The 43,248-nt window shown below is 69.2% G+C and carries 41 protein-coding genes and 2 tRNA genes; 16 read left to right on the top strand and 27 right to left on the bottom strand.

Annotation, left to right across the window (positions count from 1 at the left end; all coding sequences use genetic code 11):
* The first annotated feature begins 505 nt into the window (after positions 1-505).
* Positions 506-1,729, top strand: a complete 1,224-nt coding sequence (locus J4Z35_RS12780; protein ID WP_074041138.1) for an acetyl-CoA C-acetyltransferase — start codon at positions 506-508, stop codon at positions 1,727-1,729.
* 255 nt (positions 1,730-1,984) lie between these two features.
* Here J4Z35_RS12780 and J4Z35_RS12775 read toward each other — a convergent pair whose 3' ends face one another.
* The 15 genes from J4Z35_RS12775 to glmU all read right to left on the bottom strand — a co-directional run bounded on the left by J4Z35_RS12775 (position 1,985) and on the right by glmU (position 18,099).
* Complete coding sequence (locus J4Z35_RS12775) at positions 1,985-2,296, bottom strand: VOC family protein (RefSeq protein ID WP_337905401.1); 312 nt, start codon at positions 2,294-2,296, stop codon at positions 1,985-1,987.
* 125 nt (positions 2,297-2,421) lie between these two features.
* Positions 2,422-2,823, bottom strand: a complete 402-nt coding sequence (locus J4Z35_RS12770; RefSeq protein ID WP_074041139.1) for a hypothetical protein — start codon at positions 2,821-2,823, stop codon at positions 2,422-2,424.
* A 2-nt stretch (positions 2,824-2,825) separates the two neighbouring features.
* Positions 2,826-3,671 (bottom strand): Bax inhibitor-1/YccA family protein, encoded by an 846-nt coding sequence (locus J4Z35_RS12765; RefSeq protein ID WP_074041140.1) that lies wholly within the window; start codon positions 3,669-3,671, stop codon positions 2,826-2,828.
* 25 nt (positions 3,672-3,696) lie between these two features.
* Positions 3,697-3,772, bottom strand: a tRNA-Leu gene (locus J4Z35_RS12760).
* Positions 3,773-3,890: 118 nt separating this feature from the next.
* A complete protein-coding gene (locus tag J4Z35_RS12755; RefSeq protein WP_074041141.1) occupies positions 3,891-4,838 on the bottom strand; it encodes an exopolyphosphatase in 948 nt (315 codons plus the stop codon).
* Entirely contained in the window at positions 4,831-5,349 is a 519-nt protein-coding gene (locus tag J4Z35_RS12750) for a DUF501 domain-containing protein (protein ID WP_074041153.1), read from the bottom strand. The genes J4Z35_RS12755 and J4Z35_RS12750 overlap by 8 nt, the downstream gene beginning before the upstream one ends.
* 11 nt (positions 5,350-5,360) lie before the next feature.
* Entirely contained in the window at positions 5,361-5,768 is a 408-nt protein-coding gene (locus J4Z35_RS12745) for a septum formation initiator family protein (protein ID WP_050786589.1), read from the bottom strand.
* Positions 5,769-5,947: 179 nt separating this feature from the next.
* Positions 5,948-7,231, bottom strand: a complete 1,284-nt coding sequence (gene eno, locus J4Z35_RS12740; RefSeq protein ID WP_006946760.1) for a phosphopyruvate hydratase — start codon at positions 7,229-7,231, stop codon at positions 5,948-5,950.
* Positions 7,232-7,357: 126 nt separating this feature from the next.
* On the bottom strand, positions 7,358-8,410 hold the full coding sequence (locus J4Z35_RS12735) for a MazG family protein (protein ID WP_062258408.1): 1,053 nt from the start codon (positions 8,408-8,410) through the stop codon (positions 7,358-7,360).
* Positions 8,407-12,036 carry a transcription-repair coupling factor gene (gene mfd, locus J4Z35_RS12730; RefSeq protein ID WP_074041142.1) on the bottom strand — a complete coding sequence of 1,210 codons (3,630 nt, stop codon included), beginning with the start codon at positions 12,034-12,036 and terminating at the stop codon, positions 8,407-8,409. Before mfd ends, J4Z35_RS12735 begins: the two co-directional genes overlap by 4 nt.
* A 185-nt stretch (positions 12,037-12,221) precedes the next feature.
* A complete protein-coding gene (locus J4Z35_RS12725) occupies positions 12,222-13,790 on the bottom strand; it encodes a hypothetical protein (protein ID WP_074041143.1) in 1,569 nt (522 codons plus the stop codon).
* Positions 13,780-14,412 carry an aminoacyl-tRNA hydrolase gene (gene pth / locus J4Z35_RS12720; protein WP_062258413.1) on the bottom strand — a complete coding sequence of 211 codons (633 nt, stop codon included), beginning with the start codon at positions 14,410-14,412 and terminating at the stop codon, positions 13,780-13,782. The genes J4Z35_RS12725 and pth overlap by 11 nt, the downstream gene beginning before the upstream one ends.
* 163 nt (positions 14,413-14,575) lie before the next feature.
* A complete protein-coding gene (locus J4Z35_RS12715) occupies positions 14,576-15,262 on the bottom strand; it encodes a 50S ribosomal protein L25/general stress protein Ctc (protein WP_062258423.1) in 687 nt (228 codons plus the stop codon).
* 318 nt (positions 15,263-15,580) lie between these two features.
* Complete coding sequence (locus J4Z35_RS12710; RefSeq protein ID WP_074041144.1) at positions 15,581-16,552, bottom strand: ribose-phosphate diphosphokinase; 972 nt, start codon at positions 16,550-16,552, stop codon at positions 15,581-15,583.
* 8 nt (positions 16,553-16,560) lie between these two features.
* Positions 16,561-18,099 carry a bifunctional UDP-N-acetylglucosamine diphosphorylase/glucosamine-1-phosphate N-acetyltransferase GlmU gene (gene glmU, locus J4Z35_RS12705; protein ID WP_074041145.1) on the bottom strand — a complete coding sequence of 513 codons (1,539 nt, stop codon included), beginning with the start codon at positions 18,097-18,099 and terminating at the stop codon, positions 16,561-16,563.
* Positions 18,100-18,259: 160 nt separating this feature from the next.
* Between glmU and J4Z35_RS12700 the strand changes: the two genes are divergently transcribed.
* From J4Z35_RS12700 to J4Z35_RS12685, 4 genes are read left to right on the top strand one after another with little or no spacing between them, the layout of a single operon-like run.
* A complete protein-coding gene (locus J4Z35_RS12700; RefSeq protein ID WP_074041146.1) occupies positions 18,260-18,445 on the top strand; it encodes a low temperature requirement protein A in 186 nt (61 codons plus the stop codon).
* Positions 18,415-19,044, top strand: a complete 630-nt coding sequence (locus J4Z35_RS12695; protein ID WP_074041147.1) for a low temperature requirement protein A — start codon at positions 18,415-18,417, stop codon at positions 19,042-19,044. Before J4Z35_RS12700 ends, J4Z35_RS12695 begins: the two co-directional genes overlap by 31 nt.
* 41 nt (positions 19,045-19,085) lie before the next feature.
* Entirely contained in the window at positions 19,086-19,454 is a 369-nt protein-coding gene (locus J4Z35_RS12690; RefSeq protein WP_143181300.1) for a hypothetical protein, read from the top strand.
* A 5-nt stretch (positions 19,455-19,459) separates the two neighbouring features.
* The gene (locus J4Z35_RS12685; protein ID WP_171969887.1) at positions 19,460-20,476 is read left to right on the top strand and encodes an alpha/beta hydrolase; all 1,017 of its coding nucleotides are present in this window, start codon (positions 19,460-19,462) and stop codon (positions 20,474-20,476) included.
* Between the two features lie 11 nt (positions 20,477-20,487).
* On the opposite strand, the gene J4Z35_RS12680 is transcribed toward J4Z35_RS12685, so the two are convergent.
* Entirely contained in the window at positions 20,488-21,723 is a 1,236-nt protein-coding gene (locus tag J4Z35_RS12680; protein WP_074041150.1) for a helix-turn-helix transcriptional regulator, read from the bottom strand.
* Between the two features lie 109 nt (positions 21,724-21,832).
* On the opposite strand from J4Z35_RS12680, the gene J4Z35_RS12675 reads away from it, so the two are divergent.
* Positions 21,833-22,003, top strand: a complete 171-nt coding sequence (locus J4Z35_RS12675) for a hypothetical protein (RefSeq protein WP_171969888.1) — start codon at positions 21,833-21,835, stop codon at positions 22,001-22,003.
* A 378-nt stretch (positions 22,004-22,381) separates the two neighbouring features.
* Here J4Z35_RS12675 and J4Z35_RS12670 read toward each other — a convergent pair whose 3' ends face one another.
* Positions 22,382-22,855 carry a trypsin-like serine protease gene (locus J4Z35_RS12670; protein WP_074041151.1) on the bottom strand — a complete coding sequence of 158 codons (474 nt, stop codon included), beginning with the start codon at positions 22,853-22,855 and terminating at the stop codon, positions 22,382-22,384.
* Between the two features lie 253 nt (positions 22,856-23,108).
* On the opposite strand from J4Z35_RS12670, the gene J4Z35_RS12665 reads away from it, so the two are divergent.
* Entirely contained in the window at positions 23,109-23,714 is a 606-nt protein-coding gene (locus tag J4Z35_RS12665) for a hypothetical protein (protein WP_143181301.1), read from the top strand.
* Between the two features lie 83 nt (positions 23,715-23,797).
* Here J4Z35_RS12665 and J4Z35_RS12660 read toward each other — a convergent pair.
* Positions 23,798-23,876, bottom strand: a tRNA-Gln gene (locus J4Z35_RS12660).
* A 177-nt stretch (positions 23,877-24,053) separates the two neighbouring features.
* On the opposite strand from J4Z35_RS12660, the gene J4Z35_RS12655 reads away from it, so the two are divergent.
* Together J4Z35_RS12655 and J4Z35_RS12650 are read left to right on the top strand one after the other, a co-directional pair.
* Positions 24,054-24,764, top strand: a complete 711-nt coding sequence (locus J4Z35_RS12655) for a TetR/AcrR family transcriptional regulator (RefSeq protein ID WP_231729579.1) — start codon at positions 24,054-24,056, stop codon at positions 24,762-24,764.
* Positions 24,765-24,836: 72 nt separating this feature from the next.
* On the top strand, positions 24,837-25,433 hold the full coding sequence (locus tag J4Z35_RS12650; protein WP_082740921.1) for a MarR family transcriptional regulator: 597 nt from the start codon (positions 24,837-24,839) through the stop codon (positions 25,431-25,433).
* A gap of 12 nt (positions 25,434-25,445) precedes the next feature.
* On the opposite strand, the gene J4Z35_RS12645 is transcribed toward J4Z35_RS12650, so the two are convergent.
* The 5 genes from J4Z35_RS12645 to J4Z35_RS14770 form a co-directional block, all read right to left on the bottom strand.
* Positions 25,446-26,174: a TetR/AcrR family transcriptional regulator gene (locus J4Z35_RS12645; RefSeq protein WP_006946800.1), complete on the bottom strand. Its 729-nt coding sequence runs from the start codon at positions 26,172-26,174 to the stop codon at positions 25,446-25,448.
* A gap of 143 nt (positions 26,175-26,317) precedes the next feature.
* Positions 26,318-28,153: an ABC-F family ATP-binding cassette domain-containing protein gene (locus tag J4Z35_RS12640; RefSeq protein WP_074041152.1), complete on the bottom strand. Its 1,836-nt coding sequence runs from the start codon at positions 28,151-28,153 to the stop codon at positions 26,318-26,320.
* Between the two features lie 221 nt (positions 28,154-28,374).
* Positions 28,375-29,301 (bottom strand): 4-(cytidine 5'-diphospho)-2-C-methyl-D-erythritol kinase, encoded by a 927-nt coding sequence (locus J4Z35_RS12635; protein WP_038569193.1) that lies wholly within the window; start codon positions 29,299-29,301, stop codon positions 28,375-28,377.
* A gap of 98 nt (positions 29,302-29,399) precedes the next feature.
* Positions 29,400-30,293 (bottom strand): 16S rRNA (adenine(1518)-N(6)/adenine(1519)-N(6))-dimethyltransferase RsmA, encoded by an 894-nt coding sequence (gene rsmA, locus J4Z35_RS12630; protein WP_006946797.1) that lies wholly within the window; start codon positions 30,291-30,293, stop codon positions 29,400-29,402.
* Between the two features lie 98 nt (positions 30,294-30,391).
* Positions 30,392-31,114 (bottom strand): resuscitation-promoting factor, encoded by a 723-nt coding sequence (locus tag J4Z35_RS14770; protein ID WP_074041248.1) that lies wholly within the window; start codon positions 31,112-31,114, stop codon positions 30,392-30,394.
* 10 nt (positions 31,115-31,124) lie between these two features.
* Between J4Z35_RS14770 and J4Z35_RS14875 the strand changes: the two genes are divergently transcribed.
* On the top strand, positions 31,125-31,529 hold the full coding sequence (locus tag J4Z35_RS14875; RefSeq protein ID WP_074041247.1) for a hypothetical protein: 405 nt from the start codon (positions 31,125-31,127) through the stop codon (positions 31,527-31,529).
* Between the two features lie 203 nt (positions 31,530-31,732).
* Here the strand turns inward: J4Z35_RS14875 and J4Z35_RS12615 are convergent, their stop codons facing one another.
* The 3 genes from J4Z35_RS12615 to J4Z35_RS12605 form a co-directional block, all read right to left on the bottom strand.
* Complete coding sequence (locus J4Z35_RS12615) at positions 31,733-32,584, bottom strand: TatD family hydrolase (RefSeq protein WP_006946782.1); 852 nt, start codon at positions 32,582-32,584, stop codon at positions 31,733-31,735.
* Complete coding sequence (gene metG / locus J4Z35_RS12610) at positions 32,581-34,488, bottom strand: methionine--tRNA ligase (RefSeq protein ID WP_006946793.1); 1,908 nt, start codon at positions 34,486-34,488, stop codon at positions 32,581-32,583. The genes J4Z35_RS12615 and metG overlap by 4 nt, the downstream gene beginning before the upstream one ends.
* Positions 34,489-34,591: 103 nt before the next feature.
* On the bottom strand, positions 34,592-35,575 hold the full coding sequence (locus J4Z35_RS12605; protein WP_074041246.1) for a cation diffusion facilitator family transporter: 984 nt from the start codon (positions 35,573-35,575) through the stop codon (positions 34,592-34,594).
* 212 nt (positions 35,576-35,787) lie between these two features.
* On the opposite strand from J4Z35_RS12605, the gene J4Z35_RS12600 reads away from it, so the two are divergent.
* Together J4Z35_RS12600 and J4Z35_RS12595 are read left to right on the top strand one after the other, a co-directional pair.
* On the top strand, positions 35,788-36,384 hold the full coding sequence (locus J4Z35_RS12600) for a DUF4126 domain-containing protein (RefSeq protein WP_074041245.1): 597 nt from the start codon (positions 35,788-35,790) through the stop codon (positions 36,382-36,384).
* A 13-nt stretch (positions 36,385-36,397) separates the two neighbouring features.
* Positions 36,398-36,802, top strand: a complete 405-nt coding sequence (locus J4Z35_RS12595) for a hypothetical protein (protein WP_006946813.1) — start codon at positions 36,398-36,400, stop codon at positions 36,800-36,802.
* A 35-nt stretch (positions 36,803-36,837) separates the two neighbouring features.
* On the opposite strand, the gene rsmI is transcribed toward J4Z35_RS12595, so the two are convergent.
* Positions 36,838-37,680, bottom strand: a complete 843-nt coding sequence (gene rsmI / locus J4Z35_RS12590) for a 16S rRNA (cytidine(1402)-2'-O)-methyltransferase (protein WP_006946759.1) — start codon at positions 37,678-37,680, stop codon at positions 36,838-36,840.
* A gap of 169 nt (positions 37,681-37,849) precedes the next feature.
* Between rsmI and J4Z35_RS12585 the strand changes: the two genes are divergently transcribed.
* From J4Z35_RS12585 to J4Z35_RS12570, 4 genes are all read left to right on the top strand, one after another.
* Positions 37,850-39,526 carry a phospholipid carrier-dependent glycosyltransferase gene (locus J4Z35_RS12585; RefSeq protein WP_082740816.1) on the top strand — a complete coding sequence of 559 codons (1,677 nt, stop codon included), beginning with the start codon at positions 37,850-37,852 and terminating at the stop codon, positions 39,524-39,526.
* A 195-nt stretch (positions 39,527-39,721) separates the two neighbouring features.
* On the top strand, positions 39,722-41,176 hold the full coding sequence (locus tag J4Z35_RS12580; protein ID WP_208065637.1) for an amino acid permease: 1,455 nt from the start codon (positions 39,722-39,724) through the stop codon (positions 41,174-41,176).
* A 95-nt stretch (positions 41,177-41,271) separates the two neighbouring features.
* The gene (locus J4Z35_RS12575; RefSeq protein ID WP_208065636.1) at positions 41,272-42,366 is read left to right on the top strand and encodes an SPFH domain-containing protein; all 1,095 of its coding nucleotides are present in this window, start codon (positions 41,272-41,274) and stop codon (positions 42,364-42,366) included.
* A 288-nt stretch (positions 42,367-42,654) separates the two neighbouring features.
* A complete protein-coding gene (locus J4Z35_RS12570) occupies positions 42,655-43,026 on the top strand; it encodes a hypothetical protein (protein ID WP_208065635.1) in 372 nt (123 codons plus the stop codon).
* Positions 43,027-43,248: the final 222 nt, after the last annotated feature.

Raw genomic sequence — 43,248 nt, 5'->3', positions numbered from 1 at the left:
ACAACCCCAAAAGGGTCATCGTAGTTCTGTACAATCATTAATCACTCAGCCAAAACACGCGACACTCCATAAGTGCCACTAAAATGTTTGGCGATGATCACATCGGCACGCTGTTGAGTTCTCAAAACACCATCGCACACCACACGAAGCGGCGAACTTTCGCTCGCCACCCGCTCGGGGCAACTTCTTAACCGTAATCCATCCGGCTCTTGGGCGTCAATTCCGGCTCTCGCCGTCATCTCGCGCACTTGGCTCCAGATGAAGCATCAGCCGGGCCGCACCGTCGTGTACCTGCCGGACCTTCGATCATGGATCGAAACGGGGTTTTCGCTTCCGGTGCCCGCCCTGTCGGGCTGACTTCGTAAACATTAGCCCAGGTTCTTCGGAGCGTGCAAATCGGGCCGGCCGAGCCGCTTGGGCCGTTCCCCTCCGCGGCGGGGGCGTGGCACCTAGACTCGCATCGGAAACCGTGGGCGACCGCGCCCAAAGCCGGAAGGAACACCCCATGCCTGAAGCCGTCATCGTCTCCGCAGCACGCACGCCCATCGGGCGCGCGTTCAAGGGTTCACTCAAGGATGTCCGACCCGACGACCTCGCCGCCCAGGTCGTCGAGGCCGCCCTCGCCAAGGTGCCCGACCTCGACCGCTCGCTCGTCGAGGATCTGTACCTGGGGTGCGCCGAGCCCTCCGGGCGCCACGGCAACAACATGGCTCGCGTCGTCTCGGTCCTGCTCGGGATGGACACCGTGCCGGGCGCCACCGTCAACCGCTTCTGCGCCAGCTCCGTGCAGACGACGCGCATGGCCGCTCACGCCATCAAGGCCGGCGAGGGCGACATCTTCATCTCCGCCGGCGTCGAGTGCGTCTCCCAATACACGAACTTTGCCGGTGCGGGTGCTTCGGACGACGCTGACCTCAACCCCCGCTTCGCCGACGCCATGGCCCGAACCCTCGAGACGGCCAAGACGAACGCACGCTGGAGCGACCCCCGTGAGTCGGGCGAGCTTCCCGACGTCTACATCGCGATGGGCCAGACCGCCGAGAACGTCGCCACCTACCGCGGCGTCTCCCGTCAGGAGCAGGACGAGTGGGCCGTCCGCTCGCAGAACTTCGCGGAGAAGGCCATCGCCGACGGGTTCTTCGCCCGCGAGATCGCCCCCGTCACGCTCGCGGACGGCACTGTCGTCTCCACCGATGACGGCCCCCGCGCCGGCGTCACGTACGACTCGGTCGCCGGACTCAAGCCCGTCTTCCGCGAGGAGGGCACCGTCACCGCCGGTAACTGCTGCCCGCTCAACGACGGCGCCGCGGCGCTCGTCGTCATGAGCGACGTCAAGGCCCAGCAGCTCGGCCTCAAGCCGCTCGCCCGCGTCGTCTCCACCGGCGTCAGCGGCCTCTCCCCCGAGATCATGGGCATGGGCCCCGTCGAGGCCAGCAAGCAGGCCCTCGCCCGCGCCGGAATGAGCATCGGCGACATCGACCTGTACGAGATCAACGAGGCCTTCGCCGCGCAGGTGCTGCCGAGCGCCCACGACCTCGGCATGGACCTCGACAAGCTGAACGTTCACGGCGGCGCCATCGCTCTCGGCCACCCCTTCGGCTCGACCGGCGCGCGCATCACGACGACGCTGCTCAACGGACTCCAGTCCATCGACGGCCAGTTCGGCCTCGAGACGATGTGCGTCGGCGGCGGCCAGGGCATGGCCATCATCTACGAACGCCTCAACTGATCGACCCCGCTGCTCGGCGCGGCCGAGCGGCGCTGGCGATCAAGACACCGCATGACACGAACGGCGGGCCCTTTGGGGCCCGCCGTTCGTGTCATGCCGTGGCACTCGTCCCGTGGTGACGCTCGGCCGAGGCATCGCATGCGGGTGGTCGTCATGCGCACGTTCCCATGGGATGCGCGTGTGCAGGCTGTACCGCGGGGTGGATGAACGCCGCGATCGATCTCGTAGGGTGTGCCGGCCATGCCCAGCCCGGGTTCAGGCCTGCGCACGGTCCTGCGACGTCGCGACGTTGACCATCCAGTTCGCGCCGAAGCTGTCGGTCAGCATTCCGAACTCGTCCCCCCACATCTGGACGGCGAGCGACAGCGTCACGTCGGCGCCTTCAGAGAGCGCCGCGAACCATCCGCGCAGGTCGTCGGCGTCGTCGCCGGAGAGCGAGATCGTGATGCTGCCACCGGGCGTGTGCTCCATCTGCTCCGGCGTGTCCGAGGCCATGAGCGTGAAACCGGACGGCGTCTTCAGCATGCCGTGCAAGACCTTGTCCGCCCCGGCGCCCTCCACTCCCATGTCACCGAACGTCGAGATCGTCAGTTCGCGCCGAAGACCCGGGCGTAGAACTCGAGTGCGTCCTTCGCGGTGTCGCGGAACTGGATGTAGGGGTTCATGCGCGAGGTCATTCGGAGCTCCTGAGATCAACGCGGCGGGGCGCCACGCCCGTGCGACGCCCTGCGATGGCCCCCGGGGCAGCACCCACGGCCGTCGAGTTCGCGTCTCAGCCGACGGAGCTCATCTGCCAGTGCCAGGCGCTGCCCGTCGGATGCGCCGGACGAGCCGTCAGCCATTGTCGCGGGGTTCACCACGTCGTGGACGAGCGTCGCGATGACCGCGGCAGCCCACGCGCCGTCGAACTGCGCCGTGCGCGCCGCCAGCCGTTCCGACTCCTCGTCCTCCCCCGCGACCATGCGGACGAACCGTGCGAGCGCGCAGGCTGCATGGTCGGCCGGCGCGCCCGGAGGCAGCGCCCGCAACGTGCGGACGACCCGCCCGAGTTCATCCTCGAGCGGGTCGCCGGCGCCAGGAAGAATCGCCGTCATCGTCAGTCTCGGAGGCGGGCGATGAGACGCAGCATCTCGACGTAGAGCCACACCACGCTCACCATCAGGCCGTACGCCATGAGCCACGACGTCTGGCGCGGAACGCCCGCGTTGACGCCCTGCTGGATCGAGTCGAAGTCAATCGCGAGCGAGTACGAGGCGAGTGCCACCGCGAACAGCGAGATGCCGATGCCGAGGGCGCCACTGCCGCCGATGCCGAAGCCGCTCTGCAGCCCCGTCAGGACGAGAACGAAATTGACGAGCGCGAACAGCAGGTACCCGATGAGCATGCCCGCGAAGATGCGACGGGAGCGCGCCGTCACGCGGATGACGCCGGTCTTGTACCCCAGCAACATCCCGCCGAAGACACACAACGTCGCGAGGATCGCCTGCCCGACCACCCCGGGGTAGGCCGAGTTGAAGAACGCGCTGGCGGCGCCGAGGAACAACCCCTCGAACACCGTGTAGGCGAGGATCAGCGGAACCGAGATCGTCTTGCGGAACGCGATGACGAGCGACAGCACGAAAGCGACGATGCCACCGCCGGCCCACAGGCCGAGGGCCGTCGAACTCGTCTGCGAGTCGATCGCCCGATCTGCGAAGACGAACGTGCCCGCCGCCACGACGAGCAGCAGCCCGAAGAGGTTGAGTGACTTCGTGACGACGTCATCGAGCGTCATCCGCTCCGGCTGCACCTGTGGCGCACCGAACGTCGGGTTGTACATGGGCCCGGACGCCGGCTGTTGTGGGAAGCCGTACCCCTGCTGCTGCCCACCCGCCTGAAAGCCTGCGGCCTGACCTGAACGCATGTCACGCTCGAACTTGCTGAACACCGGATTACCGGCCATGGGGCCCCTCCTCAAGGACGTGACGTGGTGCCCTCGACGGGATTCGAACCCGCACTGAAGCGATTTTAAGTCGCCTGCCTCTGCCGTTGGGCTACGAGGGCACCTCATCCTAACGACAGGGTCATGACGCCCTTGCGGACGACATGACCTCGTTCACCATGACAACGCCCCGGCAGAACGCGGTGTTCCCCGGGGCGCCTTCGTGCCATGCGCTCTGCCTCAAAGCATGCTCATCGCGATGCCGTCGAGAATGTCCGTCTCGCTCGTCACGCACGTGGTGACGCCCGCGCGCTCGCGCACGCGTTCGACGATCGTGCGCCAGATCAGCGCGCCCGCGCCGATGACGTCGACACGGCCCGGATGCATGAAGCCCATCGCGCCGCGCTCGGCGCACGTCGCACCCAGGACGGCGTCGCACGAGCCGATCACCTGCTCGCTCGTGAGGCACGCACCGTGGATGCGCGACGAGTCATACGCAGGCAGCCCCAGCGCGTGCGCCGTCACCGTCGTGATCGAACCGGCGAGGCCGACGAGCGTCGCGACCTGTGACAGGTCGACGGCGGCCTCCGCCTCGTCGAGGGCGGCATCGATATCGACGAGGGCAGCGTCGATCTCGGCCTGCGTCGGCGGATCGCTGCGCAGGTGACGCTCACTCAGGCGCACGGAGCCGATGTCGAGGGAGATCGACTGCTCGACATCCTGCGAGCCGCGCACCAGCTCCGTCGACCCGCCGCCGAGATCGACGACGAGATACGGGGCGCGCGCCTCGGCACCGAGGCCTGCCGTCGCGCCGGCGAAACTGAGCGCCGCCTCCTCCAGCCCGGAGACGACCTCGGGGACGACGTCGTCCCCGAACGCGGCGAACGCGCGTCGCACGCCGTCGGTGAATTCAGCCGCGTTGGCGGCGTCGCGGGAGGCCGACGTCGCGACGAAGCGGACGGCGTCGACGTCGTACTCCCGACACAGCTGGGCGTACTCGCGCGTGACGAGCAGGGTGCGCTGCATCGCGGCGTCGGCGATGCGGCCCGAGACGTCGATGCCCTGGCCGAGGCGCACGATCTCGCTGCGCCGCGCCAGGTAGGTGAGCCCTGACCCGCCGTCGGCCGCCACGAGCAACCTGATCGAGTTGGTCCCGCAGTCGATCGCCGCGACCCGACGCTCACTCATCGTCATCGTCTCCCGCACCGCAACAGCCGTTCTTCCACCACGCATCGCCGAGCAACGCCAGCGCTTCGTCACCGAGCGGGTTGATTCCGGGGCCCACCGACAGCGAGTGCGCGACCAGCACGTGCAGGCACTTGACGCGCGTCGGCATGCCGCCCGCGGAGATGCCGTCGATCTCCGGCACATCGCCGAGCTCGCCGCGGCGCCTCAGATAATCCTCGTGGGCGGCGCGGTAGGCGGCCGCAAGGTCGACGTCGGCTTCGAGACGCTCGCTCATCTCCCTCATGACACCCTGCGACTCAAGCGTCGAGATGGCGCCCGTCAGGCGGGGGCACGTCGCGTAGAACGACGTCGGGAACGGAGTGCCGTCCGGCAGGCGCGGCAGCGTGCGCACCACCGTCGGACACCCGCACGCACAACGCGCCGACACCTCGACCGCACCGCGCGGCACCCGTCCGAGCTGCTTCTCGATCGCCGCAACATCCTGCGGGCTGACGCCCGAGTGTTCGTTCATGTCCGTCGTGCTCACTTCTCGCCCTCCGCCGGGGTCGAGATCGAACCCCAGATCTGCCCGTACCACGGGTGCGATGACAGACCCGTGGCATCTGCCACGCCGTTGCGCGGCGTCGTCGCGTGCGTCGTGCCGGCATCGTCCACGTACACCGTGATCGACTTGCCCGGCATCGCGTACCCGAGCCGCTCCTGCGCCTGCTGCTTCACGTACGCCGGGTCGTCCCAGCGTTTGCGCTCGGCGGTCAGCGCGTCGACGCGCTGCTGACCGGCGACCTTCTCCCGCTTCAATTCCGCGATCTCGCTGCGCTGCTGCAGATAGCTACGCAGCGTGGGCGTGAGGACGACGAGCATGACGGCGAGCAGAGCGCTCATCGTGATGAAACGGCGAACCGTGCCCGGGTCGGCTCGACGACGCGCCACCGGCGCCTCGTCGAGCTGCTGACGCAGTGTCGGACGTGTCGAGCCACGCGGACTCGAGCCGCGTGGGCGGGAAAGATCACGGCCGGCGGGACGCGAGCCGGTGCGGGCGCGCGAACCTCCCGCCCCGGTGTCATCACCGGAGCGGGAGGTGCGGGAACTGCGATTCGCCAAGACGCCGCTCAGTTGTTCGAGAAGCGCGGGAAGGCCTTGCGACCGGCGTAGACCGCCGCGTCGTCGAGGTCCTCCTCGATGCGCAGCAGCTGGTTGTACTTCGCCACGCGCTCCGAGCGCGCCGGGGCACCCGTCTTGATCTGGCCGCAGTTCGTCGCCACGGCGAGGTCGGCGATCGTCGTGTCCTCCGTCTCACCGGAACGGTGCGACATCATGCAGCGGTAACCGTTCGTCTGGGCGAGGGTGACGGCGTCGAGCGTCTCCGTCAGCGAACCGATCTGGTTGACCTTGACGAGCAGCGCGTTGCCGGCCGCGTTGTCGATGCCCTTCTGCAGACGCTCGGGGTTGGTGACGAACAGGTCGTCACCGACGAGCTGCACGGCGTCACCGAGCTTGTCGGTGATGTGCGCCCAGCCGTCCCAGTCGTCCTCGTTGAGCGGGTCCTCGATGGAGACGAGCGGGTACGCCTCGACGAGTTCGGCGTAGTAGTTCGTCATCCACTCCGCGTCGCGCTTCTGCCCCTCGAACGTGTACGTGCCGCCGTCGTAGAACTCGGACGCCGCGACGTCGAGCGCCAGCGCGATCTGCTCGCCCGGCTTGTACCCGGCCTTCTCGACGGCTTCGAGGATGAGGTCGAGCGCCGCACGGTTCGACTCGAGGTTCGGGGCGAAGCCACCCTCGTCGCCGAGGCCCGTCGCGAGACCCTTGTCCTTGAGGACGGCCTTGAGCGCGTGGTAAACCTCCGTGCCCATGCGCAGGGCCTCCTTGAAGCTCTCCGCACCGATCGGCGCGATCATGAACTCCTGGATGTCGACGTTCGTGTCCGCGTGCGAACCACCGTTGAGGATGTTCATCATCGGCACCGGCAGCACGTGCGCGTTGGGGCCACCAACGTAGCGGTACAACGGCAGACCCGCAGACTTCGCGGCCGCCTTGGCCACGGCCAGCGAGACGCCGAGGATGGCGTTCGCGCCGAGCTTGCCCTTGTTGTCCGTGCCGTCGAGCTCGATCATCTCGGCGTCGATGAGGCGCTGCTCATCCGCGTCGAAACCGACGAGGTGCGGCGCGATCTGCTCGATGACGGCGTCGACGGCGTCCTCGACACCCTTGCCGCCGTAGCGCTTCTTGTCGCCGTCACGACGCTCGACCGCCTCGAAGGCGCCCGTCGAGGCACCCGACGGGACAGCCGCGCTCTCGTTGGTGCCGTCGTCGAGGAGCACGACGGCCTCGACCGTGGGGTTGCCGCGCGAGTCAAGGATCTCGCGAGCGCCGATGCCTTCAATGGTTGCCACAGAACTCTCCGATACACGTGGTTGATTCGGGCAGCGGGTCTGATCACCCGCGTCAGTGTCGAGCCTAACGAACCGCTGGGGTACTGCCGGGTAGGAACGTGGGGTCTGTCGAGAACGGGACGCGCGTCACCCGCCGCCTCGCGGCAGGTCGGCGTCCGGCGGGGCGGGGTGGGGCTCGGCGTGCTCAGCGTGGTCGATGCCCCCGAGGTGATCACCGAGGGGCGCGGCGTGCAGGCGCGACAGCGTGGCGGAGAGCGCGACGCTCGGGTCGACTCCGAGGCCACGGGCCTGCACGACGAGGTCGAGCAGCGCCGCCCCGATGGAATCCTCGGCGGCGAGGGCCTCGACGCGTTCGGCCTGCCCCGCCTTCGTCAACCGCCCGACGACCTTGACGGCCCGCTCGAGCGGCGGCAGCCCGGCCGGGATGCCTGCCAGCGGATCGTTCGCGTCACGCTCCGGTTTCTCGGCCGCCTTGATCCTCGCCCATTCGGCCTCGACCTCCTCGGGGTTCGAGGCGGCACCGTCGGCGAAGACGTGCGGGTGACGCCTGACCAGCTTCTCGACGAGCGTCGCCGCGACGTCGTCGACGTCGAAGCCGTCCTCCTCGCGCTCCGCGGCCACGCGGGCGTGGAAGAGCACCTGGAGCAGCACGTCGCCGAGCTCCTCCCGCAGGTGCTCGCCGCTCGCCTCGGCGATGGCCTCGGTGACCTCGAACGCCTCCTCGACGAGGTACGGAGCGAGGCTCGCGTGCGTCTGCTGGGCATCCCACGGGCAGCCGCCGGGCGAGCGCAACGTGTCCATGACGGCGACGGCGTCGAGCAGGCGCGAACCGGGGGCGTCCCACGACCCGACGACGACCTCGACGGGCGGCGGGTCGTCGAGACGCGTCAGCTCGCCGGCGAGCGCGTCGGTGAGACCGGGATCGGCGTCCGCCGAACCTAGCCAGACGACGTGACGCCCGGCGACCCCCGCCGCGACGAGGGCATGTGCCGTGGCGGCCGGGGGCTCGTCACGGATCTCGACGTCGAAGCCCTCGTCGCGCGTGACCTCGACGAGCGGTTCGTCACCCGCGCGGCCCAGGACGGCGTCAGCGCTTTCGAGCCGCCGCCAGGCGTCGCGCGTCATCAGCCCGGCGGGCACCCGCGGGCTGACGACGAGCAGGGCGATGCTGCCGCTCATCGTCGCGCTCCGCCCGCGCGCGCCATCTCCTGCGCCGCCGCGGCGGCGGCGATGTCGTCGAGCAGCACGGCCTGGACGAGCTGCGCCGCCCACTGCAGGATCGCCTGGTCGCGAAGCGGCTTGCCGGCGACGGGCTTCGTCATCGGCATGGGCACGAGCAACCGCTCCTGGTTGGTCTTGACGAGCGTGCCCGGGAAGAGGCGCTCGAGGCGCATCTGCTGCGACTCGCGCAACTCGGTGACCGGGCCGAAACGGACGTACTTGCCCTGCACCCCGATGTCGCTGATGCCCGCTTGCCGCGCGATGGTGCGCAGCCGGGCCACGTCGAACAGGTTGAGCACAGGCGCGGGCGGCTCGCCGTAGCGGTCCTTCAGCTCGGCGATGATCTCGTCGAGGGCCGCTTCGTTCTCCACGCTCGCGAGCTTCTTGTACGCCTCGAGGCGCAGCCGCTCCCCCGGCACGTACTCGTGCGGCAGGTGGGCGTCGACGGGCAGTTCGATCTTGATCTCGACCGGCATCGACGAGGTGTCGTCGCCGCGGTAGTCGGCGACGGCCTCACCGACCATGCGGACGTACAGGTCGAACCCAACCCCCGCGATGTGGCCGGACTGCTCGCCGCCGAGCAGGTTGCCGGCACCGCGGATCTCCAGATCCTTCATCGCGATCTGCATGCCCGCGCCGAGGTCGGTGTTGCTCGCGATCGTCTGCAACCGGTCGTGCGCCGTCTCGGTCAGCGGCTTCTCGGCCGGGAACATGAAGTAGGCGTACGCGCGCTCGCGACCGCGCCCCACGCGACCGCGCAGCTGGTGCAGCTGGCTTAGGCCGAGCTGGTCGGCGCGCTCGACGATGAGGGTGTTGGCGTTGGCGATGTCGAGACCCGTCTCGACGATCGTCGTCGAGACGAGCACGTCGAACTTGCGCTCCCAGAAGTCGACGACGACCTCCTCCAGGCGTGCCTCCCCCATCTTGCCGTGCGCCGTCGCGACCCGCGCCTCGGGCACGAGTTCGCGGATTCGCGCAGCCTGCTTCTCGATGCTGCCGACCTTGTTGTGGACGTAGAACACCTGACCTTCGCGCATCAGCTCGCGTCGGATGGCCGCCGTCAGCTGCTTCTCGTCGTACGCCCCGACGAACGTCAGGACGGGGTGACGCTCCTCCGGCGGCGTCGCGAGCGTCGACATCTCGCGGATACCGGTGACAGCCATCTCGAGCGTGCGCGGGATCGGCGTCGCCGACATCGCAAGCACGTCGACGGCCGTGCGCATCTGCTTGAGCTGCTCCTTGTGCTCGACGCCGAAGCGCTGCTCCTCGTCGACGATGACGAGCCCGAGATCCTTGAACTCGATCTCCTTGCTCAGCAACCGGTGCGTTCCGATGACGAGGTCGATCGAGCCGTCCTTGAGCCCCGCGAGGACCTCGCGCGCCTCCTTGTCGCTCTGAAAACGCGACAGCGACGCGAGCTTGACGGGGAAGCCCGCGTAACGCTCCGCGAACGTCTGATAGTGCTGCTTGACGAGCAGCGTCGTCGGCACGAGGACCGCGACCTGCTTGGAATCCTGCACCGCCTTGAACGCCGCGCGCACCGCGATCTCGGTCTTGCCGTAGCCCACGTCACCGCAGACGAGACGGTCCATGGGCACCGTCTTCTCCATGTCGGCCTTGACCTCTTCGATGCTCGAGAGCTGATCGGGCGTCTCGACGTACGCGAAGGCGTCCTCCAGCTCGCGCTGCCACGGCGTGTCGGGCGCGAACGCGTGACCCGGCGTCGCCTGTCGAGCCGAGTACAGGCGGATGAGCTCGCCGGCGATCTGCTTGACGTGACGGCGGGCTTTCGACTTGGTCGCCGCCCAGTCCGAGCCGCCCATCTTCGACAGCGTCGGCATCTCGCCGCCGACGTAGCGCGTCACCTGGTCGAGCTGGTCGGTGGGCACGAACAGCCGGTCGCCGGGCTGACCTCGCTTGCTCGCCGCGTACTCGAGGACGAGATATTCGCGCGTCGCGCCGCCGACGGTACGCTGCATCATCTCGACGAACCGGCCGACACCGTGCTGTTCGTGGACGACGTGATCGCCCGGCTTGAGCTGCAGCGGGTCGACGACGTTGCGGCGGCGCGACGGCATGCGTCGCATGTCCTTCGTGCTCGCCGTTCCCGCCGAGCCGGTGAGGTCGGCCTCGGTGAGGACGACGAGCCCCGCAGCGGGCATCTCGAAGCCGCGGCCGAGCGAACCCGTCGCGACCTCGACACCGGGGGCGACCTGCGTCATCGGGCGTGCGGCGAGGTCGTGCTCGGCGAACACCTGGGTGACGCGCTTGGCGAAGCCCGGGCCGTCCGTCACGACGGCGACGCTGCGCCCGGCCGCGACGTGAGCCGCGACCTCGGCGGACGCGCGCTCGGTGTCGCCGCGGTAGTTCGGCACGTCCTGCGACTCGATCGTGACGCGGGTACCCGGCAGGTCGTCCTCGAGGAACTCGTGCAACTCGTCGTCGGCCGCGAACGAGCTGAACGACCACCAGGGGTGAGCGGTCGCGAGCGCATGCTCACGCAGTTCGAGAAGGCTGCGGTACGACGCGCCGTCGAGCACGCCTCGTAGGTCGACGGGGACGGCGTTGCCGGCGGCCGCATTGGTCCAGCTCGCCTCGAGGAACTCCTGCGACGTCGAGACGAGGTCGTGCGCGCGGGTGCGGACGCGCTCGGGGTCGACGAGAATGACGCGCGCAGCATCCGGCAGCACGTCGATGAGCGTCTCCATGCCGGCCGGCAGCAGCGCCGGCATGAGCGACTCCATGCCCTCGACGGCGATGCCTTCGCTGACCTTCGTCAACATGTCGGCGACGCCCAGCAGGCTCGGCGCGAGCTCAGCCGCGCGCTCACGGACCTCGGGGGTGAGCAGCAGTTCGCGGCACGGCGGGGCCCACAGCCCGTGCGGGTTGACCTCGAGCGAACGCTGGTCGGCCACCTTGAACCAGCGGATCTCCTCGACGGTGTCGCCCCAGAACTCCAGGCGCACCGGGTGATCCTCGGTGGGCGGGAACACGTCGAGGATGCCACCGCGCACGGCGAACTCGCCGCGGCGCTCGACCATGTCGACGCGCGTGTAGGCCGCGGCGACGAGGGCTTCCACGATGTCCTCGAGCGGGCGCTCGTCACCGGCGGCGAGGCTCACGGGTTCGAGGTCGCCGAGGCCCTTCGCCATGGGCTGCATGAGGGCGCGCACCGACGCGACGACGACGCGGACGGGCCCGTACGTCCCGCCCGCTTCCGGGTGCCTGAGGCGGCGCAGCACGGCGAGACGCCGCCCGACCGTGTCGGAACGCGGCGACATGCGCTCGTGCGGCAGCGTCTCCCACGACGGGAACTCGGCGACGTCGTCGTAGTCGACGAAGTTGCGCAGGGCCGTCGCCATGTCGTCGGCCTCGCGCCCCGTCGCGGTGACGACGAGCATCGGCCCCGCCGCGTCGCCGCCAGTCTGCAGCAGAGCCGCCACGAGAGGAGCGCGCAGACCGGCCGCGGCCGCGATGTCGACGAGCGACTCGTCCGCGGCCAGCGCGAGCAGCCGCTTGACGGATTCGTCGGCGCACACGCGCGTCAGCAGGGGCGCGAGCGGCAGGTGGGCGGCCTCGGGCATGCGGGCTCCTTCGTCGAATCGGTGACGACGCACGCGGGCGCCGTGCGCGCCCGGAAGGGGCGACGGCTTCGTCGGCGGGCGACGCGTGAAGTCTAGAACGGGGCGGCGACAACCCCGGAATTCCAGGCATTCACCCCCTCATCACCCTGCGGGGCACGAACGATGGAGGGATACGCCGGGGGCAGTCACGGCCGTCCGAACAATTCCACGTCACGCGCCGCCGACGAGCCGTCGAGACGCACGCGCGTCCACCCGTCGGGCGTCGGTTCGAGGACGACGCGCGGCGCGTCATCCCGCCCGGCTCGCTGGTCGCTGGGGCCGCGCTCCTCGATGACCCGGGCGTGCAGGAACGACGACCAGCGCGTTCGCACGATGACGTCGCGTGAGGGTGCGACCCGCAGGATGAGGTGGGAGGAGGTCTTGTCCGTGATCGTGGCGCCGTCGGTGACGAGCGGCTTGGCGTCCGGCACCTCGAACACGCGCCACTGGTCGTTCGACCACACCTCGTGCCAGCCCGGGGGCGTCGCGGCGACGGTGCGCCACTGCCCCGTCTTCTTCACCGGATGGCGGTTGAGAGCGACGTAGCGCACCGCCGAATCCTGCAGCCACCCGGTGAGTTCCGCGTCGGAGATGTGCGCCTCGCGGTCGACGAACGCGTCGGAGAGGCTGCGGTCGGCCTGCGTCTCGTACCCGCGCGCCAACCAGAAATCCTCAGCCATGACGAACGCCGAGGTGTGCGTGCCGTCGGCGACGACCTCGATGCGGCTGTTCTCGATGCCGGGCAACGCCTGGAGCGCGTCCGACAGGGGCCGGTACACCGTCACCGACGACGCCGATGCGCGGGCGTCCGCGAGATCGTGGGCGGTGAAGTACCCCGACCAGACCAGGGCCGGCAGCACGGCGCACGCCGTCATCCGGTTGCTGCGGCGGGCCGTCGCGGCGACGGCGACGGGCAGCACCGCGAAGACGAGGCGCGCGAGGTTGGAGCCGAGCGCGTTGGGGACGGCGGAGAACACGAGCACCGCGACGGCGGCGATGGCGATGGCGAGGACGACCGGTTTCGCAGGCTTGGCGAGCAGGAACAAGCCGAGAAGGACGAGGGAGGTGAGCGCTCTGCCCCAGCCATACCCCTCTGGCCCACTGCTACCCCACACGAGCGACGAGACGCCCATGAAGGCGATGCCGACCAGGATGGGAACGAGCGAGATCCGACGGACGAGCAGCCCCGCCCCGAATCCGACGAGCACGAACGCCACCGCCACGGGTGAGGCGAGGCCGCTGAGGATGACGAGCAGCGACGCCGTCCAGCGACGGTCGCGGATGGCGGCGTCAAGCGCCCCGAGGGCGATGACGGCACCGACGAGGAACGTCGTGCGGCCGGCGCCGAGCGTCATCACGGCGCTCAGCGTCGCGACCCACACGGCCACGATCGGGCGCCGCACCTGCGTGACGGTGAGTGCCACAGCCCATGGGATAGCCGTGGCCGCGAGCGCGACGACGGCGTGGGCACCGAGGGCGGCCGACAGCCAGGGCACGAGGACGGAGTATCCGCCCGGAGGGTGGGCGCCGCTGTACCAGCTGAACCAGTAGCCGAGGCCCACGCCGTCCCGCGCCGCCTGAGCGCGCGCGAGCGCCGCCCACATGTCGCCCACACCGGGCGCGACGACGACGAAGAGCACGCCGGCGAGCGCGACCACCGCGGTCGCGAGCCAGGTGTGCAGCGCCAGCCGGCGGCTCACGCCCTCAGCGGGCATGCACGAGGTTCTGTGCGTCGTCGAGACCGCGGTGGACGAGCAGTTCGACCGCCTCCGCGCCCGAGGGGATGAGGAAGTCGAGTTCGCGTCGCTCGGTCGCGGAGAAGTCCTTGAGTACGAAGTCGCTCACCTCCATGCGTCCGGGCGGGCGCCCGATGCCGAGGCGGACGCGCAGGTAGTCCTTCGTGCCGATGCTCTTGCTGATCGAGCGCAGCCCGTTGTGGCCGCCCTCGCCGCCACCGAACTTCAGGCGCACCGCGCCGAAGTCGATGTCGAGTTCGTCGTGGATGACGACGAGGCGCTCGGCGGGGATCTTGAAGAACTTCATGAGCGCGCTGACGGGCCCGCCCGATTCGTTCATGTACGTGCTCGGCACGGCGAGGACGACCTTCGGGCCGGGCAGCCCGCCCGGCAGCGTCCCCAACCGAATCTCTGCTGCCGCGGCGCGCGCCTTGTGCGCGCGCAGGGCGACGCCGGCGTCAGCGGCCATGCGGTCGACGACCATCGCACCCACGTTGTGCCGGTTGCCGGCGTACCGGGGCCCGGGGTTGCCGAGCCCGACCACCAGCCAGGGTTGCCTGCGCGCCTCATCCACGAGGCCCAAGTATGCCGGATCGCGCATGGGCGCACGCTGGGCACGTCGACGAAACGCGCGCCCTCATCCGCGATCGAGCCGACGACCGCGCCGCGACGGAACGCGAACGACGGGCTGCCGCTCACCAGGATCGGTGAGCGACGGCCCGTCGTCGTGAAGATCCGATGCCCGCGTGGAGGCGGGCGGCGAATCACTCGGAGTCTTCGGAGCCAGCGGCGTCGCCCTCGGCGGGAGCCTCTGCAGCGTCGTCGCCCTCGGTCTCCTGGTCGGACTCCTCGTGCTCGATGCCGGCCTCGGCCTCGGCCTCGGCGAGCTCGGCATCGAGGGCCTCGGCGGAGATCTGCTCGGTGACGTTGATGACGAGCATCTCCTCGTCGGAGACGAGCTCGACACCGGACGGCAGCGTGATGTCCTTGGCGAGGATCTGCGTGCCGGCCTCGGCGCCCTCGACGGAGACGGTGAACACCTCGGGGATGTCCGTGGCGGGCGTGAGGACCGTCAGCATGCCGTTCTCGGTCGTGACGACGGTCTCGGCAGCGGCCTCACCCTCGGCGTGGACCGGAACGTCGACCTCGACCTTCTCGCCCTTCTTGACGATGACGAGGTCGACGTGCTCGATGAAGCGACGGATGACCTCGCGCTGGACGTCGCGGGCGAGCGCGAGCTCCTCCTTGCCGTCGAAACGGATCGTGAGCAGCGCGTTCGGGTTCTTGACGGCCATCATCGTGTCGTGGCCGGGCAGTTCGAGGTGAACCGGCGTCTCGCCGTGCCCGTAGAGGACGGCGGGGATCATGTCGTTGCGGCGGATGCGGCGCGCGGCGCCCTTGCCGAACTCGGTGCGAAGCTGAGCTTCGAGAACGATCTGGTCAGCAGCCATGGTGGTGCCCTTCGGTGCGTCAGGACCGACGACGCGTGCCGCCGGAATGGTCGGTGGCCTCGTCGGGACGCGACGCGCGGACACGATGCGGGCGCGTCGACGCAGGTCGGCGCGGGCGGCCTGGGGCCGCGGGATCTCGCAGACGAGCGCCACCGCGTCGATCACGGACCCTCGGGGCTCGCTGCGCGCGCCCGTCTCGTCCCTCGCCGAGGCAACCGGAACAGTCTAGCGGGGCGGCGCGCGAACACGAAACGGCGTGAACGCGCAGCGCCGCGCACCCCGGGTGGGATGCGCGGCGCCGCGTTCGTCAGGGTGAGATCATTCCATCTCGTCGAACATGCTCGTCACGGAGCCGTCCTCGAAGACCTCGCGGATCGCCTGCGACAGCAGCGGTGCGATCGACAGCACCGTCAGCTTGTCGAACTTCTTCTCGTCCGTGATCGGCAGCGTGTCGGTGACGATGACCTCGCGCGCCACCGAGTTCGCGAGCCGCTCGACCGCCGGGTCGGAGAAGATCGCGTGCGTCGAGGCGATGACGACGGACTCCGCGCCCGCGTTCATCAACGCGTCCGCGGCGTGGCAGATCGTGCCGCCGGAGTCGATCATGTCGTCGACGAGCAGGCACGTGCGGCCCTCGACGGAGCCGACGACGCGGTTCGCGACCGACCGGTTGGGGCGCGTGACGTCACGCGTCTTGTGGATGAACGCCAGCGGCGCGCCGTTGAGGCGTTTGCTCCACGCCTCGGCGACCTTGATGCGGCCCGCGTCCGGCGAGACGACGGCGAGGTTCTCGTCGCCGTACTTCTTGGCGACGTAGTCGGTGATGACGGGCAGCGCCTGCAGGTGGTCGACGGGGCCGTCGAAGAAGCCCTGGATCTGGTCGGTGTGCAGGTCGACGGCCATGAGGCGGTTCGCGCCGGCCGTCTTGAACATGTCCGCGACCAGGCGCGCCGAGATCGGCTCGCGACCGCGCGACTTCTTGTCCTGACGGGCGTAGCCGTAGAACGGCGCGACGACGGTGATGCGCTTCGCGGAGGCGCGCTTGAGCGCGTCGACCATGATGAGCTGCTCCATGATCCACTGGTTCACGGGAGCGGTGTGGCTCTGGATGACGAACGCGTCGCAGCCGCGCACGGACTCGTCGTAACGCACGTACGTCTCGGAGTTCGCGAAGTCGTACGCCTGCATCGGCACGAGCTGCGTGCCGAGGCCCTCGGCGACCGCCTTCGCGAGCTCGGGGTTGGCCCGCCCGGAGAAGACCATGAGGTTCTTCTCAGTGGTGCGCTTCATGGACAGGCTCACTTCGTGATCCCTTCGTCTGCGGAGAATTCCTCGTCAACACTAGTGGACGCCGCTTCACCGGCGGCGGCCCGGGGCGAGGCGTGCGCGACGTCACGCGCGGCGTCCGCCGTCTTCGTCCCGGCACGGCGGCGCTCGACCCAGCCGTCGATGTTGCGCTGACGGCCGCGTGCGACAGCCATCTGGCCGGCCTCGACGTCACCGTCGACGGCGCTGCCGGCCGCGACGTAGGCGCCCGGAGCGATCGTGACAGGCGCGATGAGCACCGAGTCGGAGCCGACGAAACTGTGCGCGCCGACGTGCGTCGTGTGCTTCTTGACGCCATCGTAGTTGGCGAAGATCGTGCCCGCGCCGATGTTGGCGCCCTCACCGATGACGGCGTCGCCGCAGTACGTGAGGTGCGGCACCTTGGCGCCGTCACCGATCTGCGCGTTCTTCGTCTCGACGAACCCGCCGATCTTGCCCTTCGCGCCGAGTTCGGTGCCCGGGCGCAGGTAGCTGAACGGGCCGACGCTCGCACCGGCGCCGATCGTCGCGAGGTTGGCCTGCGTGCGCACGACGGACGCGTCGTCGGCCACCTCCGTGTCGACGAGTGTCGTGTCGGGGCCGATCTCGCAGCGCGCACCGACCGTCGTCGCGCCGCGCAGCTGGGTGTTCGGCTGGACGACCGTGTCGCGGCCGATGGAGACGTCGACGTCGACGAACGTCGTTGCCGGGTCGATGACGATGGCGCCGTCACGCATGACCTGCTCGACGACGCGACGGTTCAGCTCGCGGCCCATCGCGGCGAGCTGCACCTTGTCGTTGACACCCTCGGTCTGCCACAGGTCGGTGATCGTGTGCGCCTCGACGCGCCCACCGGCCGCGCGGGCCAGGGCGAGGACGTCGGTGAGGTACTTCTCGCCCTGGGCGTTGTCCGTCGTCACCTTCGCGAGGCTCTCACGCAGCACGATCGCGTCGAAGGCGTAGATGCCAGAGTTGATCTCACGGATGTCGAGCGCGTGCGCGAGCTTCGCGTCCCCGGCCTCGCGGGCGGCGAGAGCGTCCTTGTGCTCGATGATGCCGGCGACGGAACCGGATTCGTCGCGCAGGATGCGGCCGTAGCCCGTAGGGTTCTCGACCTCCGCGGTCAGCACGGTGACGGCGTTGCCGCCTGCCTCGTGCGCGCTCGTCAGGTCGACGAGGGTCTGCGTCGCGAGCAGCGGCACGTCGCCGTAGGTGACGAGGACGGTGCCGCTCAGGTCGGCCGGGAGGACGTCGAGGGCGCTCTCGGCGGCGCGGCCGGTGCCCTTGATCTCGTCCTGATCGGCGATCGTCGCGCCCGGCTCGAACTGCTCGATGTGCGCGGCGACGACGTCGCGCTGGTGACGCACGACGACCGCTAGATGCTGCGGCTGCGTGCCGCGCGCCGCGTCGATGGCGTGGCCGAGCAGGCTGCGGCCACCGATCGTGTGCAACACCTTCGGGATGTCGGACTTCATGCGGGTGCCCTCGCCGGCGGCGAGGACGATGACGGCTGCGGGACGGGGTGCGCTCACGCGAGTGACTCCCTGCGGATCGACGATCGGTGGTCTGGCCCGCCCCGGCGGCCCACCCGGTGCGGGCGACGGGGCATATAGAGGTGACTCTACCGCCCACCACCGCCAGAGGCGCTGCGTGCATTCGTCGCGCTCCCCTGTACGCCTTCATGCTGGGTGCATGTCACAGGCGATCGGCGAGACCACCGTGCGGCACCAACACGTCGGGTGGTTGGAGCTGTTCTGCGACCTCGTCTTCGTCGTCGCCATCGAGCGCCTCACCCACCTGCTGCACGGCGACCCGGGTCGCGCGTTGCCGCGACGATCGGGCTCACGATGCTCGTGTGGTTCGCGTGGTTCAACGTGACGGCGCTGACGAACGTGCGCGGCGGCATCGGCCCACGCGGACGCCCGCTCATGTTCGCCTCGATGGCCGGCGTCGGCGTGCTCGCACTCGGGATCGAACCCCTCATCGACGGCCATCCGTGGCTGTTCGCCGTCGGCTACGTCATCGCGCGCACGGCCGTGTGGCCGCTGTGGTGGAGCGGACGACGCGGCGCCGGCGCCATGCGTCCGCTGCTGTGGGGCCCGGGCGTCAGCGCCCTGTGGCTGCTCACCCCGCTCGTGCCCGAGCACCTGCTCGGCTGGGCGCTCGCCGCCCTCGCCTTCCTCGAGATGGGCCTGTCGCTGCTGCGCCCGGACCGCAAGGAGTCGGACGCGCCTCGCCTCAGCGGCCCGCACCTGGTCGAACGCATCGGCCTGTTCGTCATGATCGTGCTCGGCGAGAGCGTCGTGCAGATCGTCGACTCCCTCGACACCGAACGCACGGCCATGACGTGGCTGACGGCCGACTGCAGCGCGCACCTGCACCCCGGATCGCTGACGTGCCTGTGCCTCGGAATGATTCTCGTGCACGTCGGCACGCAGTCGTTGACCCGTCAGGCGTTCGCGACGAACCTCGGCTGAAACCGCGACGCCGCCCGCAGACGGCCGCTGAGCGTGCACAGATGCATCGTGAACAGGCTGAGGCCCACGTAGAGCGGGCACGCGACGCAACGGGGGCGCCGCACGATCCGCAGGGCACCTGGCACGCGATCCTTGGCGGGTTGACGCAACTCGCGACGCATCTCGTCCCCGTCGTCGTCATCTGGTGGCTCGGCGGTCACTGGGCGCCGTGGATCGTCATCACGTTGCTGTTCCTCTACGTCTCCGCGGCCATCTCGGTGCAGGGGTACGGCGAGCGCCGCATCACGGCCTATGTCGAGACCATGCGCGCCGGCGAGGTTGCCGGTGGTACCGGCACTGTCGGTGGTGACGTCGCGGGCGCAGCCGGCGCGAGCACTGCTGACGACGCGACGAACGGCCGCGCCGAATGAGCCGCATGAGCACCGCCGCCAGTGCGCCCGACAGCGGCGCCTCCCCTGGCGGCCGCCCCGCTCCAGGGCGTGGTCGACGACTGGTGCGCCGGGTGGCGCGCGTCGTCGTCAAGCTGTTTCTCGTCGTGACGATCGCATCGTTGACGTTCAACGCCCTCGTGCGGCCGCCGCAGACGCTGCAGGCGCCCGACGGGCGCGACGTCGTCGTCGACGGCGCGCGCGTGCATTACCGCGTGTGGGGTGCGCACGGCACGCCGATCGTGCTCGTCCACGGTTTCGCCGAGTCGACGGTCGCGTGGTCGCTCGCGGCGCCGGAGCTCGCGAAGAACCACGTCGTCTACGCCGTCGACCTGCCCGGGGCGGGCTACTCGCAGTACACGGGCCACTACTCGATCGAGGATCAGGCGCGTGCCGTCACGGGTCTGATCGAGGCGTTGCACATCGAGCGGCCGGTGATCGTCGGGCACTCGCTGGGCGCGGCCGTCGTCGGGCGCGCGGCGCTCGATGCCCCGGGCGCCATCGGCGGTGTCATCTTCGCCGACGGCGACGCCATGGCCTTCGAGGGACGATCGGCCGACCCTGGTGCGTGGACGGGCGTCGTCTCGCGCCTGCCGTACGTCACGACCCTCTACCGACTCGGCACGCAGACGAACGTGTTCGCGCGCCCGATCTTCGACGACCACTGCGGTTCGACGTGTCGCGGCCTGCAAGGCCCCGACGCCGACCGACTGATCGACGCGTGGATGCGGCCGCTGCGCTCGCGCGACGCGGAGGACGCCATGCGCGTCATGGCCGCACACGCGATGACGCACCTGAGCCCCGAGCAAGTGCGCGCCATCCGCGTGCCGCGCGGCATCGTCTGGGGCGCCGAGGACGCGACGTCCGGCGGCTCGCTCCAGGTCGCGCAACAGAACTTCGCGGGCGCGCCGACGGCGACGATTCCGCAAGTCGGCCACCTGTCGATGGTCGCCGACCCGGCAGGTTTCGCGGCCGCGATCGAAACACTGCTGACGCGGCTGTGAACGCCCTGACGTCAGGCGTTCGCCTGCTCTGCGGCCTGCGTGGTCTCGTCGACGAACTCCCAAGCAGCACGGGCTTGGGTGACGTCGCCGGCCTCGGTGAAGCGGCGTGCTGCCTGCAGCGCGACGGCCGTCGCCTGCGTGATGTCGCCCTGTTCGCCGTAGGCGTGGGCGGCTGCGAGGTACAGGCGCCCCTGCGTGCTCGGCGGCAGGTCGGCATCCTCGAGGGCGGCGCGGATGTCATCGAGCGCCTCATCCACGTGCCCCTGCGCCCGCGCGAACCGCGCACGCACGATGGCGAGGGTCGCCAATTCATCGGCGCTCTCGAGCAGGTCGAGGCGGCTCTTCGCTTCGCGTAACAGTTCCGCGACCCCGTCCTCGCAGCCGGCCTGGAGTCGCTCTTCCGCCGCAACGCGCGGAAAACGAGCCCAGTTACGGAAGTCTGCGGTGGGCGACAGGAGTTGGTTCGCTCGATCGTGCGCAGCCTTGCCGGCCTCGACGTCACCGCTGTGCCACGCCACGTTGCCGAGCACCCACTCGGCCAGGCCGCGAGTCGGGGTCTCCTCGAGCGCTGCGGCTGACTCTTCGAGCTCGTGGGCGTAGGCGCCGGCATCGTCATGCCCGGCTGAGATGGCGGCGATGAGTGCCTGCGCCGTCACGATCATGGGGAGGTGCGCGGACTGGCAGAGTCGCACGGCGTCCGCAGCGCTCGACGCGGCGAGCCGCGCGTCCCCGTCGAGACGCGCCGCCTTGGAAGTGAGGATGCCGGCCCGCGCTTCGAGCAAGCTGGAGCCGACCGCGCGCGCAGCTGTCAGGTGAGCCGTGGCCTCAGCGACTGCCTCGCGATAGTGCCCGAGGTCGATGTTGATCTCGACGAGCAAGGCACCGATGAGAAGTGTGATGTCGGAACGTCCGACCGTCGACAGCTGGCGGCGGGCGTCCTGCGCCTGTTCGAAGGCAAGACCGAATGAACCCTGGCGCCACGAAAGAACGGCCTCGGAGTAAAGAGCAACCGCCTCGGCCTCTCCCGCCTTGCGGCGCCCGAACCCGGACAGATCGGAGGCACTCCCGAGCGTGCCGGGCTCGAGATTCAGCTTGGTCTCGAAGTAGCGAAGCATGTCCGGGGTCGGGGTCCGACGGCCCGATTCGAGGTGAGAGACGTAGCTGACGCTGCACCTGTTGCCCGCCAGTTCTGTCTGCGAAAGGCCCGCCTGTTTGCGCGCTGCCTTCAGGCGTTCACCAAAACTCATCGGTAACTACTTCCAGCCCCACAAGCGAGGCATACTTGACACACAACTTGACTCAGCGTGGAGCAAGTTGTTGAACTCTCTACATTACGCATCATATCCAGGAGTGACCATGGCCATCTTCAAGAAGCTTTCCGCATCCGCTGCGCTCGTGGCTGCCGCCGCGGGCCCGACGGTGGCCATCGTCGCCGCCAACTCGGCTGACGCAGCGCTGGCGAGCTCCGCTCACCACCTCGTGGTGAAGACCGGCGAGCACCGCATGTCGGACACCTGGCCGGCCTGATCATCCGCCAACTGCGTAACGTCGCGTGCCCCGTAGCCCCAAAGGCTGCGGGGCACGCGTCGTTCGTCGAGCACTCGCTGTCCACGAGGGCGTTACTCGGCGCCGCCAGGGCCCATCCCTGCCCGCTGCACCCGGAGCGCCGTCGCCCACAGGCGGACCACCATTGTCGTCAGCTCGCGATGCACGAGCACCGTGACCCACGTGAGAGCCCTCATGACCCCGACTGACGCGACGGTGTGCCGCTGACGGCGACCTCCGTTCGCACGACGACGCGGAAGCACAGACACCATCCCCACTCCCCGGTACGACGAAGCCGTCGGCACGCGTGTTGCGTGCCAACGGCGTCTGCATGAGTGCAGGGTCAGCGTCGATGAGCCGTCACCCGCCCGTGACATCGGTGATCCACTGGCGGCTGTCCGTCAGGTTGGCGTAGTTGGAGCCGGTGTGGATGTCGGAGCCGGGATCGGTGGAGTCGCCCGTCGAGCAGACGCCAACGATCTGACCGTTGACGATGAGCGGGCCACCCGAGTCGCCGTGATTCGAGGAGCCGTTGACGCCCTCGAGGTGTATCGCGCGACCACCGTAGGCCTCGGCGCTCTCACCCAGGACGGAGACGCCGGCCTTGTAGAGCCCCGACGTCGGGACGCGGTAGGCGCGCAGGCTGTAGCCCTCGATGACGCCGGAGTCGCCCGCCGTCGCGTCGTAGGAGTCCGCGAGTGGCATGTTCTGGTTGACGAGGGCCGGCTCGATGAGATGCGCGAGCACGACGTCGCCGTTGGACGAGCTCTGCATGGCGTCGACGGCGATCGGCGTGCCGCGGTTCGAGGTGGAGTTGGAGAGGTAGACGTTCATCGACGTGTCACCGTCGGTGCCAGGTGCCTCGGCCTGCTGGCCGGCCGCTTTTTATACATGACTGTATAGGCGACATGCATTTGTCGCATTGCGAAAACATGGATCACCCTGACGGATTCGGCGCAGAAGTGGGTCGTTGCCGCACCAAGCTGCGGTTCTCGCGGCCGACGTCGCGCGGAGGGAAGCGCCATCGTCACGCATTCGTCCTGAGAAGTTCCCCAGGAAGATGTTCCCTGCTCTCGCCGCTGCCGGCGTGGGTGCCCTGACCCTGGCCGCGGCCGCGCCGTCGATGGCGGCCGACTCGCCTGCGACGCCCAGCACGACCGGGGACCACGCCAAGTCGACGATCGTCGGCAGCCTTCAGCACACGCCGATCGAGTTCTGGTGCTCGAAGGGGATGCCGAACCACGTCATCGCAGTGGGCACGGTGAAGACGCCGGAGGCGACGGTGACGGTGAGCGAGCCGCAGCTGCACGAGACGCACACGATGGGCCCGGTGACGCACGACAAGCCGCTCGTCATCTTCTCGAAGATCAACCAGGCCGGGAAGACGGTGACGATCACCGTCAAGGGCAACACGAGCGGGTCGGCGTTCAGCGTCACCGGCACGATTCCGGCGACGTGCAAGGGTCTGCCGACGGTTCAGCCGAACGGCACCGTCATTCCCCCTGCCCAGCCGACGAAGCCGATGCCGGGCACGCCCACTCCGACGAAGCCCGCCCCGAAGCCGATCGACCCGAAGGTGCAGACGGACCTCGTCGCGTCGCGGAGCTCCCCGACGTCCGGTGAGCTCGGCCTCGCCGGACTCGCGTTCGCGGCCATCGCCGCCGGGGGTGCCGCGACGTCTCGTCATCGCTGATCGGCGTCACGTCCCGCGTGATCTTCGCCCGGAAACGCGTCGACGATGACGCGCTCTCGGACGATGATGGTCGGGCTTTCAGGCTCCCCGGGTTGGAATCGAACCAACGTCGCTAGTCCTGATTCAAAGTCAGGCGGCCCCTGCCAGCAGAGCAACCGGGGAACGTCCGCGAAGCGCGGACCGCACAAGAGTAGTTCACGCCGGGCCGCGCTGCACTCCGTCGACGCACCGACGCGTCCCCGCGATCTACGGCGCGGACCGCGCCTCGGACCGCGTCAGCCCGCCCGGGCGCCCCAGGTCTCGGCTGCGACCTCCCGCCCACCCGGCACAATGGTGGGCATGACGACTCCTCGCCGCACGCGCATGTCGGGCACCCAGCGTCGCGAACAGCTCATCGACGTGGGGCGCCGCACGTTCGCGGAACGAGGCGTCGCGGCGGCGACCGTCGAGGAGATCGCGGCGGCGGCGGGCGTGACGAAACCCGTCGTCTACGAGCACTTCGGCGGCAAGGAAGGCTTGTACGCCGTCATCGTCGACCGCGAGACGCGCAGCTTCCTCGACCACATCGCGAGCGCCCTGACCGACGACGGCACACCCCGCGAACTCTTCGAACGCGCCGTGACCGCCCAACTCAGCTACATCAGCGCCAACCCCGACGGTTTCCGTGTGCTCATCCGTGACGCCCCGTCCTGGCACTCGACGGGCTCCCTCGCGAGCCTCATGTCGGACATCGCCACAAAGATCGAGAACGAACTCTCCCGCGTCATGTCGCGCCGCGAGATCGACCCCCGTTTCGCGCCGATCTACGCGCAGATGCTCATCGGCATGGCCGCCCTCACCGGCGACTGGTGGATCGAGCACGGCCAGGAATTCGACGCCACCGAGATGGCCGCCCACATGGTCAACCTCGGCTGGAACGGACTCACCGGCCTCGACGCCACGCCCACGCTCGTCGCGGCCGCGCCGGTGGCCAGCGGCGAGCCTGACGTCGACAACATGGTGGCACCGATGGGCCTGGGCGACGACGAGACGGACGACGACATCGCGTGACGAGGGCTGACGCCGTCTGCCGAGGGCAAGTCTCTCGACATCAAGTTTCTTGACGAGCGATAGACTGACGGCATGTCACTCACCGGTTCGCCGCGCCCTGCCGACTCGAACCGTGCTTTCGGCCCAAGGGGCGCCGACGACATCGCGTCTGCGACGTCGACCGCTCCCGACGGCAAGCCGCACCATGACGAGGTCGACGTCATCGTCGATGCCTGGGCGAGCGTCCGCCCGGGGCTCGACACGACGCCACTCGAAGTGCTCTCGCGCATCAGCCGTATCGCGCGGCGCCTCGACCAGGCGCGCAACGCCGTCTTCACCGAGCATGAACTCGACGGCTGGGAGTTCGACGTGATGTCCGCCCTGCGCCGCGCAGGCGAACCGTTCGAGCTCTCCCCCGGCGCCCTCGTGCAGAAGACACTCGTCACCTCCGGCACGATGACGAATCGCGTCGACGGACTCGAACGACGCGGCTTCGTCTCCCGTCAACCATCGCCGAGCGACCGCCGCGGCGTCCTCGTCCGGCTGACCCCCGCGGGGCTGCGGGCCGTCGACGCCGCGTTCGACGCGCTGCTGCATCACGAGCGCCGCCTGCTCGCCGGCATGGACGACGACGCTCGCGCTCACCTCGCCGCGTCGCTGCGGACGCTGCTCACGGCCGTCGAGAGCTGACCGCGAGGCACCTCAGTCGTCTTCGGTGCGGACGGTGCTCGACGTCCTGGATGCAGGCTCCGACAGCGCCGTCGGAAGAGATCCGGTCGGCGCCAGCTTCTCGACGAGGGCGGTGATGTCCGCGACGAGCCCGCGTCCCACCGGTAGCCGTGCGAGCATCAGCATGCGCGCGAGGATGGGGGCGACGCCGTCGATGAGCGTCATCGTGCGCGCCCGCTGCTCGCTGTCATCGCACACCCAGTGCAGCGTGATGCCGAGATAGACGAGCCACAGCAACATCGGCAACTGGCGTCGCAGTGCGCCACCCGGCACGCCCTTCGAGCGTTCGAGCACGTCGGTGACGAGGCCGATCGCATCGTCGCGCGCCTGCGCCGACGCTCCCGACAGCGGGCTCGTGCCCGACGACGCCTGCAGCGCCGTCGTCAGCAGCGTCGAACCGAAGCCGTGGTACGGCTCCATGACGTCGATGCCCGCCCGCCACAGCGCGCATAGGTTGTCGGCAAGCGGCGCTCCGTCGCGGATGGCGGCCAGCGCAACGTCGCGATGCTCGGCCTGGAGGCGCAGGTACAACTGCTGGACGAGCGCGTCCTTGCCGTCGAAGTAGTAGTACGCATTTCCTTGCGAGACGCCGGCTTCCGCGGCGATCGCGCGCATCGTCGTCTTCTCGTATCCGTGCTCGCGGAACATCGCCAACGCCGTCTCGACGAGGGCTTCACGCGTCTGCTCCGACTTCGTCGTCATGCGCTCAGTCAACCACGCTGTTGAACACGTTCAACGGCGCGCGCGGGGTCGTCGAGCCCTCCTAGACAGTCGTTCACGGCGCCTGGTGTGGCAAACGGCGCAGCGCCGCCAGGCGCCGCGCGCGACCGGAACACGCGCTCAGTTCAGGCGAGCACCTCGGCGGCCTCGAGCCAGTCCATCTCGAGTTCGTCCTTCTCGGCGAGCACGGCACGCAGCTTGACGTCGATCTCCGCGGCCTTGCCGTAATCGCTTGCGGCAGCGGCGAGCTCGTCGTGCAGCTTGGTCTCGCGCTCGGCCAGCTTCGCGAGCTGACGTTCGATGCGCGCCACCGTCTTGCGCGCCTCGCGCTCCTCGGCGGCGCTCACCACGCGTCCGCCGGCGCCAGCGCCTGCTGCGTCGTCAGCCGCGAGCGAGGTCGCATCGACCCCCTTCGCCGCCGCGCCCTGACGCTCGAACGCCGCCTGCGCCTGCAGGTGGTGCGCACGCAGCTCGAGGTACTGCTCGACCCCGCCGATGAGGTCGAGGATCTTGCCGTCTCCGAGCAAGGCGACCTGGCGATCGCACATGCGCTCGAGCAGGTACCGGTCGTGGCTGACGACGACGAGTGTGCCTGCCCAGCCGTCGAGGACGTCCTCCATCGACTGCAGCGTCTCGATGTCGAGGTCATTGGTCGGCTCGTCGAGCAGCAGCACGTTCGGCTCGCTCATGAGCAGGCGGAGGAACTGCAGTCGTCGACGTTCGCCACCCGACAGCTCCGACACCCGCGCCTGCTGACGTCCCCCGGAGAAGCCGAGCCGCTTCGCGAGCTGCGAGGCGGACGTCTCCTTGCCGTCGAGCATGATGTAGCTCGCCACGTCCTCGATCGCCTCGATGACGCGCCAGCCCTCGACGTCGTCGAGCTCGCGCACCTCCTGCGTCAGGTACGCGATCTTGACGGTCTTGCCCTGCTTGCGTTTGCCCGCCGACAGCTCCTGGGTTCCCGCGATGGCGCGCAGCAGCGTCGACTTGCCCGCGCCGTTGACGCCGACGATGCCGGTGCGCTCGCCCGGCGCGAGCCGCCACGTCTGCTTCGTCAGCAGTTCGCGCCCGCCGAGCGTGACGGACGCGTCGACGAGGTCGATGACATCCTTGCCGAGCCGCGTCGTCGCGAACCGGACGAGTTCGACGTCATTGCGCGGATCCGGTTCGTTCGCGATGAGCGCGTTGGCCGCGTCGATGCGGAACTTCGGCTTGCTCGTGCGGGCCGGGGCACCGCGCTGCAGCCACGCGAGCTCCTTGCGCAGCAGGTTCTGGCGACGCTCCTCCGTCGCGGCCGCGATGCGTGCACGTTCGGCCTTCGCGAGCACGAACGCGGCGTAACCGCCTTCGTACTGCTCGACGCGTCCGTCGATGACCTCCCACGTGTTGGTGCCCGTCGCGTCGAGGAACCACCGGTCGTGGGTGATCGTGACGAGCGCCGAGTCGCTGCGTGTGCGGCGTGCGTTGAGGAAGTCGGCGAGCCATTGCACGCCCTCGACATCGAGATGGTTGGTGGGCTCGTCGAGCAGCAGCAGATCAGGGTCGTCGACGAGCAGCTTCGCGAGCGCGATGCGACGGCGCTCGCCACCGGACTTGGGGCCGACGACGTCGTGCAGATCCATTCCCGGCAACAACCCGTTGATGACCTCGCGGATGCGGGCCTCCCCCGCCCACTCGTGCTCGGCGCGATCACCGACGACGGCCTGCAGCACCGTCCACTCCGCAGGAATCGTGTCCGCCTGCGTCAGCATGCCGACGGTGACGCCGTTCGCCATCGTCAGACGCCCCGAATCGACCTCGTGCACACCCGCGAGCACCTTGAGCAGCGTCGACTTGCCTCCACCGTTGCGGCCGACGATGCCGATGCGCTCACCGCCGCCGATGCCGAGCGACACCGAATCGAGCAACTGCTGGGTGCCGAGGGCGAGCGAGATCTTCTCAGCGGACAGGAGGTTGGCCATGCCCGCGATTGTCTCACCGCCGTGTCACGTCGCCCAAAGCTGATGATGCGGCGCCCGTCAGAGCAGGTGCCGGACCGAGACGAGCGCTCGCCACGCCGTCCGTCAGATGTGGACGTAGTTCGCAGATGGGGACGTAGATCGCCGATGTGGATGGCAATCGCGAGGGTGGACGAAAATCGCAGGGTGGCAAGGCGGGGCGGGTCGGGGGTTCGGTCGGGGCGTCAGGAGGCGGAGGTGATCTGGGCGCCGTGGGGAGTGGAGGCGGCGAGGACGTAGTCGTCCGCGAGGTCACCGGCAGCGAGCACGTTGCGCAGCGCGACGGCGTCCTTGCGGCTCGCCATGAGGAACGCCACCGTCGGGCCCGAACCCGAGACCATCGCGTTGAGGGCACCCATCTCCAGGCCGAACTCCATCAGGGCGCGCAGCCTCGGCATGAGCGACAGCGCCGCAGGCTCCAGGTCGTTGTGCATGGCGACGGCGACGCCGTGGACGTCACCGGAGCGGACGCTCGCGAGCAGGCCGTCCGACGGAGAGGGCTCAGGCACGCGGTGGCCCTCCCGCAGCCGGTCGCACTCGGCGTAGACGGCGGGCGTGGACAGCCCCTCGTGCGTCAGCGCGAACAACCAGTGGTAGGTGCCCGTCGCGAGCACCGGCACGATCTTCTCCCCGCGCCCGGTGCCGAGCGCCGTGCCTCCGGTGAGGGCGAACGGGACGTCTGAGCCGAGCTGCGCGGCGAGCTCCTCGAGCGTCGCGCGCGACAGGCCGAGCCCCCAGAGCGCGTCGCAGGCGACGAGCGTCGCGGCGGCGTCTGCCGATCCGCCCGCCATGCCACCAGCCACCGGGATGGCCTTGCGAATCGCGATGGCGCAGCGGCCGTCGACGCCGTACGAGGTGGCCATGAGCTGCGCCGCTCGCCAGGCCAGGTTCGACTCGTCGCACGGCACGACGTCCGCGCCGAGCCCCGTCACCGTGAGCGAGAACTCGTCGGCCGACGTGACATCAACCTCGTCGAACAGGTCGACGGCATGGAACGTCGTCGCGAGGTCGTGAAACCCGTCGGCTCGGCGTGGCCCCACGCACAGCTCGAGGTTGACCTTCGCAGGCACCCTCACGCTGACGCGGGTGATCTGTGCGCTCGAAGCCGTCATGCCCCCACCCTATGCATGGACCGCCCTCCGGGCAGCCACCCGAGCCAACAGGCGCCGTCCGCCACAGTGTTGGGTGGGCATTGCGGCCGGAGGACGACTCAGTCCTGCGTCGCCGCCGCGTGGGCGGAGGCGATGGCGGCGAACTCGTCGATACCGAGGCGCTCGCCTCGCGTCCGCGGGTCGATGCCCGCCGCCACGAGTGCCGCCTCGGCCCGGTCGGCGCCGCCCGCCCAGCCGGCGAGGGCAGCCCGCAGCGTCTTGCGGCGCTGTGCGAACGCGGCGTCGATGCACGCGAAGACCTGTGCGCGCGTCGCCTCCGTCGTCGGTGGGTCACGACGCACGAGCGAGACGAGACCCGAATCGACGTTCGGGGCCGGCCAGAAGACGTTGCGTCCGACGCGGTCGGCGAGACGCACGTCGGCGTACCAGGCGGCCTTGACGCTCGGCACGCCGTAGACCTTGCTGCCCGGCTCAGCTGCGAGGCGCTGCGCGACCTCGAGCTGCACCATGACGAGCACGCGCTGCAGCGACGGGAAATGCTCGAGGAAGTTGAGGACCACGGGCACCGACACGTTGTACGGCAGGTTCGCGACGAGCGCGGTCGGTGCCGGCTCGAGCGAGTCGACCGTCATCGCATCCGCTTGGACGACGTTCAGCTTCGATGCGTGCTGCGGCGCGAACCGCTCCACCGTCGCGGGAAGCTGCGCCGCCAGGTTCGGGTCGACCTCGACGACGCTGAGATGCGCGACGGCCGGCAGCAGCGCGAGCGTCAACGACCCGAGCCCCGGGCCCACCTCGACGACGGTGTCGTCGGCCCCGACCCCTGCCAGGCGGACGATCTTGCGCACCGTGTTCGGGTCGATGACGAAGTTCTGCCCCCACGTCTTCGTCGGACGCACCCCGTGACGCTCGGCGAGCTCGCGGATGTCGGCGGCACTCAACAGGCCCGTCGTGTCGTCACGGCCTGCGGGCGTCGCGTCGTCGTCATGCATGACGCCAACCCTATCGGCACATGCGAAGACCCGGCCCGCCCCACGAGGGGACGAGCCGGGTCTTCATGACCGGGCGCGCGGTGCGCGTCAGGTGTCGATCAGGCTGCGTGGCCGCAGGCCCACGGCTGCAGGCCGCGCTGGGCGTAGACCTTGTTCGCGATGGCGATCTGCTGCTCACGGGTCGCGAGGTCGGCGCGCGGGGCGTAGGCGCCGCCGCCGGAGCCGAGCCACGTCTGGTTGTCGAACTGCAGGCCGCCGTAGTAGCCGTTGCCCGTGTTGATGTGCCAGTTGTTCGTCGACTCGCAACGAGCGATGCGGTCCCACATGCCCGAGTTGGCGGCGGCCGGAGCGGCAGCGCTCTTCTGCGTGCGCTGGGCCGACGAGGCGTAGGTGCGCTGCTTCGGCGCGCTCTGCTGCGTCACGGCCTTGCGGGCGGTCGAACGCGACACCTGGGTCTGCTGCGACTGCTGCGGCGCCTGCTGAACGGCCTGCTTCGTACCGATCGTGACGACGCGGCGCACGGCGTTGCGCGTGACGGTCGTGTCGATCACCTTGGAGGAGACGACCTTCTCGCCCTTCTTGGCGCTGCGGTACGTCACCGTCTCGGCGCCCGAACGGCCTTCCTGCGTCACCTTGGACGTGCCCTTGGGCATGTCGGCGCTGTAGACGTACTTCGTCTTCGCCGGGATCGTCTGGACCTGGCTCCAGTTGACGTACGTGACGGCGGGAGCAGCGGCCTTGGCGGGCGTGGCGGGCTTGGCCGGCAGAGCCTGACGGGCCTGCGAACGCGAGGCGCGCTCGGCCTGCGTCTGCTTCGGCACAGCCTTCGTCGTGGACGGCTTCGGCGCAGCCTTCGTCGTGGACGGCTTCGGCGCAGCCTTCGTCGTGGACGGCTTCGGCGCAGCCTTCGTCGTGGACGGCTTCGGCGCAGCCTTCGTCGTGGACGGCGTCGAGGTCGCGGACTTCGTCGGCGTCGAGCTCGAGGAGATCGAGGGAACGTCGGACGCGGTCTTCGAGTCGCTCGAACCGCAAGCGGCCAGCGTCGAAGCGGCTGCCACGGCAGCGGCCGCGGCGATCGTACGAGAAGTGGTGCGGGTGGTCGAGAACGTCATCATGCTCCGATGTCGAAGGTCCCTCACTGGCGGCGCGCAGAGCACCGAAGGCTCGGTGCGAAGCGCTCGGCTCAGGCCTGCGCTCCAGCCCGTCGACCATGGGGTCGAGGGCACGTCCGTGTGATCCAGACTCGGGTTAACCCGGACAACACTGCCGAGGCAACCCGCGAGGGTCAAATTCAGATAACGGAACCGTAACGGATACTGCGACGCGATGGGGCGTCAGGTGCGGCATCCCGGGAAATCTTCCGCTGCAGTGGGATTCGTCACACGCGGTGCCAGCCCCCTTGCGTCGATCGCTGCGCTATGGAATCACGCGCGTGACGCTCACCACGGCCCGTAGACGCGCTCGGACGTCTCCGACAACGCCGCACACAGCGCCGGGACGTCGACGTTCTTGACCTCGGCGAGCGCTCGCACCGTCAGCGGCACGAGGTACGGCGCATTGGTCGCCCCGCGGTGCGGCGACGGCGTCAGGTACGGCGCATCCGTCTCGACGAGGAGCTGCTCGAGCGGCACCTGTGCGAGTGCCGCCCTCAGTTCGCGGGCGTTCTTGAACGTCACGACGCCGGCGACGCTGACGTAATAGCCGCGCTCGACGCACTCGCGCGCCATCGCGACATCACCGCTGAAGCAGTGCAGGACGGTCTTCTCAGGCGCGCCCTGCTCGGCGAGGATGCGCATGACGTCCTCGTGCGCCTCACGGTCGTGGATCTGCAGCGCCTTGCCGAAGCGCTTGGCGAGCTCGATGTGCCACCGGAAACTCTCCTGCTGCACCGCGACGCCGTCGGGGCCGGTGCGGAAGTAGTCGAGCCCGCTCTCACCGACGACACGCACCCGCGGGTGGGCCGCGATGCGCTCGATTTCGGCGTATGCGGCGTCGAGCTCGCCCGCGGCGTACAGCTTGGGCGCCTCGTTGGGGTGCAGCGCGACGCCGCCGAGCAATTCGGGGTGGGCGTCGATGACGCGCTCGGTGAAGCGCGCGCCCGCAAGATCACACCCCACCTGCACCATCCGATCGACGCCGACCGCGACGGCCTCGTCGATGACGGCGCGCACGTCGGGTGGCGCGCCGCCGTCACGGGAGATGTCGAGGTGAGTGTGATTGTCGACGACCGGTGACGGCAGCGGCTGCGGCGGCGTCGGCTTGTCGCTGCGGCGCAGGTTTGGGTCGCTCACGCCGAGATGTTCATTCGCTCGAGTTCCTCCTCGACCACCGCCGGGTCGAACTTCTTGAACGCCGGCTTCGGCTTCGCGATCGGCGTGCCCGGCGCGGCGTCACGCGGCTGCCAGCGCGGCGTGGCCGAGTACTCGCCCGTGATGATGCGGTACGGACGTCCGTCGTCGAGGTCGGTGACCTCCTTCGCGACCGGCATCGGCATGAACTCCCCCTCACCGCCCATGACCTCGTGCACGAGATTCGCGGAGAACGGCACGAACGGCGCCATCATCGTGTTGAGGTCGACGACGCACTGCGCGAGCGTGTGCAGCACCGTCGCGAGACGCTCCCGCTCGTCCTCACCCTTGAGCTTGAACGGCTCCGTCACCGCGACGTACCGGTTGACCTCGCCGACGAGACGCATCGTCTCCGTGAGGGCCGCCTTGAGACGGTTGCGCTCGATGAGCGCACCCACCGTCGCGAACCCGCCGCGCACCGCGTCGAGCACCTCGCGGTCGACATCGGCCAACTCGGACGGCGCCGGGATCTCACCGAAGTTCTTGTGGATCATGCTCGCCGCACGATTGACGAGATTGCCCCAGCCCGCGACGAGTTCCGAGTTGTTGCGCTGCACGAACTCGGCCCACGTGAAGTCCGCGTCCTGACTCTCGGGGCCGGCCGCGACGATGAAGTACCGCAACGGATCGGGACCGTAGCGCTCCAGCACGTCCTTGACGTAGATGACATGCCCCCGACTCGTCGAGAACTGCTTGCCCTCCATCGTCATGAACTCGGACGAGACGACCTCCGACGGCAGGTTGAGATGCCCGAAAGGACTCTCCACCCCGCCCTTCGCGCCCTCGCCATTCGCAGCAAGAAGCTCAGCGGGCCAGATCTGCGAATGAAAGACGATGTTGTCCTTCCCCATGAAGTACTTGGAAACCGCGACTCCGTCGCTGTTTCCAAGTACTTCCGATGCCTTCTGGGCTCCGACGCTGCCCTCGTCGGACGTCGCACGCTCCGCCCGAGCGAGCTCCGCATCTCCGCCCGTGCTCGCAGGCGCGTTCCACCACTCGCGCCACTTGTCGGGCTCGCCGAGGCGACGTGCCCACTCGATCGAGGCCGACAAGTAGCCGACGACGGCGTCGAACCACACGTACAGACGCTTCGTCGGCTGCTCGCGCCATCCGTCGAGCGGCACGGGAATGCCCCAGTCGATGTCGCGCGTCATCGCGCGCGGACGGATCTCCTCGAGGATGTTCTGGCTGAACTTGATGACGTTCGGGCGCCACGTGCCCGTCGCCTCACGCCCGTCGAGCCACGACGACAACGCGTCCGCGAGCGCCGGCAGGTCGAGGAAGAAGTGCTGCGTCTCGATGAACTCCGGCGTCTCACCGTTGATCTTGGAACGCGGATCGATGAGATCCGTCGGGTCGAGCTGGTTGCCGCAGTTGTCGCATTGATCGCCGCGCGCCTCCGCGTACTTGCAGATCGGGCACGTGCCCTCGATGTACCGATCCGGCAGGGTTCGCCCCGTCGACGGGCTGATGGCGCCCGACGTCGTCTGCTCGACCATGTACCCGTTCTCGTGCAGCGCGAGGAACAGCTTCTGCACCACCTCGTAGTGGTTCGCCGTCGTCGTGCGCGTGAACAGGTCGTAGCTGAGGCCGAGGCCGACGAGGTCGTCGACGATGATGCTCGCGTTCTCGTCCGCGAACTCCTGCGGCGTCTTGCCCGCCTTCTCCGCCATGATGACGATCGGCGTGCCGTGCTCGTCGGTGCCCGAGACCATGAGCACGTCATGACCCGCCATGCGCATGTACCGGCTGTAGACGTCGGAGGGCACACCGAAACCGGCGACGTGCCCGATGTGGCGGGGGCCGTTGGCGTACGGCCAGGCAACAGCGGAGAGAACCTTGGTCATGGGCCCATCCTAGGAGCCGCCGCCGACAACCGCTCTCTCGTGTCACCTCCCCTGCCGCGCCCCGAGGTGGCCCCGGCGAGGAGCGCACGCCGACGAGGTCGACTCAGTGCAGTCCGCTCTCGTGCGCCGCGTGGCTCGCGGGCTCGAACTGCAGCGTCGAGTGGTCGACGTCGAAGTGGCCGACCAGGCACTCGAGCACCTCGTCGAGCAGCCGCGGGGCGTGCCCGTCGTGGAAGCACTCGTCGTCGATGACGAGGTGCGCCGACAATGCCGGCAGGTCGCTCGTCACGCTCCACACGTGCAGGTCGTGCACGTCGCGTACGTGATCGACCTCGAGCATGTGCGCGCGGATCGCCTCGACGTCCGTGCCGTCCGGCGCGCCCTCGAGCAGCACGCGCCCGGCCTGCGCGACGAGCCCTGCCCCCGCGTGGAACATGAGAGCGACGACGATGAGCGTCGCGACGGCGTCGGCGCGCATCCACCCCGTCGCCCAGATGACGGCGGCGGCCACGGCCGTACCGATGAACCCGTACAAGTCGGTGATGATGTGACGGTACGCGCCCTCGACGTTGAGCGACGTCCGGTTCGCGCGGGCGAGCAGCATGCCCGCGGCGACGTTGACGACGACGCCCGCCAGGGCGACCGCGAGGACGGGTTTCGGCTCGACCTGCGGCGGGTCGACGAGGCGCCGCACCGCCTCGACGAGCAGCACCGCACCGAGCAGCAACAACGTGATGCCGTTGCCGAGGCCGGAGAGGATCTCGGCGCGCTTGAACCCGAACGTCAACCGCGCGTTGGCGGGCTTCGCAGCGAGGTGGATCGCCCACAGCGCCAACGCGATGGCGGCGGCATCCGTCAGCATGTGCGCCGCGTCCGACAGCAGCGCGAGCGAACCCGTCGCGAAGGCCACGACGACCTCGGCGAGCATGTAGAGCGCGAGCAGCGCGAGGGCTGCGCTCAGGTAGCGCCGGTCGGCGTCAGCACTCGGAGCATGGCTGTGGGCGTGGCCGCCATGTCCGTGGCCGTCATGCGCAGCCTGCTGCTCATGGGCCTCGCGCCCGTCATGCGATTCGTGTCGTGTGCCCACGCGCCACCTCCTCGGTCGGCACAATGCTAACGGCCCTCATCGACGGCTGAGTCACGTGATGCGCGCTGCGTCAGTCCTGACTGACTCGACGCGCATCATGTGACTCAGCTGCACCGGCGTCGTTCGGGGGAATGCCCGCGGCTGTGCCAGAGTTGACGCAGTGTTTCGCCGGGGCCGGAGGCGCCGGCGGTCGTTGACCCGAAGGACGTGCCATGTTCGCAGCGCTCACCGGGGCGGGCCTGTCCGCCGCCGCCGGTCTCAACGCCTACATCCCGTATGTCGTCGTCGCTCTGCTCGCGCGCTTCACCGACGTGATCACGCTGCCCTCCGGGTTCTCGTGGGTCGAGAGCACGCCGTCGATCGTCATCGCGTCGATCCTTCTCGTGGGCGAGATCATCGTCGACAAGATCCCGGCCCTCGACAGCGTCAACGATGCGCTCGGCACGATCGTGCGCCCCGCCTCGGGCGCCGTCGTCTTCGCGGGGACGGCGGCCGCCGCGAACCTCGACAACTCGCCGTGGATGACGCAGCATCCGTGGGTCGGCCTCATCGGCGGCGCCATCGTCGCGGGCATCTTCCACACGGGAAAGGCCGCCGCGCGCCCCGTCGCGAACGTCGGGACGGGTGGGTTCGCCGCGCCCGTCCTGTCGACGGCGGAGGACGCGACGTCGATCCTGCTCAGCCTCGCGGCCGTCTTCGCGCCGATCCTCGCGCTCGTGCTGCTCGCCGTCGTCGCGTGGGTGATGTGGCGGCTGTGGCGCCGGGTCGTCGCAATGCGTGAGCGCCGCGCCGCGCGCGCCGCGGTCTGAGAGCGCCCGGCCCATGTCGTTTCCCGCCCTCGCCGCCGACTCCGCGCTCGAACACCGCCTTCGGCGCCGTCGTCTCGTGCGCAACATCGTCGCGGCGCTCGTCATCGCGCTCGTCGTGTTCGGGGTGATGCGGACGTGGCACGCCGTCACCGCCTCGGGTCAGAACCCGCACGTCGCGACGAAGACGGTGACGCTCATCGCCGCCGAACCGCGAGACGACGGCGTCCACGTGCGGGCGCGACTCGACGCGCCGTCGGTCGATGCGACCTCACACGAACTCGAAGCCGTCATCCCGACCGCGACGTGGAACCTCACCCATGCGCTGTGGGCCTGCTACCCCCCGAACGACCCGGCCCGCGGCAGCCTGCGCACGCCCCTCGACCCCGGTTGCGTGTACTTCGTCGACGCCCAGGACTGACGACCGGGCCTGCGGTTGCTCGGGGGCGCTAACCGTCAGCGCGCCGCGAGAGCAGCGTCGTACAGGGTCTTCTTGGACAGGCCGCTCGCCTGGGCGACCTGGCCGCACGCGTCCTTGAGCCGCACTCCCCCGGCGACGAGATCGAGCACCGTCGCGACCGCATCCTCGAGCGACGCCTCGCGAGGTTCGGCACCCTCGACGACGACGGTGATCTCGCCGCGTGCCCCGTCGAGGGCCCACGCCGCGAGTTCGCGCAGACCACCGCGGCGGACCTCCTCGTACGTCTTCGTCAGTTCACGACAGACCGCGCCGCGCCGCTCGTCGCCGAACGCGTCGGCCATCGCCTCGAGCGTCACCGCCAAACGGTGCGGCGCCTCGAAGAACACCATCGTGCGTGCCTCGTCGGCGAGCGCCGCGAGCATGCGGGCGCGTTCGCCGGCCTTGCGCGGCAGGAACCCCTCGAAGCAGAACCGGTCGACGGGCAGCCCTGACACCGCGAGCGCCATGAGTACGGCCGACGGGCCGGGCACGCACGTCACCGTCAGGTCGCGTTCGACACACGCGGCGACGAGGCGGTACCCCGGGTCGCTGACGCTCGGCATCCCGGCGTCGGTGACGAGCAGGACGCGTTCGCCTGCGGCGATGCGCTCGACGATCTCGCCCGTGCGCTGGGCCTCGTTGTGCTCGTGGTAGCTCATCATCGACCCGCTCGGGGTGACGCCCAGCGCGTCGCAGAGCCGCTTCGTCCGCCGCGTGTCCTCCGCGAGGATCAGCGGCGCGCTCGCGAGTTCGTGCGTGAGACGCGGTGCCGCGTCCGCCGGGTCGCCGATCGGCGTCGCGGCGAGAACGAGGGCGGGGACGGGTGCTTCGGTACTCACGCGGCCATGGTGTCACGCTGGCGCAGGCGCGCCTCGTGCCCGCCGCGGGTCGACCTGGGTCACGGGGCGTGACGTCGGAGCGGGCCCCTCCTGTCAGTGCCACCGACTACGCTGGCCAACCGGGGCAGACCGTCCCACCGCCAGCCCGCGAGGATCGAGGACGCCACCGGTGAACGCCACCCTGACTGACGCCCCGTCGTCCGCCACCCGCGTCGACACCGACGGCCATCCCGACCGTGACGAGTTGATGCTGCGCGAGCGCCTGCTCGGCGCCCCGGCGAGTGCGCAGCAGAAGTTGTGGAGCTGGTTCGGCCCCCTGACGGTCATGCTGATCGGCGGTTTGCTGCGGCTGTGGGATCTGGGTCGCCCGCATCAGCTGATCTTCGACGAGACGTATTACGTCAAGCAGGGCTGGTCGATGATCCTGTACGGCCACGAACGCAAGACGCCCGCGAACATGCCGGAGCCGGACGCGTTCTTCACGCACGGCCAGGTGCCGACCGTGTACGGCACCGAACCCGACTTCATCGTCCATCCGCCGTTCGGCAAATGGATGATCGGCGCCGGCGAGCACCTGTTCGGCATCACCTCCTCGTTCGGCTGGCGCATCGCGGTGGCACTCACCGGCACGCTCGCGATCCTGCTCGTCGGGCGCGCCGCCTGGCACCTGTTCCGCTCGGCGACGCTCGCGACGATCGCGGCGCTGCTGACCGCGTTCGAGGGCATGGAATTCGTCATGTCGCGCACGTCGATCCTCGACGGGCTCGTCAGCTTCTGGGCTCTCGCCGGGTTCGTCGCGATCCTCGCCGACCGCGACCGCAGCCGTCGGATCCTCGCGCGCAAGGTCGCGCAGCTGCGTCGTGACGGCGACTGGTCGTTCGATGCGAAGCAGCGCCTCGCCGGCCCGTCGCTCGGCCTGCGCCCGTGGCGCTGGGTCGCCGCCGTGTGCCTCGGCCTCGGCATGGCGACGAAGTGGTCCGACGGGTTCTATCTCGCCGCGATCGGTCTGCTCACCGTGTTCTGGGATCTCGGAGCGCGCCGCGCCGTCGGCGTCCGCCGCTGGCTCTCGGCGACCGTCATCAAGGACGCCGTCACCGGGGCGCTCATCATCGTCCCCACGGCATGCCTGACATATCTGCTCACCTGGGCCGGATGGTTCCACTCGAACGACGCCTGGGGACGCAACTGGGCCGCGAGCAACCCGGCGACCAAGAACACCGGGTTCGCACCCGATTCGAGCCTGTTCTCGTGGCTGCCCGACAGCCTGCGCAGCCTGTGGCATTACCACATCCAGATGTACGACTCGGCGGAGAGCATCACGTCGCCACACACGTATCAGTCGAACCCGTGGTCGTGGATGGCGCAGACACGCCCCACCTCGTTCTTCTACGAGGCGCCTGCGAAGGGCGATCAGGGGTGCTCGGTCACGGAATGCTCCAAGGCGATCACCTCGCTCGGCAACGTCACCATCTGGTGGTTCGGCATCGCCGCCCTGCTCGTGTGCATCTTCATGTGGGCGCTGCGCCGCGACTGGCGTGCCGGGACGCTCATCGCACTCGTGCTCGCCGGATGGCTGCCCTGGTTCAGCTATCAGGAGCGCACCGTCTTCACGTTCTACGCGGTCGTGTTCGCGCCCTACGTCATCCTGGCCGTCACGTACTGCCTGGGCTTGATCCTCGGACCCGCCACCGCGAGCCTGCGACGGCGACGCATCGGCGCCGGCGTCGTCGGTGCGTACGTCGTGCTCGCCGTCGCGACGTTCGTCTTCTTCTGGCCGATCTACACCGCGCAGGTCATCCCCCACGACCACTGGAGCTGGCGGATGTGGCTGCCGTCCTGGATCTGACGGGGGCTTCCGGCGCGGGTCGCGTACCGACCGGCGGTCGAGGCTCGTGATGCCGGCGGCGGAGCCCGCGGCTTCGCCGATCACCAATGCGCGACCTCTCATCGTGCTATGACCCAGGTCACGATCTGGGTACGAATCGGCTGACGCGCGGCGGGGCGATTGTCCGATGCGATACGAGCCGTCAGAGTTCTCCACATGAACGCACCCCATCCGCCCGCTGACGGCGAAGCTCTCAGCAGCGGCCTCAAGCCGCGCCACGTCACGATGATCTCGATCGCCGGCGTCATCGGCGCCGGCCTCTTCGTCGGCTCGGCCTCGGCGATCAAGCTCGCCGGCCCGTCGGTCCTCATCGCCTACGCGCTGGCCGGGACGCTCGTCGTCCTCGTCATGCGCATGCTCGGCGAGATGGCGACGGCCAACCCCGATTCCGGCTCGTTCTCCGTCTACGCCGACCGCGCGCTCGGCAAGTGGGCGGGCTTCTCCATCGGGTGGTTGTACTGGTGGTTCTGGGTGCTCGTCATCCCCGTGGAGGCGACGGCCGGCGCGAAGATCCTCTCGGGCTGGATCGACTGGCCCCAATGGGTGTTCGCTCTCATCATCACCGCGTTGCTGACGGTGACGAACCTGTTCTCCGTCGCCAACTACGGCGAGTTCGAGTTCTGGTTCGCGCTCATCAAGGTCATCGCCATCGTCGGGTTCATCGTCCTCGGTGTGCTCGCGATCCTCGGCATCCTTCCCGGCTCGCACGCCTCGGGGCTGCACGGATTCACCGACCACGGCTTCTTCGCCGACGGCTGGAGCGGCGTCCTCGCCGCCATGCTGACGACGATGTTCACGTTCATGGGCACCGAGATCGTGACGATCGCCGCGGCCGAGTCGAAGAACCCGGTCGAGGGCATCCGCAAGGCCGTCAACAGCGTCATCTGGCGCATCTCGCTGTTCTACCTCGGCTCGATCTTCGTGGTCATCGCATTGACGACGTGGAACTCCCCCTCGTTGCAGAAGAATGGCTCCTACCAGGAGGCGCTCAACAACATGGGTCTGGAGAATCTGGCGAGCGTGCTCGACTTCGTCATCCTGACCGCCGTCGCGAGCTGCCTCAACTCCGCGCTCTACACCGCGAGTCGCATGGCGTTCAGCCTCGGCCAGCGCGGCGACGCACCCAAGGCGTTCGCGCGCATCAACCGACGCGGCGTGCCGCAGGTCGCGATCCTCGTCTCCGTCGTCGTCGGCTTCGTCGCCGTGTTCGGCAACTACCTGCTGCCGGAGAAGATCTTCACGTACCTGCTGTCGACGTCAGGCGCCATCGCGCTCATCGTCTACCTCGTCATCGCCGCGACGCAGCTGCGCTCGCGCGCCGCGATGAACCGTGTCGGCGCACGCCCGGCCGTACGCATGTGGGCGTTCCCCGTCCTCACCTACGTGACGATGGCGTTCATCGTCTTCACGATCGTCGCGATGGCGCTGCGCGCCGACCAGCGCCTCAACCTATGGCTGACGCTCGGCCTCACCGCCGTCGTCGTCGGCATCGGCATCGCTCGCTACGGCGCGAAGGCCGGCAGCGAGGAATCGATCCTCGAAGCGGTCGAAGCATCGCCGCACGTCGACACCGAGACCAGCGAGCTCGCACGCCACGAACGTCACCCGTGACGCGCGCCTGACCCGAAGCTCGCGCGGCGCGCCGCCCACGACGATGTGGGCGGCGCGTCGCCATTCGGGCGTCATCGCGGCTCTACACTCACGCCATGGCCTCGACGATCTTCAGCGTGATCCTGCTCCTGCTCGCCCTCGTGGCCTTCCTCTACGGGCGCCACCTGCGCCGCGCGGGGCGGAAGCAGGCCGTCCCGGACTCACGGGGCGAGGCGGCCACGACCGGTCGTGCCCGCGCGGGTGATCTCGACGCATCGGATGACGGTGTAGAAGATGTCGACGCCGACGACAGCGATGATCTCGACTCCGGCGCCTCCCCCGCCCGCGGGTTCCTGCACGCCGCGCGTCCCGAGGCGCCGAGCACGCGGGCTCGCGCGCGTCTGGCCTACCTCGTCTCTGCGGCCTGCGCGACGCTCGCCGTCATCGTCCTCGCCGTCGCGAGTTCCGTCGTCGTGCCGACGAAAGAGATCGGTGTCGTGACGACGTTCGGCAAGCCGACGGGCAGCCTCAGCAATGGCTTCCACCTCAAGGCGCCGTGGCAGAAGGTGACGTACATGGACGCCGCGATCCAGACCGACAGCCACACCGCCGACGACAAGAGCTGCATCAACGTGCGCATCGCCCACCAGGCGACGGCGTGCGTCGACGCGTCCATCCGCTGGCGCATCCGCCCCGACGCCTCCGACGCGCTGTTCCAGAACTACCGCGAGTTCTCCAGCATCCGCTCGAGCCTCGTCGACCGGCAGCTGTCCTCGAGCCTCAACAAGGAGTTCGCGTCCTACGACGCCCTCGCCGTCGACGAGAAGGGCAACCCGACGACCCCGACGCTCGCGAAGCTCTCAGAGGACGCGACGAAGGACATGCGCGACCAGATCGGCGACCAGATCGAGGTGCTGTCGGTGATCATCCCGGTCATCAAGCTCGACGACAACACGCAGTCGAAGGCCAACGCGCTGCTCGCTCAGGTCGCGCAGACGCGCATCGCCGAGCAGGGCGTCAAGACGGCCGAACAGCAGGCGAAGGCCAACGAAGCGCTCGCGAAGTCGGTGAGCAAGGACCCGAACGTCCTCGTCTCCAAGTGCCTCGACATGGTCGAGGGCGGCAAGGTGACGCTGCCCGCAGGCTTCTCGTGCTGGCCGTCCTCGGGCTCCGCCGTCGTCGTCCCCTCCACCGGCTCCTCGTCGAAGTAACCCCCGCCCCCCTGCGATTCTCGTCCCCCTTCGCGAATCTCGTCCACATCGGCGAACGGCGTCCCCCTTCGCGGATCTCGTCCACATCGGCGATTTTCGGCCGCATTCAACGGACGTTGTGGCGTTGGGGTCGGTGAGCGGCGTTTCAACGCGTCGGGCGGATTCGTTGTCACAGCGCGAAGCGTCACCCTGACCGCGGACTCGCGCCGCACTGCACCGACCCACGCTTTCACCGATGAGGACGGGGGAAGCACGCAGCGCGCCGGGGCGGGCGAGTAGCCTGACACCATGCGTACCTGGGCCATCGCCACCGTCACACCCCTGCTCGTCCTGACCGCGTGCTCCGCCCAGACCCACCGCTTCGACACCGCGACGGAACTGCGCAGCGCAGCCGTCAACGCAGGCCTGCACTGCACCGGGTACAACCCGACGACGCCGCCCGCGGGCGCCTCCAGCTCAGGCGAATGCGTCGGCGGCACCCACGCCATCTTCGTCGTCTACGACGGCGAGAACGCAGCCAAGAAAGCCATCACCGACGCGACCGGCAAACTGACGGGCGACGACGCCGTCCTCGCCGGCCCCAACTGGTACGTCATGAGCAGCACCTCAGCCCTCGACGGCATCAAGGACTCCATCGGAGGAGACATCAAGAGCAAGTAGGCGGCGGCCGAACCCGGACTTGAGACGCGCTCTTTGCGCGTCAGCGCCAAAGGCGGGGCTCGGCACGCACTTCGCGCGTCGGAGCCATGGGGACTCCGTCATCCTCGTTCCGCTGCGGCGGCTCCTCGAATCACAGTGTTCGACAGATGTGAATACAGACAGCCACCCGGACAAAAATCTTGTCCGGGTGGCTGTCTGTATTCATCTCGGTGGAGCTATGGG

Origin of the sequence: Dermacoccus sp. NHGro5, assembly GCF_017565385.1 — a bacterium.
In the GTDB taxonomy this organism is placed as follows: Bacteria; Actinomycetota; Actinomycetes; order Actinomycetales; family Dermatophilaceae; genus Dermacoccus; species Dermacoccus nishinomiyaensis.
Note: the sequence above shows the minus strand (reverse complement) of the source record. Positions and strands in the feature narration are given on the sequence as shown.

What these genes read in the sequence shown, in the direction of transcription:
- J4Z35_RS12780 (WP_074041138.1), top strand. Translation starts at nt 506, where the DNA reads ATGCCTGAAGCCGTCATCGTCTCCGCAGCACGCACGCCCATCGGGCGC.
- J4Z35_RS12775 (WP_337905401.1), bottom strand. Translation starts at nt 2,296, where the DNA reads ATGGGAGTGGAGGGCGCCGGGGCGGACAAGGTCTTGCACGGCATGCTG.
- J4Z35_RS12770 (WP_074041139.1), bottom strand. Translation starts at nt 2,823, where the DNA reads ATGACGGCGATTCTTCCTGGCGCCGGCGACCCGCTCGAGGATGAACTC.
- J4Z35_RS12765 (WP_074041140.1), bottom strand. Translation starts at nt 3,671, where the DNA reads ATGGCCGGTAATCCGGTGTTCAGCAAGTTCGAGCGTGACATGCGTTCA.
- J4Z35_RS12755 (WP_074041141.1), bottom strand. Translation starts at nt 4,838, where the DNA reads ATGAGTGAGCGTCGGGTCGCGGCGATCGACTGCGGGACCAACTCGATC.
- J4Z35_RS12750 (WP_074041153.1), bottom strand. Translation starts at nt 5,349, where the DNA reads ATGAACGAACACTCGGGCGTCAGCCCGCAGGATGTTGCGGCGATCGAG.
- J4Z35_RS12735 (WP_062258408.1), bottom strand. Translation starts at nt 8,410, where the DNA reads ATGAGCGGCAGCATCGCCCTGCTCGTCGTCAGCCCGCGGGTGCCCGCC.
- mfd (WP_074041142.1), bottom strand. Translation starts at nt 12,036, where the DNA reads ATGCCCGAGGCCGCCCACCTGCCGCTCGCGCCCCTGCTGACGCGCGTG.
- J4Z35_RS12725 (WP_074041143.1), bottom strand. Translation starts at nt 13,790, where the DNA reads ATGCCCGCTGAGGGCGTGAGCCGCCGGCTGGCGCTGCACACCTGGCTC.
- pth (WP_062258413.1), bottom strand. Translation starts at nt 14,412, where the DNA reads ATGCGCGATCCGGCATACTTGGGCCTCGTGGATGAGGCGCGCAGGCAA.
- J4Z35_RS12715 (WP_062258423.1), bottom strand. Translation starts at nt 15,262, where the DNA reads ATGGCTGCTGACCAGATCGTTCTCGAAGCTCAGCTTCGCACCGAGTTC.
- J4Z35_RS12710 (WP_074041144.1), bottom strand. Translation starts at nt 16,552, where the DNA reads ATGAAGCGCACCACTGAGAAGAACCTCATGGTCTTCTCCGGGCGGGCC.
- J4Z35_RS12700 (WP_074041146.1), top strand. Translation starts at nt 18,260, where the DNA reads ATGTCACAGGCGATCGGCGAGACCACCGTGCGGCACCAACACGTCGGG.
- J4Z35_RS12695 (WP_074041147.1), top strand. Translation starts at nt 18,415, where the DNA reads ATGCTCGTGTGGTTCGCGTGGTTCAACGTGACGGCGCTGACGAACGTG.
- J4Z35_RS12690 (WP_143181300.1), top strand. Translation starts at nt 19,086, where the DNA reads ATGCATCGTGAACAGGCTGAGGCCCACGTAGAGCGGGCACGCGACGCA.
- J4Z35_RS12685 (WP_171969887.1), top strand. Translation starts at nt 19,460, where the DNA reads ATGAGCACCGCCGCCAGTGCGCCCGACAGCGGCGCCTCCCCTGGCGGC.
- J4Z35_RS12680 (WP_074041150.1), bottom strand. Translation starts at nt 21,723, where the DNA reads ATGAGTTTTGGTGAACGCCTGAAGGCAGCGCGCAAACAGGCGGGCCTT.
- J4Z35_RS12675 (WP_171969888.1), top strand. Translation starts at nt 21,833, where the DNA reads ATGGCCATCTTCAAGAAGCTTTCCGCATCCGCTGCGCTCGTGGCTGCC.
- J4Z35_RS12670 (WP_074041151.1), bottom strand. Translation starts at nt 22,855, where the DNA reads ATGAACGTCTACCTCTCCAACTCCACCTCGAACCGCGGCACGCCGATC.
- J4Z35_RS12655 (WP_231729579.1), top strand. Translation starts at nt 24,054, where the DNA reads ATGACGACTCCTCGCCGCACGCGCATGTCGGGCACCCAGCGTCGCGAA.
- J4Z35_RS12650 (WP_082740921.1), top strand. Translation starts at nt 24,837, where the DNA reads ATGTCACTCACCGGTTCGCCGCGCCCTGCCGACTCGAACCGTGCTTTC.
- J4Z35_RS12645 (WP_006946800.1), bottom strand. Translation starts at nt 26,174, where the DNA reads ATGACGACGAAGTCGGAGCAGACGCGTGAAGCCCTCGTCGAGACGGCG.
- J4Z35_RS12640 (WP_074041152.1), bottom strand. Translation starts at nt 28,153, where the DNA reads ATGGCCAACCTCCTGTCCGCTGAGAAGATCTCGCTCGCCCTCGGCACC.
- J4Z35_RS12635 (WP_038569193.1), bottom strand. Translation starts at nt 29,301, where the DNA reads ATGACGGCTTCGAGCGCACAGATCACCCGCGTCAGCGTGAGGGTGCCT.
- rsmA (WP_006946797.1), bottom strand. Translation starts at nt 30,293, where the DNA reads ATGCATGACGACGACGCGACGCCCGCAGGCCGTGACGACACGACGGGC.
- metG (WP_006946793.1), bottom strand. Translation starts at nt 34,488, where the DNA reads ATGACCAAGGTTCTCTCCGCTGTTGCCTGGCCGTACGCCAACGGCCCC.
- J4Z35_RS12600 (WP_074041245.1), top strand. Translation starts at nt 35,788, where the DNA reads ATGTTCGCAGCGCTCACCGGGGCGGGCCTGTCCGCCGCCGCCGGTCTC.
- J4Z35_RS12595 (WP_006946813.1), top strand. Translation starts at nt 36,398, where the DNA reads ATGTCGTTTCCCGCCCTCGCCGCCGACTCCGCGCTCGAACACCGCCTT.
- J4Z35_RS12580 (WP_208065637.1), top strand. Translation starts at nt 39,722, where the DNA reads ATGAACGCACCCCATCCGCCCGCTGACGGCGAAGCTCTCAGCAGCGGC.
- J4Z35_RS12575 (WP_208065636.1), top strand. Translation starts at nt 41,272, where the DNA reads ATGGCCTCGACGATCTTCAGCGTGATCCTGCTCCTGCTCGCCCTCGTG.
- J4Z35_RS12570 (WP_208065635.1), top strand. Translation starts at nt 42,655, where the DNA reads ATGCGTACCTGGGCCATCGCCACCGTCACACCCCTGCTCGTCCTGACC.